Source organism: Limoniibacter endophyticus (assembly GCF_014652835.1).
In the GTDB taxonomy this organism is placed as follows: Bacteria; Pseudomonadota; Alphaproteobacteria; order Rhizobiales; family Rhizobiaceae; genus Limoniibacter; species Limoniibacter endophyticus.
On the sequence record NZ_BMZO01000005.1, the window covers coordinates 1 to 57,671 of the forward strand.

The 57,671-nt window shown below is 57.7% G+C and carries 51 protein-coding genes (1 of these 51 running past the window's edge); 27 read left to right on the forward strand and 24 right to left on the reverse strand.

All coding sequences use genetic code 11. The features are described 5' to 3' along the window. Positions 1-137: 137 nt before the first annotated feature. Positions 138-1,076 (forward strand): NAD-dependent epimerase/dehydratase family protein, encoded by a 939-nt coding sequence (locus IE151_RS08035; RefSeq protein ID WP_189489496.1) that lies wholly within the window; start codon positions 138-140, stop codon positions 1,074-1,076. A 26-nt stretch (positions 1,077-1,102) separates the two neighbouring features. On the opposite strand, the gene IE151_RS08040 is transcribed toward IE151_RS08035, so the two are convergent. Continuing rightward, positions 1,103-1,711 (reverse strand): sugar transferase, encoded by a 609-nt coding sequence (locus IE151_RS08040; protein ID WP_308430495.1) that lies wholly within the window; start codon positions 1,709-1,711, stop codon positions 1,103-1,105. A 298-nt stretch (positions 1,712-2,009) separates the two neighbouring features. Between IE151_RS08040 and IE151_RS08045 the strand changes: the two genes are divergently transcribed. Together IE151_RS08045 and IE151_RS08050 are read left to right on the forward strand one after the other, a co-directional pair. Further along, positions 2,010-3,950 (forward strand): polysaccharide biosynthesis protein, encoded by a 1,941-nt coding sequence (locus IE151_RS08045; RefSeq protein ID WP_244636662.1) that lies wholly within the window; start codon positions 2,010-2,012, stop codon positions 3,948-3,950. 102 nt (positions 3,951-4,052) lie between these two features. Continuing rightward, positions 4,053-5,372: an O-antigen ligase family protein gene (locus tag IE151_RS08050; RefSeq protein WP_189489498.1), complete on the forward strand. Its 1,320-nt coding sequence runs from the start codon at positions 4,053-4,055 to the stop codon at positions 5,370-5,372. A gap of 74 nt (positions 5,373-5,446) precedes the next feature. Here the strand turns inward: IE151_RS08050 and IE151_RS08055 are convergent, their stop codons facing one another. Further along, entirely contained in the window at positions 5,447-6,772 is a 1,326-nt protein-coding gene (locus IE151_RS08055) for an aminotransferase-like domain-containing protein (protein ID WP_189489499.1), read from the reverse strand. A 98-nt stretch (positions 6,773-6,870) separates the two neighbouring features. Between IE151_RS08055 and IE151_RS08060 the strand changes: the two genes are divergently transcribed. Genes IE151_RS08060 through IE151_RS08080 form a run of 5 tightly spaced genes read left to right on the forward strand, consistent with a single transcriptional unit; the run spans position 6,871 to position 11,714 of the window. Further along, positions 6,871-7,827 carry an ABC transporter substrate-binding protein gene (locus IE151_RS08060; protein WP_189489500.1) on the forward strand — a complete coding sequence of 319 codons (957 nt, stop codon included), beginning with the start codon at positions 6,871-6,873 and terminating at the stop codon, positions 7,825-7,827. 40 nt (positions 7,828-7,867) lie between these two features. Next, a complete protein-coding gene (locus IE151_RS08065) occupies positions 7,868-8,749 on the forward strand; it encodes an ABC transporter substrate-binding protein (protein ID WP_189489501.1) in 882 nt (293 codons plus the stop codon). Between the two features lie 2 nt (positions 8,750-8,751). Continuing rightward, positions 8,752-9,702: an amino acid ABC transporter permease gene (locus IE151_RS08070; RefSeq protein ID WP_189489502.1), complete on the forward strand. Its 951-nt coding sequence runs from the start codon at positions 8,752-8,754 to the stop codon at positions 9,700-9,702. After that, a complete protein-coding gene (locus IE151_RS08075) occupies positions 9,699-10,475 on the forward strand; it encodes an amino acid ABC transporter ATP-binding protein (protein ID WP_189489503.1) in 777 nt (258 codons plus the stop codon). Before IE151_RS08070 ends, IE151_RS08075 begins: the two co-directional genes overlap by 4 nt. A 57-nt stretch (positions 10,476-10,532) precedes the next feature. Then, complete coding sequence (locus IE151_RS08080; protein WP_189489504.1) at positions 10,533-11,714, forward strand: M20 aminoacylase family protein; 1,182 nt, start codon at positions 10,533-10,535, stop codon at positions 11,712-11,714. Between the two features lie 362 nt (positions 11,715-12,076). Here the strand turns inward: IE151_RS08080 and IE151_RS08085 are convergent, their stop codons facing one another. Continuing rightward, positions 12,077-13,381 carry an MFS transporter gene (locus IE151_RS08085; RefSeq protein ID WP_189489505.1) on the reverse strand — a complete coding sequence of 435 codons (1,305 nt, stop codon included), beginning with the start codon at positions 13,379-13,381 and terminating at the stop codon, positions 12,077-12,079. A gap of 148 nt (positions 13,382-13,529) precedes the next feature. Beyond that, positions 13,530-13,694 (reverse strand): hypothetical protein, encoded by a 165-nt coding sequence (locus tag IE151_RS08090; protein WP_189489506.1) that lies wholly within the window; start codon positions 13,692-13,694, stop codon positions 13,530-13,532. A gap of 302 nt (positions 13,695-13,996) precedes the next feature. On the opposite strand from IE151_RS08090, the gene IE151_RS08095 reads away from it, so the two are divergent. The 10 genes from IE151_RS08095 (at position 13,997) to IE151_RS08140 (ending at position 25,711) form a co-directional block, all read left to right on the forward strand. Further along, positions 13,997-14,782 carry a FadR/GntR family transcriptional regulator gene (locus tag IE151_RS08095; protein ID WP_280517242.1) on the forward strand — a complete coding sequence of 262 codons (786 nt, stop codon included), beginning with the start codon at positions 13,997-13,999 and terminating at the stop codon, positions 14,780-14,782. A gap of 10 nt (positions 14,783-14,792) precedes the next feature. Further along, entirely contained in the window at positions 14,793-16,298 is a 1,506-nt protein-coding gene (locus tag IE151_RS08100) for an ABC transporter substrate-binding protein (RefSeq protein ID WP_189489508.1), read from the forward strand. 135 nt (positions 16,299-16,433) lie between these two features. Continuing rightward, a complete protein-coding gene (locus IE151_RS08105) occupies positions 16,434-17,381 on the forward strand; it encodes an ABC transporter permease (RefSeq protein WP_189489509.1) in 948 nt (315 codons plus the stop codon). Next, positions 17,378-18,247 carry a nickel transporter permease gene (nikC, locus tag IE151_RS08110; RefSeq protein ID WP_189489510.1) on the forward strand — a complete coding sequence of 290 codons (870 nt, stop codon included), beginning with the start codon at positions 17,378-17,380 and terminating at the stop codon, positions 18,245-18,247. Before IE151_RS08105 ends, nikC begins: the two co-directional genes overlap by 4 nt. A gap of 25 nt (positions 18,248-18,272) precedes the next feature. After that, on the forward strand, positions 18,273-20,069 hold the full coding sequence (locus IE151_RS08115; protein WP_189489511.1) for a gamma-glutamyltransferase family protein: 1,797 nt from the start codon (positions 18,273-18,275) through the stop codon (positions 20,067-20,069). A 31-nt stretch (positions 20,070-20,100) separates the two neighbouring features. Beyond that, a complete protein-coding gene (locus IE151_RS08120; protein WP_189489512.1) occupies positions 20,101-20,949 on the forward strand; it encodes a sulfite exporter TauE/SafE family protein in 849 nt (282 codons plus the stop codon). A 26-nt stretch (positions 20,950-20,975) separates the two neighbouring features. Then, entirely contained in the window at positions 20,976-22,808 is a 1,833-nt protein-coding gene (locus IE151_RS08125) for an ABC transporter ATP-binding protein (protein WP_189489513.1), read from the forward strand. 111 nt (positions 22,809-22,919) lie between these two features. Next, the gene (locus tag IE151_RS08130) at positions 22,920-24,068 is read left to right on the forward strand and encodes an MBL fold metallo-hydrolase (protein WP_189489514.1); all 1,149 of its coding nucleotides are present in this window, start codon (positions 22,920-22,922) and stop codon (positions 24,066-24,068) included. A 9-nt stretch (positions 24,069-24,077) separates the two neighbouring features. After that, positions 24,078-24,824 carry a 5'/3'-nucleotidase SurE gene (locus IE151_RS08135; RefSeq protein ID WP_189489515.1) on the forward strand — a complete coding sequence of 249 codons (747 nt, stop codon included), beginning with the start codon at positions 24,078-24,080 and terminating at the stop codon, positions 24,822-24,824. Positions 24,825-25,324: 500 nt separating this feature from the next. Beyond that, a complete protein-coding gene (locus IE151_RS08140; RefSeq protein ID WP_244636663.1) occupies positions 25,325-25,711 on the forward strand; it encodes a hypothetical protein in 387 nt (128 codons plus the stop codon). A gap of 69 nt (positions 25,712-25,780) precedes the next feature. On the opposite strand, the gene IE151_RS08145 is transcribed toward IE151_RS08140, so the two are convergent. The 10 genes from IE151_RS08145 to IE151_RS08190 form a co-directional block, all read right to left on the reverse strand. Next, positions 25,781-26,752, reverse strand: coding sequence for a sugar-binding transcriptional regulator (locus IE151_RS08145; protein WP_189489751.1), 972 nt, complete (start codon positions 26,750-26,752; stop codon positions 25,781-25,783). 166 nt (positions 26,753-26,918) lie between these two features. Continuing rightward, positions 26,919-27,731: an alpha/beta hydrolase gene (locus IE151_RS08150; protein ID WP_189489516.1), complete on the reverse strand. Its 813-nt coding sequence runs from the start codon at positions 27,729-27,731 to the stop codon at positions 26,919-26,921. Next, positions 27,728-29,359: a benzoate-CoA ligase family protein gene (locus IE151_RS08155; RefSeq protein WP_189489517.1), complete on the reverse strand. Its 1,632-nt coding sequence runs from the start codon at positions 29,357-29,359 to the stop codon at positions 27,728-27,730. The genes IE151_RS08150 and IE151_RS08155 overlap by 4 nt, the downstream gene beginning before the upstream one ends. Positions 29,360-29,404: 45 nt before the next feature. Further along, positions 29,405-30,103 (reverse strand): ABC transporter ATP-binding protein, encoded by a 699-nt coding sequence (locus tag IE151_RS08160; protein ID WP_189489518.1) that lies wholly within the window; start codon positions 30,101-30,103, stop codon positions 29,405-29,407. Beyond that, positions 30,103-30,858, reverse strand: coding sequence for an ABC transporter ATP-binding protein (locus IE151_RS08165; RefSeq protein ID WP_189489519.1), 756 nt, complete (start codon positions 30,856-30,858; stop codon positions 30,103-30,105). Before IE151_RS08165 ends, IE151_RS08160 begins: the two co-directional genes overlap by 1 nt. After that, positions 30,851-31,849 carry a branched-chain amino acid ABC transporter permease gene (locus tag IE151_RS08170; RefSeq protein WP_189489520.1) on the reverse strand — a complete coding sequence of 333 codons (999 nt, stop codon included), beginning with the start codon at positions 31,847-31,849 and terminating at the stop codon, positions 30,851-30,853. The genes IE151_RS08165 and IE151_RS08170 overlap by 8 nt, the downstream gene beginning before the upstream one ends. Continuing rightward, a complete protein-coding gene (locus IE151_RS08175; protein ID WP_189489521.1) occupies positions 31,846-32,772 on the reverse strand; it encodes a branched-chain amino acid ABC transporter permease in 927 nt (308 codons plus the stop codon). The genes IE151_RS08170 and IE151_RS08175 overlap by 4 nt, the downstream gene beginning before the upstream one ends. 119 nt (positions 32,773-32,891) lie before the next feature. Next, a complete protein-coding gene (locus IE151_RS08180) occupies positions 32,892-34,061 on the reverse strand; it encodes an ABC transporter substrate-binding protein (RefSeq protein ID WP_189489522.1) in 1,170 nt (389 codons plus the stop codon). A gap of 135 nt (positions 34,062-34,196) precedes the next feature. Then, entirely contained in the window at positions 34,197-34,619 is a 423-nt protein-coding gene (locus IE151_RS08185; protein ID WP_189489752.1) for a cupin domain-containing protein, read from the reverse strand. A gap of 82 nt (positions 34,620-34,701) precedes the next feature. Continuing rightward, entirely contained in the window at positions 34,702-35,979 is a 1,278-nt protein-coding gene (locus IE151_RS08190) for a flavin-dependent oxidoreductase (RefSeq protein ID WP_189489523.1), read from the reverse strand. 393 nt (positions 35,980-36,372) lie between these two features. Here IE151_RS08190 and IE151_RS08195 point away from each other — a divergent pair, with 393 nt between their 5' ends. From IE151_RS08195 to IE151_RS08210, 4 genes are all read left to right on the forward strand, one after another. After that, positions 36,373-37,335: an AraC family transcriptional regulator gene (locus IE151_RS08195; RefSeq protein ID WP_189489524.1), complete on the forward strand. Its 963-nt coding sequence runs from the start codon at positions 36,373-36,375 to the stop codon at positions 37,333-37,335. 125 nt (positions 37,336-37,460) lie between these two features. Then, the gene (locus tag IE151_RS08200; protein ID WP_189489525.1) at positions 37,461-39,452 is read left to right on the forward strand and encodes a BCCT family transporter; all 1,992 of its coding nucleotides are present in this window, start codon (positions 37,461-37,463) and stop codon (positions 39,450-39,452) included. A gap of 161 nt (positions 39,453-39,613) precedes the next feature. Continuing rightward, entirely contained in the window at positions 39,614-40,756 is a 1,143-nt protein-coding gene (locus tag IE151_RS08205) for an exonuclease SbcCD subunit D (RefSeq protein ID WP_189489526.1), read from the forward strand. Continuing rightward, positions 40,753-43,824: an AAA family ATPase gene (locus IE151_RS08210; protein ID WP_189489527.1), complete on the forward strand. Its 3,072-nt coding sequence runs from the start codon at positions 40,753-40,755 to the stop codon at positions 43,822-43,824. The genes IE151_RS08205 and IE151_RS08210 overlap by 4 nt, the downstream gene beginning before the upstream one ends. Positions 43,825-43,897: 73 nt before the next feature. Here the strand turns inward: IE151_RS08210 and phnE are convergent, their stop codons facing one another. From phnE to phnD, 3 genes are all read right to left on the reverse strand, one after another. Next, positions 43,898-44,701 carry a phosphonate ABC transporter, permease protein PhnE gene (gene phnE, locus IE151_RS08215; protein WP_210310874.1) on the reverse strand — a complete coding sequence of 268 codons (804 nt, stop codon included), beginning with the start codon at positions 44,699-44,701 and terminating at the stop codon, positions 43,898-43,900. Positions 44,702-44,703: 2 nt separating this feature from the next. Then, complete coding sequence (gene phnC / locus IE151_RS08220; RefSeq protein WP_189489528.1) at positions 44,704-45,498, reverse strand: phosphonate ABC transporter ATP-binding protein; 795 nt, start codon at positions 45,496-45,498, stop codon at positions 44,704-44,706. 75 nt (positions 45,499-45,573) lie between these two features. After that, positions 45,574-46,464 carry a phosphate/phosphite/phosphonate ABC transporter substrate-binding protein gene (gene phnD, locus IE151_RS08225; RefSeq protein WP_189489529.1) on the reverse strand — a complete coding sequence of 297 codons (891 nt, stop codon included), beginning with the start codon at positions 46,462-46,464 and terminating at the stop codon, positions 45,574-45,576. Between the two features lie 314 nt (positions 46,465-46,778). Here phnD and IE151_RS08230 point away from each other — a divergent pair, with 314 nt between their 5' ends. Together IE151_RS08230 and IE151_RS08235 are read left to right on the forward strand one after the other, a co-directional pair. After that, the gene (locus IE151_RS08230; protein WP_189489530.1) at positions 46,779-47,576 is read left to right on the forward strand and encodes a flagellin N-terminal helical domain-containing protein; all 798 of its coding nucleotides are present in this window, start codon (positions 46,779-46,781) and stop codon (positions 47,574-47,576) included. Positions 47,577-47,965: 389 nt separating this feature from the next. Further along, complete coding sequence (locus tag IE151_RS08235) at positions 47,966-49,357, forward strand: phosphomannomutase (RefSeq protein WP_189489531.1); 1,392 nt, start codon at positions 47,966-47,968, stop codon at positions 49,355-49,357. A 9-nt stretch (positions 49,358-49,366) separates the two neighbouring features. On the opposite strand, the gene IE151_RS08240 is transcribed toward IE151_RS08235, so the two are convergent. Then, positions 49,367-50,050, reverse strand: coding sequence for a winged helix-turn-helix transcriptional regulator (locus tag IE151_RS08240; protein WP_189489532.1), 684 nt, complete (start codon positions 50,048-50,050; stop codon positions 49,367-49,369). Positions 50,051-50,110: 60 nt separating this feature from the next. On the opposite strand from IE151_RS08240, the gene IE151_RS08245 reads away from it, so the two are divergent. The 3 genes from IE151_RS08245 to IE151_RS08255 all read left to right on the forward strand — a co-directional run bounded on the left by IE151_RS08245 (position 50,111) and on the right by IE151_RS08255 (position 51,783). After that, positions 50,111-50,533 carry a VOC family protein gene (locus IE151_RS08245; protein WP_189489533.1) on the forward strand — a complete coding sequence of 141 codons (423 nt, stop codon included), beginning with the start codon at positions 50,111-50,113 and terminating at the stop codon, positions 50,531-50,533. Between the two features lie 21 nt (positions 50,534-50,554). Next, on the forward strand, positions 50,555-51,022 hold the full coding sequence (locus IE151_RS08250) for a VOC family protein (RefSeq protein ID WP_189489534.1): 468 nt from the start codon (positions 50,555-50,557) through the stop codon (positions 51,020-51,022). A 179-nt stretch (positions 51,023-51,201) separates the two neighbouring features. Further along, complete coding sequence (locus tag IE151_RS08255) at positions 51,202-51,783, forward strand: hypothetical protein (RefSeq protein WP_189489535.1); 582 nt, start codon at positions 51,202-51,204, stop codon at positions 51,781-51,783. A gap of 62 nt (positions 51,784-51,845) precedes the next feature. Here IE151_RS08255 and IE151_RS08260 read toward each other — a convergent pair whose 3' ends face one another. The 6 genes from IE151_RS08260 to IE151_RS08285 form a co-directional block, all read right to left on the reverse strand. Beyond that, positions 51,846-52,994, reverse strand: coding sequence for a Gfo/Idh/MocA family protein (locus IE151_RS08260; protein ID WP_189489536.1), 1,149 nt, complete (start codon positions 52,992-52,994; stop codon positions 51,846-51,848). Beyond that, entirely contained in the window at positions 52,991-54,046 is a 1,056-nt protein-coding gene (locus IE151_RS08265) for a sugar phosphate isomerase/epimerase family protein (protein ID WP_189489537.1), read from the reverse strand. The genes IE151_RS08260 and IE151_RS08265 overlap by 4 nt, the downstream gene beginning before the upstream one ends. Positions 54,047-54,121: 75 nt before the next feature. Then, entirely contained in the window at positions 54,122-55,168 is a 1,047-nt protein-coding gene (locus IE151_RS08270; RefSeq protein WP_189489538.1) for a LacI family DNA-binding transcriptional regulator, read from the reverse strand. 7 nt (positions 55,169-55,175) lie between these two features. After that, the gene (locus IE151_RS08275; RefSeq protein ID WP_189489539.1) at positions 55,176-56,159 is read right to left on the reverse strand and encodes an ABC transporter permease; all 984 of its coding nucleotides are present in this window, start codon (positions 56,157-56,159) and stop codon (positions 55,176-55,178) included. 1 nt (position 56,160) lies between these two features. After that, positions 56,161-57,096 carry an ABC transporter permease gene (locus IE151_RS08280; protein WP_189489540.1) on the reverse strand — a complete coding sequence of 312 codons (936 nt, stop codon included), beginning with the start codon at positions 57,094-57,096 and terminating at the stop codon, positions 56,161-56,163. Then, positions 57,093-57,671: the final stretch of a sugar ABC transporter ATP-binding protein gene (locus IE151_RS08285; RefSeq protein WP_189489541.1), read on the reverse strand. It continues 918 nt past the right edge of the window; only the last 579 of its 1,497 coding nucleotides appear in the window; its start codon lies off the right edge, out of view; it ends in the stop codon at positions 57,093-57,095. The genes IE151_RS08280 and IE151_RS08285 overlap by 4 nt, the downstream gene beginning before the upstream one ends.

The following is a 57,671-nucleotide window of genomic DNA, read 5'->3' on the forward strand; positions in this document are numbered from 1 at the left end:
TGCCGGACATGACGCAAATCGTGTAGCAGAGGCACAGAAATCGTCAAGTAAACCAAACAGGCAGGTATTCTATGTAGATTTGATCTGGCAATGTGCGAACTGGCTAAGGGGCAGTACGAATGACGGATCAGCCGAAAATGAAAAGCTTTCTCCTCAGTGGCGCTTCCGGTTTCATAGGCAGGACCCTCATAGGCAAGCTCCTTGCATCGGGACACAGCGTATCCGCCTTTTATCGCCAAGATCTGCCGCCCGCATATCCTTGCGTGAACTGGATACGAACCGGGGACTTGTCCGTAGATGTGCCCGAGGTGGACACCAAGTTTAAATTCGATCTGTTCATCAACCTCGCTGCCGTCCTGAAGACGGGCCCCGATAATATTGCTGTCAATGAATCCGCAACGGCGCGTATTGCCGCTAACGTCTCGAATTTCATCCTTGCCGCGGACATCCCACGAGCGATTGTCATTAGTACGGTTGCTGCCAGCGTTGCAGAGAATGGTCTGCCGAACGCACGCCGCTATGGGCTTGAGAAGTTGGAGGCGGACAGGATATTTCTAGAAAAACTGCGAGATAGAGAGTTGGCAATTCTGCGCCCGCCCGCGGTTTATGGTCCAGGCATGCAGAGCAGTCTTTCTGCGCTGGCCTCCCTGATCAGGAAGCGCATGCCCATTCCGCTTGGCCGCGCGACGGCGCCACGTCATTACATTTCTCTTGTCAATCTTTGCTCGCTCATCAAAAGAATCGCGTGTGTGCCGTCGGAGCAGTGGCCTAAGGCTGGTCCTGTTTGGGAAGTGTCGGATGGGCAACCCATATCTACCTCTGACCTTGTTGAAATGCTTGGCCAGGTCATGGGAAGGCCAGCTCTTCTGGTTCCGCTTCCTTTAGCGTTGCTGCGGCTTGCCGGCCGCCTTAGCGGACAGAGTGAGCTTGTCAGCAGTGCGATTGATGAACTCGCTATATCCGAACAAAGCGCACTCACAAACGCCTTTGGCTGGGAACCGATAGAACGTATGCCGGACAGCCTTTGCTTCTTACGAGAGGGCGACGGCCATCATGAGGGCCGGAGGACCGGCTGAGGCAACAGAGCCTTTACCCGCGCAGATCAGTTGCCACCAACGGCATCTCCGCCACCTCGACCGATCAGCGTCAAGGCCATCAGGCGCAAATCGCCGCCCAAGCTCATCGTGCTCGCGTAGTCGCCATCAATACGAGCAAGCTCGGACGGAGAAGACATGTCTATGCCTTGAACTTGGCCACGGCCGGTAATGCCGGGGCGCACGCGATAGGCCCCTTCTTTTTCCCTTTGCATTATGAGTTCTGTCTGGCTCGGGAGACATGGACGTGGGCCCACGAAACTCATATCTCCTTTGATGACATTTATGATCTGGGGAAGTTCATCCAGCTTTGTTTTACGCAAGAAACGGCCGACGCGGGTGACTTTCGCGCTCGAAATCTCATGGCTCGGACGGTGTTCAGTTTCAACGGCCATGGTGCGAAGCTTGAACAACGTAAACTTTTCCTGTCCTCTGCCGATACGTATCTGTTTGAACAGGACAGAGCCATTTCTCTCATACCGAATGGCAACGGCGCATATGAGGCATATAAGGAGGGCCGGGATTGCCAGAAGGAAAGCAAGACAAAGGTCGAGTATGCGTTTCCCGGCAATTTCGTAGGTCCCTCGGCTTTCGTATTTCATTTCGGTATCGGTCATCCCTGTGGGCTGAATATTAAATATTCTTACAGTTGGAAGTTATTTTTGAAGCCGTATAAGAGGATCATCCTCATTTTAGTAGCAATAGGCGCTGTAGATCGTCATTACAATGCGGCGCGCCAGTACTGCTGCAACGAACACGCGTGGGTCCCGCCATCTGGCGTTATCCTATTGAGTTTTTTGGCGCATGAGAGCAGTCTCCGGGTGATAGGGTAGAGTTGACGAAAGCTATCTGTTCCAGCAAACCACCCAAGTGCCGGGCGAACGCGTGCGCAAGGTCGATTTCAGGTAGAATTGCATGAGACATATGAGTCTGACGGCGCATCTCACTTTACGCGTGGGTGGCGTCATTCTGGATCTAATAATCGCCGCGGCATCCATGACCTTGGCGTATTATATGGCCATGGGGACATTGGTGGCCTATGTGCCAGAGTTTCCGTGGCGTATAGCCGCTTTTTCCATGTTGGTTTTCTGCCTGATGCTGATGTTTTCCCTACATCGAGCGACATGGCGGTATGTTTCGATACCCGAGATCATATCCATCATAAAACTCGTCATCATATCCAACATACTTTACGTGATTTTCGCCTTTTTGCTGGTGCGAGGAAGCTATCTCCCCCGGAGTGTCCCCATTCTGACCGGGCTCTTCATGATTGCCGGTATGGCAGGCGTGCGGCTGACCTATCGCCTCTTTACGGAGGGCGGGTTCGCGCAATTCTTTACCAGCCCTTCTCCTGTTCCTGGTGCGCGTAATGCGCTGCTTTTCGGCTTCAACGACGAGGCCGAAGCTTTCGTTCGAAATCTGCGACGTTCACAAAAGAACAATCTGAACATCGTCGGCGTCGTCGACGACACCCCGATTAATCTGTTGGGATCTGTGCAGGGGCTCAAGATTCTCGGGCAATCGCGCGACCTCGAAAATATCGTGAACCGCCTTAAGACCCGCGGGATTCATGTTACGGAGCTTCTGATTGCAGAGAGTCAGTTAAGCAAGAAAGATCTTGTTGCAATCATCGATCATGCAGGTGCGAACAATCTGAAGGTCAAACGGATTCCGGATCTTAATCTCACATCGAATGTATCATCCGACAGTCTGCTTGAACCGCGGCCGATCGAGATCACCGACCTTTTGGGACGTCCCGAAACGAAATGGGACGTGGGAAATGTCGCCAAGCTGATTTCCGGGCAAACCGTTCTCATAACGGGAGCTGGCGGTTCTATAGGGTCGGAGTTGACCCGTCAGGTCGCTTCGTTTTGTCCCAAATCCATTGTTTCCGTCGACATCTCGGAGTTCAACGTCTACTCGCTGGACAAGCAAATCAAGACAGAGTTTCCGGCGGTCGAGCTGATCAGCCGCGTGGCTGACGTACGTGACAAGGCGGTTTTGAATGAGGTTTTCGCCCTTTGTAAGCCTGACCTCGTCTTTCACGCAGCTGCGTTGAAGCATGTTCCGCTGCTCGAGGAAAACGCCCTGGAGGCAATCAAAACGAATGTGCTTGGAACACGCATCGTCGCCGACGCAGCATTGCGGCACGGCGTAAAGAATTTCGTGATGATCTCGACGGACAAGGCCGTCAATCCTACTAATGTTATGGGCGCCACGAAGCGAGCAGCCGAGGCATACTGCCAATCGCTCGATATCATGTCCCAGACAACTCGTTTCAAGACGGTGCGCTTCGGCAATGTCCTGGGTTCCGCTGGCTCAGTCGTTCCGCGATTTTCGGAGCAGATTGCACGCGGAGGGCCTGTTACCGTCACGCATCCGCAGATCACACGTTATTTTATGACCATTCCGGAGGCTGTTCGTCTTGTTCTTCATGCATCGTCGCATGGAATGATAGGGGAGCTCACCCGTGGCAAGATCGTCGTGTTGGACATGGGGGAGCCCGTCCGTATAGTTGATCTTGCCGAGCGTCTGATCCAACTCGCGGGCTTTCGTCCTTATAAGGATATCGATATCACATTTACGGGCCTTCGAGCGGGCGAGAAGCTTTATGAAGAGCTTTTTGATCCCGACGAGTTACGGGATGGCATGACAGAGGAGGGCTTCTTCATTGCTTCTCCGCGATTGTTCGATCACAATCTGATGGATCGCTCGCTGCAAGAACTCGAGGCGGCAGTTGCGAAACTGGATCACCTACGCAGCTTGGAATTGCTCAGCCATCTGGTGCCGGAATACCATCCCGAACACCGCGCTTCTACCGATCCATTCATTCCCCACCATGTTCCTGCCGTGTAGTGTGTATCAATATCTGCAATGGCCTTATCCTGATCGTTTTGAGATGCTAGCGGTATAGGGTAAAAAACTTTCGTTATATCAGCAGCGGATAATCCACGGTACATGCTCAAGAAATTCATGCTTTTCCGCCGGGGACTCGATCCGATCCTCCTGACGATTGCCGTAGCTTGTTTTGGCGTTAAGCTTGTTCCTGATAAGATCATCCTGGGCATTTTTTGCGGAATAGGACTTTATCTGATCATCGTCCGTCACCGTGCGTGCCGGTTGATTGATCGGCGTTATGCCTTTGCGGCAGTGGCTTATGGGATCACCGTTGTTACACTTGGATTCGTTCATGGCGAAGTAGAAGCAAACGCCCGGTGGATCGCCTATCCGCTTTACTTTCTAGGGGCGATCCTGCTTTGGCCAGGTACCGTCCTTGTTCGTGATCCATTGCGACAGATTGCGCTGGGCGCGCGCCTGGGACTGCTTTTCTCCATTGTCTGGGTACTCTATGAGTACTGGATCAACTCTGCGCGTATTGGCTTTGGTGGCAATGCGGCTAACGCCGCTTTTGTTATCGCGGCATTGGCAATATTGGCTCGGTTCGAGGTAAGAGACGCACCTCGTTTTCTGCCAAACAGCGTGCTTTGGTTCTATCTGGCCATGTTCCCTGTGATAATGACGGGAACGCGTAGTGTTCTCCCTCTCTTCGTGATCGTCGCCTTAGTTGATCTCTATATAGCCTGTAAAGAATTCTCCGTTCAAAGGTCTGGCTGGACGAAACCAAAAGCCGCGTTATCCCTTATTGCGATCGCTGTCATCGCGGGAACCGGCTTCTACACGTCTGACATGATCGATCAGCGTTTGAACTATACTATTCAGGAAATAGACAGTCTCGCGGAGGGTACAGTGCTGGACACCCCTCCTACCGGATTGGAGATACGCGTCGCCCTTTGGAAAGGTGCTCTTGACGTGGTCGCCGAACATCCTGTGAGCGGGATGGGGGCGGTCCAGAGCATGCGGCAGATATTGGATGGAATTCCGGTCCAGCAATTAGGACATTATAAGAATTTCATTCATGTTCATTTCTTTCTTTTAGATGAATTGCGCATCCGGGGCACTATAGGTCTCGTTTTCCAGCTAATATTCTTCATAGTCGTTTTCGCGCGCCTCTTTCGCGACGGGACCCCCAACATCAGAATAAACAGCTTTATCTTTCTGGCACTATTGCTTCTCTACGGAGCAATGCACGGCTTGCTCCTCGGCGACAGGAATATCGGCGTAATGGTATTGTTTTTCTTCGCGACCCTGGGCGATATACGACGAAAAGAGCTGCGCATGCGAAGAACGGTGACGGAAGTATCGCCCTTAAGCTATGATGGATCCTCTTCGTCTCCAGACGGGGGAGAGCTGCGGCCGTCATCGGGAAGACACGTATGAACGTGGACCACGCGCTGCGGAAAGGTTCTAGTTCACGACTGTTTGCAGGTCATCCTTAAACCGGCCCCGATTTCTCAAGCCGAGGCGAGGGAAATCGCTTCGGCCACGTCCTCGTGCAGGGAGGGATCCAGCGTCGAGGTTGAAACACGGATGTGATTGACCGGCTCCAGCGAATATTTGCTGCCGGGATTGACCGCGATGTTGCGCGCGGCAAGGGTGACGATGGCAAACTGTTCGGATGCAACCGGAATCCAGTGGCAAAGGCCGTTTCCCGGCCGCAAGACGATGCCGCGTTTGCGCAGGGCATCTGCAAGACCGTCGCGACGTGCCTGATAGATCGATCGCGCCCTGATAATGTTCGCTTGCGTTTCCGGATGGTTTAGCAACCACGCCGTTGCCCCTTGTAGCAGACGGCTCGTCCATCCCGAACTGAATGATCGATATGACTGGATCTGTTCGATTATCTCGTCGGTAGATGAAAGAACGGCAAGGCGCAGGTCCGGCCCCAGCGTTTTCGAGTAGGAGACGATATGGATGGTCTGCTCGGGGAAACGCGATCCGAGGGATTGCGGAGGGGCTGCTGACAGATCGGCAACCCCGTCATCCTCAATAATCAGCGTGTTGCTTCCCTCGAGTACATCGCCGATCTGCGCAAGTCGATCCGATGTCATGGTCAAGCCCGTCACCGCATGCAGCCGCGGTTGGAAGATGAACGCCGCCGGCTTGTGTGTCATCGCCTGTCGCAGCGAGTCCGGACGCGGACCTTGCTCGTCGCAACTCACCGGAATAATCCGCACGCCGTAATCTTCGAGGATGTCGAGGAGGCGCATCGCCGTCGGGTTTTCGATGGCGACCACGGAATTATGCGGCACGACCGCACGAATGACAGTGTAGAACGCGTTATAGCCGCCATTCGTCGCCAGAAGCGCCTTTGCTTCGTAAGGCCAACGCTTGGAAACCGCGCCGCGCAACTCATCGGTTATCCTGCTGCGCTCATATGTGTTGAGATCCTTTAGCTGCGTGGCAAAGGCAAAGGCTCCGTCCAGTTCCGGCAATAGTCGCACATCGGGTACCGCCATGCGCAGATCGATGACGTCAGCGCGGTAATTGCCATTATCGGCAAAGCGCTCAGGTTTGGAAATGAAGCGATTTTCGCTCACCCTCGTGCCTTGTCGACCCTTTCCGGTGATGACTTTCTGCTTGCGCAGTTCGCTCCACGCTTCCGACAGGGTGGCCGGACTGATCCCCATCTCGAAGGCCAGATCGCGCAAGGGGGGAAGCCGCATTCCCACGGGGAGCACCCCCGCACGTATTAGCGCGCTGGTCTCCAGTGCTATGCCGCGTATCGTACGCTCGCCGATCTTTTCTGCCAGCCATTTAGCATCGATGTCGCCGCTCATAGAATTATCCATTAATGTTCAATAACGTAATAATGTTTGTATTTTCAGAATTGAACAAATAATTTTCCGAAAGCAAGGTAATTCAGGACACATTTCGCATGACAGTCACACTTCGCCTGGCCCTCCGCGACTGGGACTATATGACCCCTCTCGCGCTCGGAGACGTTTCCTCACCGCGCCTCGCCATCAAGCTGGATCGCGTCGGCACGCTGGTTGAGGATCTTGGCAGCTCGGCGGAACATGACGCCGCGGAGATCTCGTTTAGCCGCTACGCAAAAGCGCGTCTCGCAGGAGATGAGCGGGTTGTCGGTATTCCGAATTTCATCATGCGTGGATTTCGTCATCGCTGCATCATCACTTCCAAGTCCAGTTCGATACGCAATTTTGCCGATCTCGCCGGAAAGAAGATCGGAGTCACCGGTTGGCGCGATTCCGGTAATATCTGGACGCGAGCTGCCATTCGTCGCGAAGGCGTAGGTGTCGAGGATGCGATGTGGTATGCTGGCCGTTTGACGCAGGCGCATCCTGTTGTGGATCGGCTCGATGGCTTTGGTCGTCCTGGTCGCATCGAGGCTGTTCCGGGTGAGCGTCCCATGGTCGAGCTTCTGGAGGAGGGTTGGCTGGATGCGGTTTTCACGCCCTTCATGCCGAAGGGTTTCTTCGACGAGGCGTCGCCGTTGCGTCAGGTCCTGGATGATTTCCGCGCAGCGGAAGTCGCCTATTTTAACGAGGTCGGCTATGTGCCGGGCATGCATCTCGTAGGGATAAAGGCTTCTGTCGCTGACGAGCACCCGTGGATCATGGACGAGTTGAGCGAGTTGCTCGACGCATCGCAGCGCATGTGGCTCGAGAAACGCGAGAAATACGCCGATACGACGCCATGGATGATCGATGAGCTACGCCGTTGTGCAGCCGACCTTCCCGCTGACTGGAGCCATAATGGCTTCGCGAAAAACGAGAAGATGATCCACGACTTTGCTGTCGAACTCTTCGAACAGAAAATCGCCGACCGCGTTATTTCGCTGGCCGAGCTTTTCCCGCGTCATGCGGCGTAAGAAACGAACTCTTCCAGAATTCAAAAAGGGGAATACCGCAATGTCTTTCAAGTTGAATCTATCAGCTGCCCTCGCGGCTTTCGCATTCGCTGCTCCGGCTCTCGCACAGGATGTGCTGCCGGAAATCAAGGTGAATGAGGAGCTTCGTGCTAAACTGCCGGAAAACATCCGTACCGCCGGATCGATGATCTCCGTCAATAATGGCTCATTCCCGCCTTATGAAATTGTCGAAGGTACGAAAATGACGGGTGCAAGCGCGGATCTGACGAACGCACTGGGCCAGCTGCTCGGCGTCAAGATCGAACACGCGACAGTCGGTGGTCTTCCGGCGCTGCTGTCCGGTGTCAATTCCGGCCGCTATCAATTCGCATTCGGCCCCATTGGCGATTTCAAGAGTCGTCAGGAATCCAACGATTTCGTTGATTGGGTTCAGGAATTCGTGGTTTTCGCGGTTCAGAAGGGCAATCCTAAGGGTATTGTGTCACTCGATACGGCCTGTGGCACCCGCATCGCTGTCATGGCCGGTGGCTCCGCGGAACGCGTTATTCAGGCGCAGGCGGAAAAATGCGCGTCTGACGGCAAGGAAAAGCTCGAAGTCCAGTCCTACACCGACCAGCCGAGCTCGATCCTCGCCGTTCGCTCGCGTCGCGCCGACGCCTTCTTCTCGTCGCAGGCGCCGCTCACTTATTTCGTCTCGCAGTCGAATGGCCAGCTCGAATTGACCGGCGTCGGTGAAAAGAACGGTTTTGACGATCTGTTCCAGGGCGCTGTCGTCCCCAAGGGTTCGGAGCTTGGCCCGATCCTGCGTGACGGTATCAAGGAACTGATTGCCAATGGCACCTATGAGGCGATTATGAAAAAGTGGGGCCTTGAAAACAACATGATCAAGGAGCCTGGCATCAACCTCGCCGGGACGAAGTAACAATGACTGCCGCACAAACCCAAAATGCGTCGCCCTCTGGCGACGCCGCGTCGCCCTCTGGCGACGCCGCGTTGCGCGATGTCGCGAATGCGCACAAGGCATTTCCGGTCGGACGCGGCACGCTCTGGCTGGTGACGGTTCTGATTGCGGGCAACTTCGCCTGGATCATAGCAAATAACGAGAATTTCGGTTGGCCGATCGTTGCGGAGTATTTCTTCAACCCGACCGTGATGAGCGGCCTTTATGTCAGCCTTGGCTTGACTGTCATCGCCATGTTCATCGGCGTTGTGCTCGGCCTGTTGCTCGCCATTGCGCGTCTTTCGGACGATGCTCTGGCCCGTTCGCTCGCAGGGCTCTTTATCTGGTTCTTCCGCGGTACACCGCTTCTGGTGCAGCTCATTTTCTGGTACAATCTGTCCACGCTGTTTCCGCAACTCTCCATCACGATCCCCTTCGGCCCGACCCTTGCAAGCTGGGATACGAACTCGGTCATCACCCCGATGACCGCAGCAATTGTCGGTCTCGCTTTGAACGAAGCGGCCTACATGGCCGAGATCATTCGCGGTGGCTTGCTTTCGGTTGAGCGCGGCCAGTCGGAAACGGCTGAAGCTTTCGGCATGACGCGGATACGCGCTCTGTGGCGCATTATCATTCCGCAGGCGATGAAGTCGATCGTCCCGCCGACGGGCAATCAGCTTATCAGCATGATCAAGGCGACGTCGCTCGTCAGCGTCATCGCTATGGCTGATCTGCTTTACTCGGTTCAGTCGATCTACAATCGCACCTTTGAGATCGTGCCGATGCTCATGGTCGCGGTCATCTGGTATTTGCTGATCACCTCGATCCTAAATGTCGGCCAGGGATATATCGAACGCTACTATGCACGTGGTGACCGTCGTACGGTCACCCCTCAGGCAAAGCCGGTGGTAGCGCAGCAGGAGGCAGCGCATTGAACGCCGTCAACAAGCAACCGCTCGTTTCCGCCCGTAACGTGCATAAGTCTTTCGAAACGCTCGACGTTCTGAAGGGCATCGACTTAGATGTCTTCCCGGGGGAGGTGGTCGTCGTTCTGGGACCATCCGGCTCGGGAAAGTCGACCTTCCTGCGCTGCATCAACCATCTGGAGGCGATCAATCGCGGCTCCATCATGGTGGATGGCGATCAGATCGGGTACCGTTTGCGCAATAACCGCCTGGAGAAGCTGTCGAGCAACGCGATCGCCGTTCAGCGTCGCAAGATTGGCATGGTTTTCCAGCAGTTCAATCTCTATCCGCATATGACTGCGCTGGAGAATATCATCGAGGCACCGGTCGGTGTTCATGGTGAGAGTAAGGCCAGCGCCAAGGCTTACGCCCGGGAATTGCTGAAGCGTGTTGGGCTTGAAGAAAAAGCCGACAGCTATCCACGTCAACTCTCGGGTGGTCAGCAGCAGCGCGTGGCGATTGCGCGTGCATTGGCCATCAAACCGAAGCTCATGCTTTTCGATGAGCCGACCTCGGCCCTTGATCCGGAACTGGTCGGTGAAGTGCTCGCGACCATGCGCGATCTTGCGGAGCAGGGGCTGACGATGATCGTTGTCACCCACGAGATCGGCTTCGCCCGGGAGGCTGCCGACCGGGTGGTTTTCATGGACGGCGGTCATATCGTGGAAATGGGAACGCCGGATGAAGTCATTGGCAATCCGCAGCATCCGCGGACGCAATCCTTCCTGTCGCGCTTCTTGTAATAATCAGGCCGCCCGTTTGTCTACGTGGCGGCCTTCTTCATCGTTGGAACAGTTTTAATGTCTTCTCTCGATAATGCTTACGCCCGCCTTTCCGATTTCGATGAAATCGAAACGGAACTGAAGGAAATTCGCCACCACCTGCACGCTCATCCGGAACTCTCCTTTGAGGAGGCGGAAACGGCGCGCTTCGTTGCTGAAAGGCTGGAAGGCTGGGGATACGAGGTTACGCGCAATGTCGGCGGTCATGGCGTCGTCGCGCGCCTGAGCGCTGGGACGAGCAAGCGCAGTATCGGCATTCGTGCCGACATGGACGCGCTACCCATCCTCGAAGAAACCGGCGTTGACTATGCCAGCACGGTACCGGGCAAGATGCATGCTTGCGGTCATGACGGGCATACGACCGTTCTTCTCGGAGCTGCGCAACATCTCGCTAGGACACGCCGCTTCGATGGCACGGTGACACTGATCTTCCAACCTGCAGAAGAGGCTGGAAAGCCTTCGGGCGCACAGAAGATGATTGCCGACGGGTTGTTCGATCGCTTTCCTATCGATGCGATCTTCGGTCTTCACAATCATCCGGGTGCGCCGGAAGGCACACTCCTGCTGCGTTCAGGGCCGATGATGGCATCCGCCGATACCGCGACGATCACAATCAAGGGCAAGGGTGGCCACGCTTCGCGCCCCCATCTGACGATCGATCCTGTCGTGGTCGCCTGCAATCTCGTCGTCGCCTTGCAGACGGTCGTATCGCGCAACGTCGATCCCACCCAGACCGCAGTCGTGACTGTCGGCACCATTCATGCCGGCGAAGCATCCAATGTCATTCCTGGATATGCCAAACTGACCGCCAGTATCCGCTGTTTCGATCCCGGCATTCGCAAACTTCTGGAAGAGCGCATTACCAAGCTCACGCATGCGGTGGTGGAAGGGTTCGGCGCCACGGTCGAGTTGGACTATGAGCACGGCTATCCCGTCGTTGTGAACTCGGATGCCGAAACGGTATTTGCGCGTGCGGTGGCGGAAGAGCTGGTTGGCAAAGATAAGGTCTCCACCTGCCATCTCATTCCGGGGAGCGAGGATTTTGCCTATTATCTGGAGCATAAGCCCGGCAGTTTCCTGCGTTTGGGTAACGGTGTGAATTCCGCGATACTGCACAGCTCGAAATATGATTTTGCCGATGCCAGCCTGACGACGGGCGCAGCCATGTGGGCGCGTTTGGTCGAACGCTACCTGAGTTAAGGTGTCATTGGTCCGGCAGCGTGTTGTCTGCCTGCGGGAATATTACCACTGTGGCTGCCCGCCCGGTCGCAGTGGTCGAACTGCGCAAGTCTTGCCGCTTAAAACGGCAAGGCAGTCACGATGCTGAACAACCCCGTGCCAACGATCCCCACGAGAAGCATACCGAATAGCAGCATGCGAAATTCTCCGTCCATGGTCTTCCCCGAAATCAGAACCAAGAGAAAACCTCCGGATCGTCAGTTGGATCCCTCGTGGACTTGCCAATCGTGAGACGGAGTTAAGAAGTAGCTAATATTCGTGGGTGGCATGGAGAAAAGGCCGGGCAAAGCAAGCCCGGCCTTTCTTCGTACTGGCGGGTGAGATCAGCTGCCAATATGGACAGGGCGGTTTCGGATCGCGTAAGCGGCGATCAGCGAAATCACGATCAGCACGAGAATGTAGATCGCGATCGGTGTCCAGTCATCGAACGTCGTCAGAAGCCAGGTGGCGATCAGTGGCGCCGTACCGCCTGCAATGGCCGCGCCGATCTGATAACCGAGCGTTACGCCGGTATAGCGCACGCGGGCCGGGAAGATTTCCGAGGAAAGCGTACCGAGAACGGCGGTGATCGGCGACCAGATGATGCCGAAGATGATGATAGTGGCGAGCGTCAGGTAGAGGACGCTGTTCGTATTGACCATCCAGAAATAGGGGAACACGAACAGACCAAGCGCCACACAACCTACCGAGTAGACGGTCTTGCGACCAACATAATCGGACAAGAGGCCCATCAAGGGGATCATCAGCGTCGAAAGGCCTGCTCCGATCATGACTGCGGTCAGGACGTTTTCACGTGCGTAGCCAATGGTGGAGACCGCATAGCTGACGATGAAGGTCGAAAAGATGTAGAACGGTGCTGTCTCCACCACCTTGAGGCCAGCAGCAATCAACACTTCACGCCACTGCGTCGAAAGCGTCTCGACGAGGGGCATTCGCGAAACTTGACCTTCGGCCTTTGCTTTCTTGAAATCGGGCGTTTCGTCAATGCCGGCGCGAATCCACAAGCCAAGGAAGACGAGGCTCGCGCTCAGCAGGAAGGGAATGCGCCACCCCCAGGAGAGGAAGCTTTCTTCCGGCAGAAGAAGAAGGATCGTGGTGATCGAAAGCGTGGCCAGCAACATGCCTATCGTCACGCCGGTCTGCGGCACGGAGCCAAAAAAGCCCTTTCGGTTCTTTGGCGCGTATTCATAGGCGAGGAGCAATGCACCACCCCATTCGCCGCCAATGCCGAGACCCTGCACAACGCGCAACGCGATCAGCAGGATCGGCGCCCAGATGCCAATCATCTCGTAAGTCGGCAGAAGGCCGATACCAACAGTTGCGGCGCCCATCAGGGAGAGCGTGATCACAAGTGTCTTCTTGCGACCAATCCGGTCCCCCACATGCGCAAAAATGATGCCGCCAAATGGGCGAATGAAGAAGGTTAGAGAAAACGAAAGGTAGGAGAGGAGGAGGGCGATCGCCGGATCGGCAGCCGGGAAGAACAGCTTGTTGAAGACGAGCGCCGCGGCAGTTCCGTAAAGGAAATAGTCGAACCACTCGATGGAACTGCCGATAAGACTGGCGACGAGAGCCTTGCGTCGATGCGCCGGGGAGGGCGGCGCAGTCTCGGTTGTTGAGATTGTCATTTGTTGCCTTGATGAATCAAATGTAATGGGACAGGCAACTTCTTTACGCTGGGAAAGGATGGAATTGCACCAATCCTAAAGTTGAATCCCCGCGATTATGACGAAAATGTGATGGACGTGTGGGCCGATACATGAAAAACCACGGCGCTTATCGCGACACGGTAGAGCTGCTCGCCGGGCGATTTTCGAGCGAACGGTAGAAGGCGTCCTTCTTGTTCTGCGATACGAAATGCCGTTCCCACGGGTCATAGAGATTGATGGAAGACTGCTTCTCCGAGGCAGGAGCCTCCGTTGTCCGATGCTTTTCACTCATTGGTATCTCTTCATCAGTTTGTCGGCGTCATAAAGCGCTCCTGACCCAGGAGCAACTCACGAAGGCTTACGTCGGTGTAAGCAAGGTTGAGACCTGGCGCTCGGAGCCCAGATGCCCGCGTATCATCGATGATACCATTGTTCGAACCATTGTTAAAAAGGTTTGCGCTGTGGGGTATATTGGTGCTTGAATTGCAGTTGCGTAGACATTAAAGACCACGAAAGACGAAGTCGCAGCCATAATGTGACCGTTAGCGCCGGAGAAGACGAGCGTTCCGTCCATCTGGTAACCAAGCCATAAGAATGGGTTCGAACCAATCAGTATTGGTTTGGGGGAATTGCGTCGTGCTCGACAGTCAGTCTGAACATGCTTTGAAGCGGTTGCGATCGATGCTCACCGAAACATCCGGTTTGACCTCGACTCGACTTCCACCGGAGCGGCAGCTTGCGGATGCATTCGGAGTGGGGCGTCGTGCCATTCGCACAGCCCTCGAAGTTCTGGAAGAAGAGGGCGCGGTTTGGCGCAAGCAGGGAAGGGGCACCTTTGCCGGTCGTCCCGCGGCGTTGAACGGCTCCAATGCACGCAAACTTTCTGAACATACCAATCCCATCGAAGTCATGGATGTCCGCATCGAGATAGAACCGGCACTGGCCCGCATGGCTGCGGCGCGCGCCACGCCCAAGCTCATTCAGCAGCTTGAAAAGCTTGCGGAGAAGGCGGCCCAATCTGTCGATACACCGGAATGGGAGCAATGGGATGCCGCCTTCCATGCCAAGATTGCCGCGGCATCGGGCAATCAGCTTTTCATCGCTATCATGGATCTCATCGACGGCATCCGCCACAATGGCCCCTGGCAGGATTTCCGCAGCCGTATGCGCTCCCGCGGCCGCACTGCTCTTTCCGTGGAGCAGCATGAAGCTGTGCTGAACGCGATCCGCCGCTTCCATCCTGCTGACGCCGAAGCCGCCATGCGCAGGCATCTGACCAGTTTGCGCGACGCCGTTCTGGTCGAACTCGGCGAACCGTCGAAACAGATGGCACCGAACGCCAAAGGTGCCGAAAACCGCTCCGAACATAATCAGAGATAAAGGGGATGTTATGAGAATGCTTTCCAAACTCGTTGCCAGCACTGCGCTGATCTGCGCTGTTGCTGCACCGTCCTTCGCCGCCGATCTGCGCATTGGCTTGCAGGATGATCCGGACGTGCTCGATCCGCATCGCGCCCGCACGTTTGTAGGCCGCATCGTCTTCACCTCCATGTGTGACAAGCTGTTCGATATTAACGAGAAGCTTGAAATCCAACCGCAGCTCGCCCAGGAATGGAGCTGGTCGGACGATGCCAAGACGTTGCACATCAAACTGCGCGAGAACGCGAAATTCCATGACGGCGCCCCGATCACGGCGGCCGATGTGAAGGCCAATCTCGAGCGCGCCAAGACCCTGCCTGACTCGCTGCGCAAGAGCGAAGTTGCTTCCATCGACGCGGTCGAGGTCATCGATGATATGACTCTTGATATTAAGCTGACGAGCCCGGATGCCTCGTTGCTGTCGCAGTTGTCAGATCGCGCTGGCATGATCTTGTCGCCGAAAGCCTTCACGGATGGTGACTTCGGACAGAACCCGGTCTGCTCCGGTCCCTATAAATTCGTCAGTCGTGTCCAGAATGATCGTCTCGTTCTTGAGAAATTCTCGGATCACTGGGATGCAGACAGTTACAATTTCGACAAGCTGACCTTCCTGCCGATCCAGGACACGACGGTACGTTTCGCAAACCTGCGCTCCGGTTCGCTCGACCTGATGGAACGTATCGCTTCTTCCGATATCGAAGCTGCGAAGGGCGACAGTAATCTCGCTTTCTATCCTGTCACCGGTACGGGCTTTCAGTCGCTCACCTTCAACATGACGAAGGGCGATGAGAAGAGCTTCCCGATCGGCCACGATAAGCGCGTGCGCAAGGCTTTCGAATTGTCGATCGACCGCAACGCGATCAACGAAGTTGTCGGTCAGGGCCTGTTTACCCCGGCATATCAGCCCTTCCCGCCGGCAAGCTTTGCCTATGACAAGAAGTTCGAAACATCGACGCGCGATATTGAGAAGGCAAAGGCTCTGCTCGCCGAAGCCGGTGTCGAACGCGTCAAGCTTGAGATCTCCTACGGTAACAACTCCACCTCGCAACAGGTCTATGAGCTGATTCAGGCGATGGCTTCCGAAGCGGGCTTCGACATCTCGCTGCGCCCAACGGAATTTGCGGCATTGCAAAGCGCGCTGAAGGAAAAGAACTTCGAGGTAGCCCAGAGCGGCTGGTCAGGTCGTGCCGACCCGGATGGCAATATTCATCAGCACGTCACCTGCGAGGGTAATCTGAACGATGCTGCCTATTGCAATAAGGAAGTGGACGAGCTTCTCAACAAGGCCCGCTCCATGTCCGATCCGGCCGAGCGCAAGAAGGTCTACGATCAGGCGCAGGAAATCCTCCAGGACGAACTGCCGATCGTTTACCTCTACTACCAGCCGTGGCCATTTGCGGCGACCGCCAAGCTTGAAGGTTTCACAGCCTATCCCGATGGGATGATCCGCCTCAAGGGCGTATCGCTCAAGCAGTAATCACAATGTGCTTTCCGTGGCAGTATGGCGACGGAAAGCACTGTTGCTCATGAAAAAGCTCTGCCCTTCCTGTTGATGGGGAGGTGGGTCCTTCATCGCCGCAAAATAAAGAAGAAATGGGGACTGGATTAGCCCATGTTGACCTTGATCGCCCGGCGCTGCGTGGTTGTGCTGCCGACCCTTCTGATCGTTTCGATCCTCGTCTTCGGTATGCAGAAATTGCTGCCGGGCGATCCGATTCTCGCTATGGCGGGCGAGGATCGCGATCCCCAGACCATTGCTTATCTGCAAGAAAAATATCGTTTCAACGATCCGCTTCCCGTTCAGTATTTTGCATGGATCAAGCAAGTCCTGTCGGGTGATTTCGGCGAGTCGGTGCGCACGGGCGTGCCGGTCGGCGAACTGATCCTGCAAAAGCTTCCGGTCACGATCCAGCTTGCTGCCTTCGCGATGGTCGTGGCTCTGGCTATCGGCGTTCCTGCGGGCGTTATTTCCGCCGTCCGAAAGGGAACGATTACCGATTACTCGATCAACGTCGCGGCTCTTTCCGGCCTCTCCATTCCAAACTTCTGGCTAGGCATTCTGCTCATCATGGTTGTGTCGGTCTATTGGCAGTTGCTTCCCTCGTCGGGCTATGTCTCCCCGCTCGAAGATCCCTGGCAGAACATCCGCACCATGATCATGCCGGCCGTCGTCCTCGGTACGGGTCTTGCAGGCGTTCTGATGCGCCACACGCGCTCGGCGATGCTGGGTGTGCTGCGTTCGGATTATGTGCGGACGGCGCGCGCCAAGGGCCTCAACGAAAAGACCGTCATCCTGCGACATGCGCTGCGTAACGCCCTTGTGCCGATCATTACATTGTCGACGCTGCTTTTCGGTGAATTGCTGGCGGGTGCCGTACTCACCGAGCAGATTTTCACAATTCCGGGATTCGGCAAGCTGATCGTCGATGCCGTCTTCACGCGCGACTATGCCGTGGTGCAGGGTGTCGTACTTTGCACCGCCGTCGGTTTCATTCTGCTGAACCTGCTGGCCGACATTCTCTACATTCTCGTTAATCCGCGCCTGAGAGATGCATCATGAGCCACGCCGCTCCAATCGCTGCCGCGCCCAAGCGGCCGGGCAGCCGCGCATTGCGCAAATTCGTCAAGAACCGCGCCGCTGTCTTTGGCGCTTGTCTCGTTGCCTTCTTTGTTCTGCTCGCGATTTTCGCGCCGCTTCTTGCGGGCGCAGATCCATTCAAGACGAGCTTCACCGCCTTGCGCAAGCCGCCGTCATTCGAATACTGGCTTGGCACTGACGAGCTTGGTCGCGACCTTTTCGCGCGCATGGCCTATGGCGCACGCACTTCGCTTCTTGCGGGGGGTGTTTCCGTGATGATCGCCGTTCTGGTCGGGGTGCCGTTCGGCGTCGTCGCCGGTTACTTCGGCGGTTGGATAGACAGCGTGATTTCGCGCGTCATTGATGCAATGCTGGCCATCCCGTTCCTGATCTTTGCCATTGCTCTCGCAGCGTTCCTCGGACCGAGCCTCACCAATGCAATGATTGCCATCGGTCTCTCGGCCGCGCCGATTTTTGCGCGCCTCGCGCGCGGTCAGGTGCTTTCGGTCAAGTCCGAGGAATATGTGGAGGGGGCTAAAGTGATTGGATTGCGTCACCCGCGGATCATCCTGCGCTACATTCTGCCCAACGCTCTGGCACCTATCATTGTGCAGGCGACGCTGACCATCGCGGCCGCCATCATAGCTGAAGCGAGCCTCTCCTTTCTTGGCCTCGGCCAGCAACCGCCGAACCCATCCTGGGGATCGATGCTCAACAGCGCCAAAAACTACATGTCGCAAGCTCCCTGGATGTCGATTTGGCCGGGTGCAGCAATCTTCCTCGTTGTCCTGGGCTTCAACCTGCTGGGCGACGGCCTGCGCGACGCCATCGATCCGCGCGAACATTAATTCAGCACGAAGGAAAAATCCGAACATGTTCACCACGCGTCCTGAAATCCTCGGCACCTTTGGCGTCGTCACTTCGACCCATTGGTTGGCGTCTTCCGTGGGCATGGCGATGCTCGAAAGAGGTGGCAACGCGTTTGATGCAGCTGTTGCTGCGGGATTTGTCCTGCAAATCGTAGAGCCGCACCTGGTCGGCCCATCAGGCGAAGTGCCGATCATCTTCCACTCGGTGAAAACAGGCAAGACGGAGGTCGTCTGCGGTCAGGGCGTCACGCCGGATGCAGCGACAATCGAGCGCTATAAGGCTGAAGGCCTCGATCTGGTGCCGGGTTCAGGGTTGCTGGCAACCGTCGTTCCGGGTGCCTTCGATGCGTGGATGCTGATGCTGCGCGATCACGGCACGCTGTCGCTTCGCGAGGTGATGGAACCGGCGATCTATTATGCGCGCACCGGCCATCCCATGCTGCCGCGTGTGGCAAACACGATCAAGGATCAGGCCGAATTCTTCAAGAAAGAGTGGCCGACCTCCTATGATCTTTGGGCCAAGGGCGGGAATTTGCCGAAGGCCAAGGAGCTTTTCATCAACGAAGCCCTCGCCAATACCTATCAGCGCCTCGTGGATGATGCCGAGGCTTCCGGTGGCAATCGCGAGGCTATGATCGACAAGGCAAGGGACGGCTTTTACCGCGGTTTCGTGGCAGAGGCCATTGACCGGTTTTGCCGTGAGACCGAGGCCATGGACACGAGCGGTGAGCGCCATAAAGGCCTGCTCACCGCCGACGATATGGCACGCTGGAGTGCGACTTATGAAACGCCGCTTACCTATGATTATCATGGCTGGACCGTTTCGAAGATCGGTCCGTGGGGGCAGGGGCCGGCCTTCCTGCAGACACTTTCGCTCTTGAAGGACATTGACCTTGCGTCGATGGAAACGAGCGGGCCCGATTTCGTGCATACCACCATCGAAGCCATGAAGCTCGCCTTCGCGGATCGAGAGGTCTATTACGGCGATCCCGACTTCGTCACCGTGCCGATGGAACATCTTCTGTCGGATGCCTATGCTGCCGAACGGCGCAAGCTGATTTCCTCGACCGCTTCGACTACCCTCACTCCGGGGCTTGTCCCGGGCTACGAGGTACAGCGCGAATTGGCCATCAAGCAGTTCCGTTACGCTGGCGATACCAAGGTCGAAGGTCCCGGCGCTGGCGAACCGACCATGGCGCACCTGCGGACGGAAAAGCGCGGCGACACCGTGCATGTCGACGTCATCGACCGTTGGGGCAATATGGTTTCGGCAACGCCATCGGGCGGGTGGTTGCAATCTTCGCCGATCATTCCGGAACTGGGCTTTGCGCTTAACTCCCGTGCCCAGATGTTCTGGCTGGAGGAAGGCCTGCCGGCAAGTCTTAGCCCCCGCAAGCGTCCGCGCACCACGCTTACCCCCTCGCTTGCGCATTTCGAAGGCAAGCCGCGTATGGTCTTCGGCACGCCCGGCGGCGATCAGCAGGATCAATGGCAGCTTCTCATGTTCCTGCGCCGGGTCCATCATGGCCTGAATTTGCAGGAAAGCATCGACCTGCCGCTCTTCCACACCATGCACTTCCCGTCCTCCTTCTATCCGCGTGAGGCAATCCCGGGTCGTCTGGTCATAGAGAAGAGCATTGGCGACGGCGTCGTAAGTGAGCTGAAAAGACGTGGTCATGATGTCGAGGTGGTGGACGAATGGACGGTCGGTCGCCTTACCGCGGCGGAACGTTCGGACGACGGCATATTGCGTGCCGCTGCCACGCCGCGTCTGATGCAGGCTTATGCCGTCGGCCGTTAACCCGCGCTTCAACGATAGAAAGTATTAGAGAATGGGTATCGAATTACAGGAAATGATCTGGCTTGGGCTGGGTCTCTTGGTTGCCGGTGGCATCACCGGTCTTCTTGCCGGCCTTTTCGGCGTTGGCGGTGGTGCGGTTATCGTGCCTATTCTCTATGAGCTCTTCGGTTATCTTGGCGTGCCGGACGATGTACGGATGCCGCTTTGCGTGGGTACCTCGCTTGCGGTGATCATACCGACTTCGGTCCGATCCTACCGTGCCCACCTGGCCCGTGGAGCGGTAGATACGAGTTTGTTGAAGATCTGGGCGGTGCCGGTTGTGCTAGGCGTTCTGGCTGGCAGCATCATCGCCCGCTATGCCTCGCCGGAAGTGTTCAAGACCATCTTCGTCCTCGTGGCTGCGGTCTCGGCGATCCGTCTGCTTTCGGGCAAGGACAATTGGCGTTTCGGCGAAACTCTTCCGGGCAAGATGGCGATCCGCGTGGTTGGCGTGGTCATTGGTATTCTTTCCTCGCTGATGGGGATTGGTGGCGGGCAGCTGTCTAGCCTCTTCATGACGTTTTACAATCGCCCGATCCATCAGGCTGTTGCAACATCGTCTGGTCTCGGCATCCTCATCTCCGTGCCCGGCATGCTGGGTTATATGTATGCTGGCTGGCCACGCGCTGCCCAATATCCCGATGTTGCCGCGCTGCAGTTTCCGATGGCGATTGGCTATGTGTCGCTCATTGGCATGGTGCTCTTCATCCCGACCAGCATCCTCGCTGCACCGCTTGGCGTGAAGCTCGCGCATGCGCTGTCGAAGCGTAAGCTCGAAGTCGCGTTTGGCATCTTCCTTCTGCTGATCTGCGTCCGCTTCATCTTCAGCTTCTTCGAATGACTTCCAGGCACGATAAGGTTCCGGCCATGAGCACTTCGCTTCTCTCCGTCAAAGATCTGCGCGTTTCCTTCAAGGGCGACAGCGGCTGGAGCCCGGTCGTGCATGACATTTCGTTCAATATCGAAGCTGGCAAGACAGTCGCCATCGTTGGCGAGTCCGGTTCGGGCAAGAGCGTTACCTCTCTGGCCCTTATGCGGCTCCTGCAGGCGGGCGCAAGCAGGATCGAGGGCGAGATCCGTTTCGACGGCAAAGTGCTGAACCAGCTTCCCGAGGCCGGGATGCGCGCCCTTCGCGGCAATGAGATCGCCATGATCTTTCAAGAGCCGATGACCTCGCTCAACCCGAGCCTGACCATCGGTTTCCAACTGGCCGAAGTGCTGATGACTCATCGCGGCATGACGCGCGCGCAAGCCGAAGCCGAGGCCGTGAGGCTGATGGAGCGCGTGCGCATTCCTTCTGCCGCTTCGCGTGTAAAGGACTATCCGCATCGACTTTCCGGTGGCATGCGCCAGCGCGTCATGATCGCGATGGCGTTAGCCTGCAAGCCGAAGCTCCTGATTGCCGACGAGCCGACTACTGCGCTCGACGTGACGATTCAGGCGCAAATTCTCGATCTGATCCGTGAATTGCAGCGCGAGGAAGGCATGTCCGTGCTCTTCATCACGCATGATATGGGCGTTGTGGCTGAAATCGCCGATGAAACAATCGTTATGCTGCATGGACGCATCGTGGAGCAGGGGTTGACGGAAGAAGTGTTCGGCAAACCCGAGCATCCTTATACGCGTGCGTTGCTTTCCGCGGTGCCGAAGCTTGGTTCGATGAGCGGAGAACCGATCCCCAAGAAGTTCGAGGAGATCGACCGTACGACGGGCCTGCCCATTGCAAAACCGGATGAAGCGGCCGCTGCTCAGCCCGATCCGGCACAGAAGGCGGTTCTCGAAGTCGTCAATCTGCGCAAATATTTTGATATCCATACCGGTATCTTCCGCAGGGTATCGGGCCGCGTACATGCTGTCGAGAATGTTTCCTTCGACATCCGGCCGGGCGAAACGCTGGCACTGGTAGGCGAATCCGGCTGCGGAAAGTCCACCACAGGCCGCGCCATCATGCGCCTGTCCGATCCGACAGGCGGCGAAATCCGCCTCAACGGGGAAAATATTCTGAAGCTGGACGATAATGGGTTTCGTCCGCATAGGAGGAGCATGCAGCTCATCTTCCAGGACCCGTTTGCATCGCTCAATCCAAGCATGAAGGTGGGTGATGCTATTGCGGAGCCGATGATCGCGCATGGCATTATGTCTGGAAAAGCCGCTCGTGAGCGGGTTTCGGAGTTGCTGCACCAGGTCGGGCTCGATCCGTCAGCCGCCGAGCGGTTCCCGCATGAGTTCTCTGGCGGCCAGCGCCAGCGCATCGCGATTGCACGCGCGCTTTCGTTGCGACCCAAGCTCATTGTCGCCGACGAGGCGGTGTCGGCGCTTGACGTCTCGATCAAGGCGCAGGTCATCAATCTGATGCTCGATCTGCAAAAGGAACTAGGTCTTGCCTTCCTTTTCATCAGCCATGACATGGCCGTTGTCGAGCGTGTCAGCCATCGCGTTGCGGTCATGTATCTGGGGGAAATCGTAGAGATCGGCAATCGTGCCGATATTTTCGGCAATCCTCAGCACCCTTATACGAAGCGGTTGCTTTCCGCTGTTCCGGTGCCGGATCCCGCTCGTCGCCTGTCGCGGCCAGAGCTCCAGGTGTCCGAGCTGAAAAGCCCGGTTCGCCCTGCTGGCTACGTCGCTCCACACAAGACCATGCGCCAGATTTCGGCCGGACACTTCGTGCAGGAATGGGGCGCGGAGTGGGCTGCTTGAAATTTTCGAGCAATTGTCATTGACGTGAAACAAATGATCGTCATAAGGGATCGCATGGCGTTCATTCCCCAGGCGTGAGCGCGGCTCACCTATCGGGAACGCGAGGACATAATGAAAATCGGCTTGCAGGGTGGTTTCGGTGAAAAGGGCCGGACCAGCGTTTCCGTCTCGTCCGGCGGTAAGACCATCATGCTCGACGCCGGCATAAAGGTTGGTGCGCAAGGCGAAGAATATTACCCGCGACTCATCAAGCCAATCGGCGCTTATGATGCAATTCTCATCAGCCACGCGCATGAGGATCATATAGGCGCGATGGCGCGCCTGGTTGCGCTCGGCTATCGCGGTGCGTTCTACATGACGGCTGAAACGCTCGCCGAGGCGCAAGCGACGCTCGATCAATATGCTGACACGCAGGATCTTGCAGGTTTTGCGCTCGCAAATACGAAGATCACGCTTTTTGCACCCGGTGAAACGCTAAAGTTTGGGGACATGACTGTGTCTACCGGGCTTTCGGGTCATGTTGTCGGTGGGGTCTGGTTTGCTGTCGAAGCCAAGCGCAAGCGCATCGTTTACTCTGCCGACATTGTGCCGAAGAGCGCTGTTTTCCGTATGGATCCAATGCCGCTTTGCGATCTGCTGATACTGGATGCATCCTATGGCGCCGACCCGGTCTCGGCGCAGGAGCGTGCTGCGCAGATCGCCGACTGGGTAACGGCCCGGCAGGGCGGGTGTTTGTTGCCGACCCCACTTTCGGGACGTTCGATCGAGTTGATTGCCGCGCTCGACATGCAGTTTGCGATCCACTCCGGCATGCGCGACCCGCTGCGCCGTCAGATTGAGGCGGAGGATGCGCTGGTTGCCGGCATAGCGCCAATGCTCGGGGAGCGCCTCGCAAATGCGCGCAACTGGGAAGTGGACGAAGCGCTGCCGGATTGCCCTCTACTTGTGCATGATGGAATGGGCGTGGCTGGTCCTGCTGCCGATGCGATACGCGCTGCCCAGACAGGAGATTATCCGATCCTGCTCAGCGGTCATTTGCCTGCGGGCTCCCCCGGAGCGTTGCTGAAGGCGTCGGGTCGGGCCGACTGGATCCGAATGCCAACCCATCCCACCCTGCCGGAAGCCATGGCGCTCTGGCAGCGGGCAGGGCGGCCCGATCTGCTCGCCCATTCCTGCGATGAAACCATGCTCGCCGAGCTTGGCCAGCACATCGATGGGCTGGACATATCCGCCCGCACCGGCCAGATCATCACAGTTTGAGAGTTTAGAATGCGCATCCTGCTTGCCAATGATGATGGAATAGACGCGCCTGGCCTTGCGCTTCTGGCCGAGGCTGCCCGACTGGTCAGTGACGATGTCTGGATCGTCGCGCCGGAGGAAAAGCGAACCGCGGCAAGCTCCTCGCTCACTATTGCGCGCCCACTGAAAATGACCCGCCGCGCCGAGAAAACCTATGCCTGCTCCGGCACGCCGGCCGATTGCGTGATTGCTGCCATGGCCTGGCTGTTCAAGGATGGCAAACGCCCGGACATCGTTCTCGGGGGTGTCAATGATGGACGCAACACGGCGGAAGACATTGCCTATTCCGGTACGCTTGCTATTGCTCGCGAAGCGACCTTCTGGGGCGTGCCGGCCGTTGGTTTCTCGCGCGTCAAACGCCCGGAAGTCACTGAAACGGACCCTACATGGCTTTCCCATCTCATCGCCAGGCTGGTTGCCGAGCGGGATGCATGGTCGATCGAAGGCCATTGGCTGAGCGTCAATCTGCCGTCGCGACTGGCGGGAGCGGTCGCGGTTCAGCCCGCGCGCTTCGGCCGCGACAAGATCGGCGGCTTTGCCGAAGTCGTTGAAGAACACGGCAACGAGACGACGATCATCTTCCCGCGCGGCCGTCCTCACACTGTTCTGGAGGGCGACGACAATGGTCTTATCGATGCGGGCAAACTGACCATCAATCGCCTCAACTGGTTCGGACAAACCCCGCTCGAAGAGGCTTTCGTCGAAACTCTGCTCTAACCTGTCTGAATACGACCGGAGGCATAAAGAAGCGGGGATGAAAATCCGTGCCATTTCTTTTAATTGCCTGTGAAAGCAGGTATTTGTGATTTTTCCCGATCGAAAAACACCTCCATTTGTCCACACTCCACGACTCTTGGGCGATACTCCTCCCATCGCGTCGAGGGGTCAGGTGAGCTCCCGGACATTTGAGGCGCGAAGCGGCCGGGCCATGCATGCGGATTGACAACCTGCAGGTGTGGTTTGGATGAAACGGCGTAGCGACCCTTTTCGTTCACCGGCAGCGGAGCATGTGGATGCATGCAGACTAAATGAGTGTTTCGGGCCACATGCTCCAACCCCTCATTCTATTTGCCCGGACAGAAAAAACCGGGCGGACATTGATGAACTTTCCTACCGCGCGGGTAAATACCCGTCAGCGGAATTTCGTGCTGCGTTTTCTTCGGATTGAATCGTCCGCACCCATCGGATAAAATGCCGCTTCAGAGGAGTTCGATCGCATGCCATCTTTGCCACTGCCACCGTTGCCGCCTGAAAAGATGGGCAACATCGTCACGCAGGTGATGAAGGTCGGTCCGCGCGATCTGCGTCTCATCGCGCAGCGCCTTTATGATCATGCACTCGAGCCGCGTATGCCGCCGGGCGCCACCAAGGCGCTCGTCGCCGATCTCGGTTATCGCAACCTGCGCGAGTTCTGTGCCGCAATCGGCCTTCCCGAGCATATAGCCGATCGCTGGTCGCGCTTCGGCATCTCCTCGGAGATGCGTCAGGTTCTTCTTCTCGTTACCGAACAGCGCCTGCGCATGATTGAGGCTATAGAAGAATTTGAATCCATGACCCATTGCGGCATTGATGATTTTCTCAAAAGCCGTGGTCTGATGGACTGAGCCACACGCGGCTCCGCCTTGGGATAAGGAGCGCTGCAAGAAGCGGCTGAAACTGGGTGAGACGAGACTTTAGTCCGTCAACAGGCTCTTCGCCGTCTCTGCATCCGTGATCAGCACGTTGGCATCCATGCCTTTCAGCGCTGCGCGGATTGCTTCCACCTTGTTTTCGCCCCCAGCCGCCAGAATCAGCTGTGGGACTTTCGATACGGTCTCAAGATCGATTGCCATGACGCGATCATTGATCTCATGGTCGACCAGCTTTCCCTCCGCATCGACAAAGTAGCAAAGCATATTCGCCACGGCGCCTTGCGCTTTCAGCGGTTCGATCAGCGCCGGGTCGACAATCCCATGGCGAAAGATTGTCGAATCCGGGGAAAGGTCGCCGACCGTGAGTACGGCGATATCCGCTTCTGCGGCGCACTGCGCCACCACCTGCAACATGGGTTGTTTCCAGAGGCGATCCCGTAAGGCAGCATCATCAAGCACGACAGGCGCTGTGATCTGGTAGCTCTCCACGCCCAGCCGCTCCGCAACCTTGGTAGCGACGATAGAGGGGTTGACCCATCGCGAATGCGGCAAGCTCCCGACGAGACCAATCACCAAGGCATTTTCCAGTGTGCGTTGGGCCATGAAGGCGAGGCTGGCATGCATGGTGGCTCCGCCGCCGATCGCCAGCGTCATGCCGCTTTTCATCTGGGCGTCGAGATAAAGCGCAACCGCATGGCCGATCGACTTCTCCAGATGATCGGTTTCAAGCGGCGCGGGCACGACGATTGCGCTATCCAGTCCGAAACCTTCCTCTAGCTTGCGCTCCAGTATCACTTGTTCGCTGCTCGGCGTGTTGATCGTCGTCACGACGATATTGTCGGCTGCGGCTTGTGCGAGCGCTCGCATTACCTTGACGCGGGATATATTGAGGCGGCGGGCGATCTCCTCCTGTGTGAAACCCTCGACATAGTAGAGCCATGCCATCTTCACATTGAGATCGCTGGAAGCGAGAACGGATTTCTGGTGTCGCTTGCCCTTGGTCTTCGCCGCCATCTGTCTTGTGCCCGTTGATCTTGCGTCAAGACTTCGCATTTCGAAGGCGAGGCCGCAATTACCGCAGATCGGCCATGCACAGCTCAGGAGGGACGAGATGGGCGAAAGGCCGGACGATCCGCAACCATTCCTGAGTTTGAAGGTCGTCGAGGGTTCGCCTGTTGCCTCATGGACAAAGAAATCCCAGTGCGCGGCTTTGCGGGTCACAGAGCGTCTCGATCACATTTGCGTGGTGCGCATCCGGAATCTCCCAGGCATCCGTCGCTATGCCGAAGCCATGCCAGATGTCGGCGATGAGCGTACTCTGGCGGCGAAATTCGGGAAGTTCGCCCTGGCCGCAGCATGCCTGAATCTCCAGATCTGTACGTGGCGTGAGCAGAACCGCGCTCTCGCGCGCGGCTTCATCCGCATCCATGCCGAAAATCATGTTCATTTGCGTCGGAAGCAGAGGGCGCAGGTCGTGCAGCCCGCTGATCGACAGGACACGCACAATCCGCTTTGCAGTTACCGGGCTGATCGGCGCGTTTTCGCAAGCCATGCGCGTTACCAGATGTCCGCCCGCAGAGTGGCCGGTCAATGCGATTTCGCCGTTTACCTCCGCCGCTAGACTGTCGAGGAACATGCCTATCTCGCGCGTGATCTCGCTGATTCTCGCTTGTGGGCAGAGCGTGTAGCTCGGCATCGCTACCCGCCAGCCGAGCGCGATCGCACCGCTCGCCAGATGCGACCAAAAGCTTTTGTCGAACGCTTTCCAGTAGCCTCCATGCACATAGACCAGCGTCCCTTTTGCCTCGTCTTCCGGTTCGAAAAGGTCGAAACGGTGGCGTTCGGCCGGTCCGTAAGACATTTCGCGCCACCGTTCGCCGAAATCATCGCGAAACGCCGCCGCTTGACCGCTCCAGAAGGCTGGATAGCGGCCGAAATCGGCAATCGCCTTGCCATTATCATAGGCAGTATCGAAATCCGTTAGCTTGCTCATGCGATCGTACTTTCCTGTTTTGCCCGCTCGCGCAGCGCAAAACGTTGCAGTTTGCCGGATTCGGTTTTCGGCAGGGCGTTCACCCACTCGATAGCGCGTGGATATTTGTACGGCGCAAGATCGTTCTTCACATGCGTCTGCAGGTCCTTCTGCAGAGCGCTGTCTGGCTCGTACCCTTCGCGCAGAACGACATAAGCTTTGACGATGCAGCCGCGTTCTACGTCAGGTGCAGCGACCACGCCACATTCGGCAACGGCAGGATGGGCAAGCAGGCTTGCCTCTACTTCCGGACCGGCGATGTTGTAGCCAGCCGAAACGATCATGTCATCATTGCGGGCCTGGTACCAGAAATAGCCGTCCTGATCCATGACATAGGTGTCGCCCGTAATGTTCCAACCGTTCTCGACATATTTCGCCTGCCGCTCGTCGGCGAGATATTTGCAACCAAGCGGGCCGCGCACTGCCAGTCTCCCCGGTGTTCCGGGCGGGCATTCCTGTCCCGCTTCGTCGATGACACGTGCCTCGTAACCCGGCACCGGCTTGCCCGTCGCACCGGGACGAATATCCTCTTCCTTTGCCGAGATGAAAATGTGCAGCATCTCGGTCGCGCCGATCCCGTCCATCATGGAAATACCGGTAGCTTCCTTCCAGGCCTTGAAGGTCGGCAAAGGCAGCATCTCTCCCGCGGAAATGCACTTGCGCAGCGAAGAAAGGTCATATTCCGAGATCTTGGGCAACATGGCGCGGTAAGCGGTCGGTGCCGTGAAGCAGATCGTCGCCTTATATTCAGCAATGGCCCGGGCCAGATCGTCAGGTGCGGTCCGGGGTGGCAGAACGGTCGATGCGCCGACGCGGAACGGAAAGAGCACGAGCCCGCCAAGACCGAAGGTGAAGGCAAGTGGCGGCGAGCCGATGAAGACGTCGTCCTCAGTGGCTTGCAGCACTTCCTTGCCATAGGCATCGCAGACGATCAGCAGGTCGCGGTGAAAATGCGTGGTCGCCTTCGGCAAACCGGTAGTGCCGGATGTGAAACCCAGAAGACACGGATCGTCCGCCCGGGTCTTCGCGGCTTCGAACGTGTCCGGCGCGCTCTCCAGTAGTTCCCCAAGCTCGCCACCCGCCGTGCCTTCCCAGGTCACGAGACGCTTCAAATAAATCGACTGCTCCGCAGCCTTCTGCATGTCCTCGACAAGTGCCAGATCACACAAAGCGTGTGAAATTTGCGCCTTCTCCAGGATTTGCACCAGCTCCTTCGAGCGCAGCAACGGCATGGTTGCAACCACGATACCGCCCGCCTTGATGATCGCAAGATAGAGTGCAACCTTCGTCGGGTTGTTGGCGGAGCGCAGGAGAACGCGGTTTCCCGGCACCAGCCCCAGAGGTCCGACCAGCACATTCGCCATCCGGTCGATCATTTTCGAAAGATCGGCATAGGTCCAGGAAACGCCCGGCGCGCGGATCGCGATGCGATCGCCTCTGCCCGCCTCGATGTGGCGATCGACCAGTTCAACGGTCGCGTTCAGCTGTTCCGGATAGCCCAGCGCGCCGAGATTGATGATATCCGGCATCATCTCGGGAGAGGGGAGATTTGCGCGCACGAAACCATCGACATGAGCGGATGCAACCATGTCTTTCACTCCTATTGGTAGACCTGTGCGTCGGCCTTTGCGGCTCTAGACGTGCAGGTATCGTTCCTTGATGTCGGGCGTCTTCAATAGGGCTGCCGTGTCGCCCGACCAGACGACGCGCCCTTTCTCGATAACGACGTGCCGGTCGGCGAATTTCGCCAGCACGTCGACATTCTTGTCGATCACCAGAATGGCTTCGCCTTCCGCCTTGATCTTGCGAAGACAGGTCCAGATTTCTTCGCGCATCAGTGGCGAAAGACCTTCTGTCGCCTCGTCGAGCACGACCAGTTTCGGATTGGTCATGAGCGCCCGGCCAACCGCGAGCATCTGCTGTTCGCCACCGGACAGCTGATTGCCCATGTTACGCCGTCGCTCCCGCAGGCGCGGGAACATCTGGTAGATGCTGGAAAGCGTCCACTTCGGCGCGTTCGTCTCGGCACGCTGGGTGGCAAGCAGATTTTCTTCGACACTGAGTGTCGGGAAGATTTGCCTGCCTTCCGGTACAAGGCCCAGACCTTGTCGCGCAATCGCGTGCGGGGCCTCGCCCGTCATGTCCTGGCCATTGATCTCGATGCGCCCGCCAGTAGGTGGCAGAAGTCCGAAGATCGATTTGATCGTCGTTGTCTTGCCCATGCCGTTGCGGCCCAGAAGGGTCACGACTTCACCAGCCCCGACGAAAAAGTCGATCCCGAACAATATACGCGACTGGCCATAGGCGTTCTGGAGTCCCTCCACCTTCAGCATTACGCGGCCTCCTCTTCGCCAAGATAGGCGGCGCGCACTTCCGGATCGTTGCGAATGGCGGCTGGCGAGCCGGATGCGATCACCCGCCCATAAACCAGAACGCTGACACGATCGGCGAGCGAGAACACGGCATCCATATCGTGCTCGATCAGGACAAGCGTATGCGTTTCACGCAAGCTGCGCATCAGGTCGATCAGAATGCTGCCCTCCTCATGTCCGGTTCCTGCGAGAGGCTCGTCAAGCAACAGCAGCTTGGCGCCGGTTGCCAGAGCTATGGCGATTTCGAGCTGACGCTTTTCTCCGTGAGACAAGGCTCCGGCGCGACGTTGCGCCCGATCGGCAAGCCGCACGCGAGCAAGAAGCCCCAATGCCTCCGCGTTCAATTCATCCTCGGCCGCAGCCGGCTTGAAGAAGCGGAAGCTCGAGCCAGAACGTGCCTGAATGGCGATGGCGACATTTTCCAGTACTGAAAATCCTTCGAGAATCGAGGTGATCTGGAACGAGCGCGCCAATCCAAGCCGCACACGCTCCGCCATCCCGAGCCTGGTGATATCCTGCCCGTCATAATAAACGGAGCCGCTATCGCTTTTCAGATTGCCCGACAGTTGGTGGATCAGCGTCGTCTTGCCCGCCCCGTTTGGACCGATAAGGGCGTGGATTTCTCCCTCCAGCACCTGGAAATTGATGCCGTCAGTGACCTTGAGCGCGCCAAAGCTCTTGCGAAGGTCGACGACGTTAAGAAGTGTATTACGCATCAGAACCTCCTTTCAGCCGGTTGGCCAGTCCGCCGATGCCGTCGCGGCTGAAGAGCACCACGAGAACGAGAATGACGCCGAGGCCGAGTTTCCAGTGCTCGGAAAAATGCGCGAGAATATCTTCGAGCAGGATGAAGGCAGACGCACCGATGATAGGGCCGAGCATGGTGCCCATGCCGCCCAGAACCACCATGACGATCAACTCGCCCGAGCGCTGCCAACTCATAAAGGCCGGCGAAACAAACTGGATCTGGTTGGCGAGAAGCGTGCCCGCAATCGCTGCCGCAACACCCGCAATTACATAGGCGGTGAGCTGAAAGCGGAAGGGCGAGAAGCCGATGGCGCGCATACGGGTAGCGTTGTCGCGTGTGCCGCGCAGGACACGGCCGAAGCGCGAGGCGACAACCCGGCGGAAGATGGCGAAAACCAGAACCAGCACGGCCAGCACGAAGTAGAAGAGGACCATATTGTCTCGGAGCAGGTCGATGCCGAACAGGGTGGAGCGTGAGGACAGGCTCATGCCGTCATCGCCGCCGAAGGCAGAAAGGGATACCATGAGAAAGAACGCCATCTGCCCGAAAGCCAGCGTGATCATGATGAAATAGACGCCGCTTGTACGCAGCGAGAGATAGCCGGTAACCAGAGCGTAGAGCGCAGCAGCCACGGCCGCCGCCAGAACCTGCAACAGAATATCCGTGATGCCGTAACTCGCCAGAATGCCGACCGCATACATGCCTATGCCGATATAGGCAGCGTGGCCGAAGGAAACGAGCGCGCCATAGCCCATGATCAAGTTGAGCGAGAGCGCAGCTACGGCGAATATCATCATGCGTGTGGCGATGACGAGAATGAAGCTGTCGCCCAGCACCCACGCAAGCGCGGGAACCAGAGCAAATAGCGCCAATATGGCCCAAGGGGCGATACTGCCGAAAAGAGAACCCTTCGGCGCCGGATTTTCCTGCACGTCGCTGCCTTGTGTGATCTCGCTCATCGCGTGCCTCCACGTACTGGAAACAGGCCCGTCGGGCGAATGCAGAGGACGGCTGCCATGAGAATATAGACCAGCATGGGCGCGAATGTGCGGCCCATCTGCGAAGCCGCTGCCGGATCCATAAGATTGCGCAGGAGCATGGGGCCGAAGACGCGCCCCAGCGTGTCGACGAGACCGACGATGATCGCCGCGACGAAAGCGCCGCGGATCGAACCGACGCCCCCGATGACGATGACGACGAAAGTCAGGATCAGGATCGAATCGCCCATGCCGGGATCGACCGAAAGAATCGGTGCGATCATTCCCCCGGCAAAGCCCGCCAACATGGCACCGATGCCGAAGACAATCATGAAAAGCTTCTTGATATTGACGCCGAGGGCCGAAACCATATCCCCATTCGAAGCACCAGCCCTCAGCAGCATGCCGATCCGCGTATGATTGACCATGAAATAGAGGCCGAGCGCCGTCAGGAGGCCAGATGCGATGATGACGATACGAAACACCGGATAACGCAGGTTGCCCATCAGCTGGATAGAACCGGAAAGCACTTCCGGCATCGGCACGCTCAACGGTGCCGAGCCCCAGACGATCTTGACGGTTTCGTTGAGGATCAGGATCAGGCCGAAGGTCGCCAGGACCTGATCAAGATGACTTCGGTCGTATAGTCGTCGGAAAACCAGGAACTCAAGAGCAATGCCGATCGCCAGCGTGGCCGGCAGCGCCAGCATGATGCCGGAAAAGAAGCTGCCTGTGGCGGCGGTGAAGGTCGCCGTCAGATATGCGCCTATCATGTAGAGCACACCGTGGGCGAGGTTGATGAGATCCATCACGCCGAAGATCAGCGTCAAGCCAGCGGCAACCAGAAACAGCAAAATGCCGAACTGGATTCCGTTGAGCGACTGGAGCAGAAACAGGTTGAGCATGTTTTGGGTCCGGCGATCATGTATCGCCACGCGGACGCGAATGGTCGCAGGTCCGTGTGGCAAATTCGGGATGCGAAATCATGGCGGGCGGCAGGGCGAACCTGCCGCCATGGCCAGAATTACATCTTGCACTCGGCGGCGTAATTATCCTTGTAATCGTCGAAGATCTTCTCTTTGAACGATGTCGCAAACTGTCCGTCTTCGCGTTTCACGACCTGCGTCAGGTAGAAGTCTTGGATAGGGAAGTGATTGTCGCCGAAGGAGAACTGGCCGCGCGGAGACTTGAATTCCGCGCTCTTCATGGCTGCTCGCAACGCGTCCTTGTCCTCGAGATTTCCGTCCACCTTCTTGATTGCGGAATCGATCAGCATGGCGGCATCATAGGCCTGCACGGCATAGGTTGCCGGTACGCGCTTGAACTTCTCCTCATAGGCGGCGGTAAATTCCTTGGCTTCCGGCGTGTCGAGATCCGGTGCCCAGTTCGACCCGGCAAAGAAGCCGATGGCTGCGTCTTGCTGTGCGGGCAGAGTGGTCTCGTCGACGGTGAAAGCAGAAAGGAACGGCGTGCCTTCAAGCCCTGCCTGGCGATATTGCTTGACGAAGTTCACGCCCATGCCGCCCGGCAGAAACGCATAGACGGCGTCAGGCGCATCCGCTGCGATTTGCGCCAATTCCGCGGAATAGTCGAGTTGGCCCAGCGGAACGTAGATTTCTTGCGATGCTTCGCCCTTGAAGGAGTGCTTGAAGCCGGCCAACGCGTCCTTGCCAGCCTGATAATTCGGCGCGATCAGCACGACGCGGCTGTATCCCTGGTCTTGTGCATACTTGCCGGATACTTCGTGCATCTGGTCATTCTGATAGGAGGTCACGAAGAGGTTTGGGTTGCAGTCCTTGCCGGCGAGGTTCGACGTGCCTGCATTGGTGCTGATGAGGAAGGCCCCGGAACTCGTCGCCGGCTGCACGATGGCATTCAGGACATTGGAGAAGATCGGACCGACAACAAAATCCACTTTGTCGCGCTCGATCATCTGCTGGACCTTGGTCACGCCGACATCCGGCTTCTGTTCGTCGTCCTGAACGATGATTTCAGCATTCAGCCCACCAAACTTGTTGCCGAGCTTTTCGGCAGCAAGGAGGAAAGCATCGCGCGATTGTTCGCCGAGCAGCGCAGAAGGCCCGCTCAGAGTATAGATGAGGCCGATCTTGACGGTTTTTTCCTGGGCCGTCGCTGCGCCCGTCAATGCTGTCGCGGTAAGCAGCGCCAGCGCTGCGCGTGTTATCGTCTTCATGGTTCCACCTCGGTTAAGCTTTGTTGCCTATTATGCTTTTTGCCGTCCTGGCGCGCGCCCCGCATCAAGGATGCAAAAGGGCCGCACCATCGCGAGCTGCGCAGGCTCCCATACCCGCGCCGCCCGATTGTCAGATCATTCCGCCGGCGGTGGCAGGAACTCCACCTCGTGCGCCGGCGCAATGCGAACGATTTCTGCCGGATCTGCGACATTGTCGATCTTCATGAAGAGGTCCCACAGTTTTGCGGTTGGGGAAACCCAGAAAATGCATTTCACGGGCTGTTCCGACTTGTTGAATATGCCGTGCGAAACATTACGCGGGAGGCAGACGAGGTCGCCAGCTTCGGCGACCGCTTCTTCGCCGTCGAGCAGCAGGTCGAACCGACCCTCCAGGACGTAGATGAATTCTTCCTGCGTCGTGTGAATATGGGGCGGCACGAAGGTTCCGGGCGGGAAGGTAGCATGCCAGGACATGGAGCTTTCACACAGATGCTTAGGCACGTAGGTCTGGCCCAGAATATGCCAAACGACTCCATCGACCGACTTGCCGGATTTCATCACCTCTGAGGGAAGTTCTTTCACTATTTTTCCTTTCAAGCTGTAGCGCGCAGACCGTTCGGCCCCACAAGGACGCGGGAGTTCAAATTGCTGCATTGTGTGGGTACTGAACCGGTGCGGCGGTTTGGTTGACTTGTGCTTGCGTGAAGCCGGCCTTGGCTGCGTAGCCGCGCACAATGGCTTCGCGTTCCGTGAAAGTGATGACGGCATCGAGATCGTCGCAGCCCTCGGGCGCACGGCGCTCAACTTCGTCGATGACACCTTCCGGCCCGCCCTTGCGATTGAGGCGCACGATCTCGGCCGTAGCGGGCAGGCGGATCGCCTGATAGGCGGCAAGCGCTGCGCGGCCATGTTCGGCGGAGGCCAGACAGTCGGCCAGCGTGCGCGCGTCTATGATCGCCTGGCTCGCGCCATTGGAGCCGACGGGATACATCGGGTGCGCAGCGTCGCCAATCAGCGCCACGCGCCCATCCGTCCACCAGGGCAGGGGATCGCGATCGCACATAGGATATTCGAAGAAGGTCTCGGTCGAGCGGACAAGCGCAGCCAGATCGATAATTGCGGGGTCGATGCCGAATTTCTCGACATGCGGCATGAGCTCCTCATGGGTCCCTCTGCGGTTCCAATCCTCGCGTTTCGGCGCAACGTCGCCCTCCGCTCCGGGGCGATAGGTTACGACCCAGTTGGTCAGCACCTTGCCAGGTTGAGAACCCCTGGCGATTGGATAAAGGACGAGCTTATAGGTGAAGCCGCCTGCGACGATCATGGTACGCCCGTCGAGGAAAGGTTCACGCTCAACGGCTCCGCGCCACATCATCACGCCATTCCATTTCAGCCCCGGCTCGGCAGGGAACATCTGCTTGCGGATCGCCGAATGAATACCGTCCGCAGCAATCAGCACGTCGCCGCTGGCGGCCTTGATACTGGCGCCCTCGGCAAAATGGGCGGTGGCGCAGGACTCGCTTTGAGAATAGCCGGAACAAGGTTGCGCGGTTACGATGGCATCGCTGCCCAACCGCTCCAGCACGGCATTGTAGAGCATCTTCTGCAGGTGTCCGCGGTGGATCGAAAATTGCGGCACGTCGAAGCCAGCATCCACGCCTCGCGGCTCGCGCCAGATTTCCTGGCCCGAACGCGTGGAATAGATGAGCTCACGGGTCCGGATACCGATGGCGTCGAGCGCGGGAAGGAGCCCTATCTCCGCCAGTTCCTTGATCGCATGCGGCAGCACGTTGATGCCGACGCCGAGTTCCTTCACTTCGGGTGCGGCTTCGAATATCTGGCAATCGATGCCGCGTGCATGCAGCATCAACGCGGTCGTCAGGCCACCAATGCCGCCTCCGACGATGATCGCTTTCATCTTCGTTCCCTTTATTAGCGTGCCTCGCTATCCGGGGATAAGGAGTCGCGCCTTCTTTTTTCTTTGCAGCGCTTCGTCTGCTTGAGCTTGATGCTAGAGGGGATCGGGCGGCTTTCTATCGCCAAACCGCCATGAAGTCGGCAAAGCGCCAAAAAGCGAATATGGCATCAATAGCCAGCCGGGGAAGGCCGTTGCATCCCGATGCCTCGGTCACGTTAGCGGCATACGCCTTTCGGGGTGCTTGCACCCTTTCAGGAGCGTGATACTTTAATCTTCAAATGTTGTGGCAATTCCAGCCAGCGCGGGAACCGCTTGCCTTCGGAAATTGTGTATAATGGAGCGGTCAAGCCTTTGGATTAAGGGTCAGGCCGCTTGAAAATGGGGAACAATCAGATGTCGAACGCAGGGTACATGTACCGGCTTTCGCCGTCGCTCGACTCCTTTCAGGCGACGATGTCGGGGCTTCTTCGGCCCTGCCGCATCAGCCAGAAATCGAGTCGCAGCTACCGCACGGAAGTTTCGCACGGCCGGATGAAACCGTTTGGTCTGACCGCTATCCGCATCGGCGGCCAGGCGCGGATCGAGGTTGACGCTCATCGCGACATGACGCTGCTGCAAATACCTTTGCAGGGCAATTTCATTTCGCGCGATCAGCGAGGTGATGGGTTGCTCTACAGTGCGGGCATCAATGCGCAGCTCGTCGATGCGCATTCCCCGATCGACCTGGAATTCCACCCGTCCACGCGTATGCTGATTTTCAATCTCAACGACAGCCAGATAGACATTCTCGGTGGCAAGGCGCTGGTTGAACAGTTCACGCATAACAAGCGCGTCATTTCGTTCAACACGGGCGCGGGCAGAGCTTTCTATCATCTGGCCGAATTCGTGATGAAGGAGATCGAGACCGATCGAGAAGCCTTTTTCGATGGCGGGTTGGCGGATCGGCTTGAGGACAGCTTGCTTGCCTCGCTTGCCGCCGCGCTCGATGCCATGCCTCAGCAGAAGCCGCGCGCCACGGCAGTACCATGTTATGTGCAGCGGGCCGAACGCTTCATGGCCGACAACCTCGACAAGAATCTCACGCTGGGCGAAATCGTTACCGTAACGGGAGCGAGCGCGCGTACGCTGCATCGTACCTTTCGCGAAGTGCGTGGCGACACACCACTCGGTGTTCTGAAGACGATGCGGCTTGAGAAAGTGCATGCTGAACTGATCCGAGGCACATGTGGCGCAGGCGATATCACGCGCGTCGCGATGCGTTGGGGCTTTAACCATATGGGTCTTTTCGCCGCGGACTACCGTAACCGTTTTGGCATGGCTCCCTCCGAAACAGTGCGGCGGGCGCGGTCAAGTTAACTGCTCCTGATGGAACCGAATTGCGTTATGATGCTTCCTGATCAAGTATGGGGGGATTCTGACCGGGTAGAAGTCGTCTTAAAATAGCGACGATCTAATTGGTCCTGCTATGTCAGGGGGTTAAATTGTTTTCCAAATTCGTCATCAATCCGCCCGTTTTTTTCGGCTCTATTGTTATCATCGCGCTGTTTCTCGCCGTGGGTGTTATCATACCCGAACAGGCCGAAGCCATCTTCGGTTCAATTCAGGCTGACATTCTACAGCGCTTCGGCTGGCTCTATCTTCTCGCGGTCGGCATCTTTTTCTTCGCGGTCGTTATTCTGGCTGTGGGCCGGTTCGGTGATCTGAAGCTCGGGCCGGATGATTCCGAGCCCGATTTTGCCTATGTTTCCTGGATGGCAATGCTCTTTGCCGCAGGTATGGGAATCGGCCTCATGTATTTCGCGGTCGGGGAACCAATCACCCATTACGCCGTCCCGCCGACCGCCGACCCCATGACGATCGCTGCACAACGCGAGGCGATGAGCGTTACGTTCTTCCATTGGGGCATTCACGCCTGGGCAATCTATGCGGTAGTGGGGCTGTCGCTGGCCTATTTCGGCTATCGCTATAATCTGCCACTGACGATACGTTCCGGCCTCTATCCCTTGCTCAAGCATCGCATCAATGGCTTCTGGGGGCATGTCGTCGATATTGCCGCGGTTTGCGGGACGGTGTTCGGTCTGGCGACCTCGATGGGCTTCGGCGTGCTCCAGATCAGCGCCGGCATCGAATATCTTCTCGGATACGATGCGAACGTAACGATGCAGGTGGGGCTGATCGCCCTCATCACAGCCGTTGCAACGATCTCCGTCGCAACGGGTGTCGATAAGGGCGTGCGTATCCTCTCGGAGCTCAATTTGAGCGTTGCGATCCTGCTCATGCTCTTCGTACTTGCAGTGGGCCCCACGTCGCAGCTCTTCCGCGATTTCGTGCAGAATATCGGTCTTTATCTCGATACGTTCCTGCTGCGCACCTTTAATATCTATGCCTATGAGCCGACGCCCTGGATCGACAGCTGGACGTTGTTCTATTGGGCCTGGTGGATTTCGTGGTCTCCCTTCGTGGGGATGTTCATCGCGCGTATCTCGCGCGGCCGCACGGTGCGGGAATTCGTGATCGCTGTGCTCTTCATTCCTGCCGGCTTCACGTTCTTCTGGATGACAGTATTCGGCAACACGGCCATCTTCATTGACCAGACGCAGGCGGCTGGTCAGCTTTCCAGGGATATTCAGGCAGATATTTCCGTTGGTCTGTTCCAGTTCTTCCAGTATCTGCCGCTTCCGGCGGTCACGTCGACGCTGGCAGTCATTCTCGTGGCAGTGTTCTTCGTCACGTCGTCGGATTCCGGCTCGCTTGTCATCGATACCATTGCAGCCGGCGGCGAAACGGAAACCAGTGTGATCCAGCGTGTCTTCTGGTGTGTGATTGAGGGTTTGGTGGCTTCCGTTCTGCTCGTCGCCGGGGGGCTGGCGGCGTTGCAATCGGCAACCATCGCTACAGCATTGCCTTTCACATTCGTCTTGCTCGTGCTCGTCTGGTCGCTGTTCCAGGGCATGAAGGCGGATGTGGCGCAAAAGTTTGCCAAGTCCACTAATGCGCCACATGCCTATCCGGCCTCAGGCGTGACCTGGCAACGACGTCTCGCAATGATCGTCAATGCGCCGAAGGCAAAGGACGTCGATCGCTTTATTAATGAGACGGCAGCGCAGGCCTTCGAGAAGGTGGCGGACGAATTGACCAGGCGTGGACGCCCAACAACGGTGGAACGCGATACGGAAAACGAAACGGTCTACCTGACATCGCCTGCCGAGGATTTCCGCAATTTCATCTACGGCGTGCAACGCAAGGAGCACAAGCTTCCCGCCTTCTCGGCATATGAAGCAGCGAAGATGGATCATCGTTACGAAGCCCGCACCTTCTTTTCGGATGGTTCTCGAGGCTACGATATTATGGGTATGTCGCAGGAGCAGATCATCGCCGATGTTCTCGCGCAGTATGAACGCTATCTGAACATCGTCCGCTCGAATGATACGACGTTGATGGTTGTGGCGCCGGAGCACTCCGAGCCCCTGTGATGATCGGTTGGTTTGGAAATCGCGCCGTCGCGTCGCTGGTTGATGCGGCGGCTTTCCGTGCCGGTGAGCTGTGGACAGCTCGACGCCCCCAGCCCTGCTTCTTGTTAGCGCTGCCGTTGATCATCTAGAAAAGGTCAGATGAAATCAGACGGACATAGCGCGTGAAAATCATCCACACCGCCGACCTGCATCTTGGTCGTCAGTTCAACGGTCTCGCGCTTGACGCGGATCATGAGACGATCCTTGATCAGATAGTTTCGGCGCTGGTCGATCATCGCGCGGACGCGCTGATTATCGCCGGCGATATTTACGATCGCGCGTCACCCCCGGCTAACGCGGTGCGGCAGTTCAACGACTTTCTGACGAAGGTTGCATCCGAGACGAAGGCTGCCGTCATCATGATCGCCGGCAATCATGATTCCGGCGACCGGATCGGGTCCATGTCGATCATGACGGATACAAACCGGGCACTCATTCGCGGCGTAGTCACGGCGGACGAAAAGCCGCTTGTTCTTGCTGATGCGCATGGCCCGGTGGCATTTTCCGGCCTGCCCTTCGCCTATGAATACGCCGCCCGCGAATGCTTTGCGGATGAAGCGTTGGAAACGCCGCAAGACGTTCTTGCAGCGCAAGTTGCGGCCGCACGCCGCAATGTTCCCGCTGGCGCGCGATGGGTTCTTGTCGCCCACGCTTTCGTGGCAGGCGGTTCTGGCAGCGACAGCGAACGTCCCCTGACCAGAGTAGGTGGCATCGAAACGGTAAGCCCCCAGATTTTCACCGGCGCCCACTACGTTGCACTCGGCCATTTGCACAAGCCGCAATCGGTCGGCTCCCATCACATTCGCTATTCCGGCTCGCCATTGGCGTTCGGCTTTGATGAGGCGGATTCCACAAAAGTCATGAAACTCGTGGAAATCGATGCGGCGGGGCAGGTTGCAGTCGAAGAGATAGCTTTCAAACCTGCTCGAAAGGTCAGTGTCATGCGAGGAAGACATGCAGAGCTTCTGCTCGGCCGACCCTCGAGCGATTTTGTCAAGGCGATCCTCACTGATGATGCACCGGTGATCGATGGCATGAAGCGCCTGCGCGAGGTGTTTCCCAACGCTTGTGAACTTTCCTACGAATGGAGTGAGCGAGCGCCTTCCATCAAATCCACGGGCGGAGTTGCTCGAGGGGTAGCGGATCCAGTCAACGTTCTCGGCGATTTTCTTGAACTCGTAAGGGCGGAGCGTCTATCGGGATCCGAACTGGAAGTCGCAGCAGCAGCACTCGGCCGGCTTCGTCACCAGGAAAATGCCGAATGAGACCCGTAAGGCTTACCCTTCAGGCATTCGGCCCCTACGCCAAGCGCGAAGTGATCGATTTTCGTGCCGCCATCGAAGCTGGTCTCTTCGGCATTTACGGCAAGACCGGCTCCGGCAAGTCGACCATCTTCAGCGCCATGACTTTCGCGCTGTTCGGGCAGCCGGCGAGGTCGGAGCAGGAAACGCTGTCGCTGCGCTCGGATCATGCGGATCCCGGCACGCCAACGGAGATCGAACTTGTGTTCGAGGTGGGCGGCAAGCGCTTCGTCGTGCTTCGTCGTCCCGACCAGATGCGACCCAAACAGCGCGGCGAAGGTGAGATACGCGACGCGCATGAGGCCTGGATCTTCGACGCGACGGGACTGCCTCTGGATGAGATTACAGAAAAACAACGCGGCAAGATCATTGCCGAGAAGAAGGTGCGCGAGGTCGACGCCGCGATCAGGGACATTCTCGGATACGGGCCGGAGCAGTTTCGTCAGATCGTCCTTCTTCCGCAGGGGCGTTTCGAAACCTTTCTGTCCGCAAAGACAAAAGAAAGGCTGGAAATACTCCGGGAGCTTTTCGATGTATCGCTGTACCAGAAGCTCATGGCCGATTTGAAGAGCGAGGCCGAAACGGCGGAACGACATGTGCGGACGGAGCGGGAAATCTGCGCAAGGCGACTTTCCGCCGAGGGGTTCGAGAGCACCGATGCCCTGATCGCCGGCATTGCGGATGCAGAAAAAGAACGTACGCAGCTCTTTGAACGCGAGGAGCTTGCGCGCAGTGCTTGCATGACGGCTCGCGCGGCGCTGCAACAAGGCCAGAAGCTGGAGGAGAAGTTTGTAACCTGCGAAAGGGCGCAGAAGATTTTCGCAGACCTTGAGATGCACAAGGATAGGGCCGATGCCCTTGCGGAGCGGGTAGCGCGAGCCGAACGTGCCAGTTCGCTTCTCGATATGGAGAGCTTCGTCAGCGAAACAGGGCGGGAAGCCGCCGAAGCGGAAAACAAGCTTCAGAACGCCCAGGCAATTGCGGAACAGGCCAGACAGAAAGCCGCGGCGGCAGGTGAGGCGCTTGAGAGGGAAAATCTCAGGGCCGCCGAGATGGACGAACTCCATCGAAAGATTGATGAACTCACTCGGTTCGGCGAAGCCATCGAGCGGGCCAAGGGCTGCGCCGATATGGTTCAGAAAGCCGAAACCGCCGAGAAAGAGGCTGTAAACAGGCTGAATGCCGACCTGAAAGAGCTGGCGCTGCGTCAACAGTCGCGCTTCGAGAGGGGCGAAGGCTTGAAACTCGCACGTCTTTCGGAAACGCGCCGGCGGGAGATCAGTGCGCGCGTCACGAATCTCGTGATGGCTCAGGTCATGGCTCGAAGCTATGAGAAGGCAGAGCGGGATGTCGCGCAGGCGAGGCAGGAGATCGACGAAAAGTCGCGCTCCTACGACAACGCGGTGCAAAATGCCGAAGAAGCTCGGGCAAAGCTCGGGGAAGCCGAGCACAATCTTCTTGCCGCGCAGGCGCTTCACCTCGCTTCCAAACTTGAAGATGGAGCACCTTGCCCGGTTTGCGGAGCGCTGGAACATCCGGCGCCCGCCATCGGGTCTATGGAGAATCCGGGTCTTGAGCGCGCAATCAGCGACGCAAGAACTGCCTGGGAGGCAGCCGACAAGGCTGTTCAAAGCGTAGCACAACTGTTCGCGGGAGCACGAAGCGTTCTCGCTGAGCGAGAGGGCGTGCTTGCAAATCTTGAACGTCCTGCCCGGTCCAGCAGAGAACTCACGGAAGATATAGAGACGGAACAACTGGCGCTCGATGGGCTGGGCCCAACGATCGATATAGCCGCGGCAGAAGCCGGATATGAAAAATCGGGCGAAGAAGTGACCCGCTGCGAGCACCAGCGCGACGCGCTGCGGGAGGTTCTCGCCGAACGGCGGCAGGAAGCGGCAGCGTTGAGGGCGCGGCTCGATGAAATGCTTGGTGCCGTTCCGCAGGCGCTGCGCGCGCCCGATGCGCTAACGACGGCCAAGGCACGGGTGTCCAGCGATTTCGCCGCTTTGCAGGCGGCAAGGGTTGCCGCGGAAAAGGCGGTAAACGAAACGCGTGAGGCAGCTTTCGGGGCGCAGAAGGATAATGAATCCGCGATCGAGACCTTGTCCGTGTGCCAGGAGCGCCATCGCAGGGCGAAAGAAGCGTTTTACGGCCGTTTGTCTGAAGCGGGCTTTTCCGAGGAGGCGTATCGCGATCTCAAACCAGCGATCGCCAACCGCGTGGCTGATCGGGAACGGGTGGAGGAATATCGACGCAAGCTCGAAAACGCCAGGGAGGTCGCGATCGTGGCCGCAGCCGAAGTAGAAGTACTGGAGCGACCCGACATAAAGTTTCTTGCCGAGACCAGCCGCACAGCCGAGGAAAACCTACTGGAGGTGACGCGGCAACACATAGCTGCGGAGAGCCGCGTGGATCATTTGACCCGGTTGCGCGATAGTCTGGCGGAGAATTTGCGTCGTCTCGACGAGGCTGAAGCCGCTTCCGGCCCTCTGCGCGCTCTTGCAGCCTTGGTGAATGGCAACAATCCGCAAAAGCTGAGTCTGGAAACCTTCGCGATCGGCGCCATGTTCGATCAAGTGCTCGAGGCAGCAAATCTGCGGCTCGGACCCATGACGGCAGAGCGTTATCGTTTGGAACGGGATATTGAAGGCGGGCGCGGCAGTCGTGGCCTTGGCATCCAGGTTTTCGATATGCACACCGGCAAGTCCCGATCCACCACGACCCTTTCCGGCGGGGAGACATTTATCGCAGCGTTGGCGCTGGCGCTCGGCCTGGCCGATGTGGTCGAGAGTGCGAGCGGCAAGGTTCGGCTCGATACGATCTTCATCGACGAGGGGTTTGGCAGCCTCGACACTGAAAACGGATCGGGCACGCTCGATCAGGTGCTGCAGATTTTGAACAAGCTCGTCAGCCAGAACCGTGCGGTCGGTCTCATTTCACATGTCACGCTGGTACAGGAGGCCATCCCGAACGGCTTCTATGTCAATAATGGTGCGGGCGGTGGCCGGGTTGAGGAGCGGGGGCTGAACTGACGCGTGAACGAGGCGGCGTGAGGAGCGACAAGACAGCTCTTCAACGGAGACGGGGCTGTGCTGAATGAAAAGGTCAGATCACCTTGCGCCTGATCGCAGCGGAAATTTGTTCAAAGCCAACGACGACGACGAGAATAACCAGGATGATGGTGAGAGCCTGATCGAAGCGGAAGAGGCGCATGGCAGTGGACAGTTCCACGCCAATGCCGCCAGCGCCGACAAGACCGAGAGTGACAGCGGAGCGTATTGCCTTTTCGACGGAAAAGAGGCTTGTTGCAGTCATGGAAGCGAGCGTTTCCGGTAAAATCGCCCCCATGATGATGGACGAGCGCGAGGCGCCGGTCGAGGTCAGGCCCTCGGTTGGCCCCTTCTGAACTTCCTCGATGCGTTCGGCAAAGAAGCGGGCGCAAAAGCCGATCGTATCGACGACGATGGCGAGAATTCCGGCAAGCGGACCAAGACCCACGGCCACCACGAAGATCAGCGCCCAGATGAGATCCGGTACCGTCCGCATGACAGCGACGGCGAGCTTCACGGCATTGCGCAGCCAGCCGATCCCACAGGTGTTGCGCGCCGTCAGGATTGCAAAGGGCACGCTGAGGATGACGCCGAAAGTGACGCCGACGATAGCCATGTTGAGCGTTTCCAGCATGGCCTTGGCAATAATATCGAGGCGCGACAGGTCCGGCGGGAAGGCCAGCGACAGGAAACGCCAGAGGTTGGTGGCACCGCGCCAGATGCGTTCGGGAGTAAGCTCGGCCGCTGCAATGCCTTGAACGAGAAAGGCAAGGAAAGCGATCAGTATCAGCCAGGCGCCGATTGACGGAGAACGGAAGCGGGCGGGCAAAGAGGGACGTTCGGGATGAATGACGGACATGCTCATGCCTCCGCGGGTTCGAGTGAGGGGGCACGAAGAGGCAGGGCATCGACCCGCGCCTGACCGTGATACAGCTCGTTCAGTTCGTCACGCGAGAAGCTTTTGCCGGGTCCGTCGAGATGAACCTTGCCGGCCTTCATGCCGACGATCCGCTGGCCGAACTCGATGGCAAGGTCGAGCTGATGCAGCGTACAAAGCACCGTGAGGCCGCGCTCGCTGACGACCTCCCAGAGCAACTCAAGCACTTCGCGCCCGGCCTTCGGATCGAGACTCGCAATGGGTTCGTCGGCAATCACGATGGCCGGATCCTGCATCAGCATACGGGCTATCGCTACGCGCTGTTGTTGACCGCCGGAAAGCTGCGAGGCCCGGAAGGCCGCCTTGTCGGCCAGGCCGACGCGTTCAAGACAGGCCATTGCGCGGTCGCGTTCGGCGGCTGGCGCCAGAAGATTGAGCGAGCCGGCCCAGGACCGCCTTCCCAGCGCGCCGAAAAGTACGTTCTGGAACACGCTGATATTAGGCACGAGGTTGAACTGCTGAAAGACGTAGCCGACGTGCCGGCGTAGATCGCGCAGCCCCTTGCCGTGCAATGTCTCAGTGGCCTGGCCTTCTATGGTGATCGTGCCTCTGTCATGCGTTTCCAGCCGGTTGAGGCACCGCATGAAGGTGGATTTGCCGCAACCATTGGCGCCAAGCAATACAACGCCCTCACCGGATCGAATGGAAAGGTCTATGCCGCGCAGCACATGCAGCGCGCCAAAATATTTCTGAACACCCTTCGCTTCAATGGCGAGCATCTTTATCCCCTTATGGAGAAACCGGCCGCAAGATCGCTCCTGCGTCCGGTCGTTTGTATGAAAGCCTAATGCCGCTTAGTTCAGCGGGATTCTGGCTGCGGCATAGGCCTGTCGCACGATGTCGTAGTCGGCGGGCGTCAGGTCGAAGGTCAGGCTGGCATCCTTGTCGAGGAACTTGTCCTGATTTTCCGGTGTCTCGATGAGAGCGGCCCAGAGCGCATCCTTGTTGGCTTCGAGTGTGGCCCGGAGCGCAGTTTTGCATTCGGCAGGCAGACCGGCACGCAGGATGACCGGATCGCCCGGCAGGATTTCCGACTTAGCGATGGTTCGGTACTTGCCGTTCGGATCGAGCTCGGCAATGTCTTCAATGTCCGAATTGCCCCCGCCGAGCACGTCCACATCGCCATTGACAAGGGCTGCCGCACGAACATCGCCTGCCATGACGATCTGGAGATCCTTGTCCATGTCATAGCCGGCTTCAACGAGCATCTGGCTCGGGAAGATGTGGCCGGAAGTCGAACCGACGTCCTTGAGCGCGACTTTCTTGCCCTTGATATCGGCAAGTGACTGGATCGGGCTCTCGTCCTTGACGAAGAAGCTGGTGCCGTAATGCGGGCGCAGGATTGCGAAGAGGATTTCCGGCTTCTCTTCCTTCAGCATGTCGGAGAAGAGAACGAATTCCGACGGGCCGGCAAAAACGAGATCGACTTCGCCGAATTGAAGTGCGGTGCCAGCCGCGGTGCGGTTGGACAGGCCGTAGAGCGCGATCTTCACGCCGGCGATTTCCTCAAACTTCCTGGCGAACGGGCCGAAAGACTCTTCAAGGCCGGACATGCCTTCAATGCCGGTATCAGCCATTTTCAGGGTAGCTGGACAGACATCTTTCGGAGCCTGTGCAAGCGCCGGGCCGGCAAAAAGAGCGGTGGTTGCAGCAAGTGCCGCTGCAAGGGTGATTTTCTTCAGCATGGATTTCCCCCGAAATCGAAGAGTGAGTTCAGTTCGTTTTTCACGCCTATGTTACGGGGATATGTCAGCTTGCCGGGGATGGATGAAAGAATGGTGGCATTAACCGTTTTGTGAATGAGCAGTGGATGCGCAGCAAATCTGAGGAGGTTCTCTATAAATTCGTGCTAATTTAATATTTACGTAACAATTGGACCCTAAATCTGGGTTCATGCAGAGTGGGAGTCAGATGCAAAGCGCTGACAGGCATGACGCCGCCTCGCTCTCCCGGCAGCCCGGGATGATCAAGCAAACTGATCATTAAAGGATATGCTCCCATGGCGAGCCTTCTTACCAACGCTTCCGCAATGACCGCTCTTCAGACGCTGAAGAACACCAACAGCAATCTCGCTACGACCCAGAATCGCATCGCCACCGGCGAACGCGTTTCGACGGCTTCGGACAATGCTGCTTACTGGTCGATCGCTACCTCGATGAAGGCACAGAGCTCCACGATCAGCGCTGCGCAGGACACGCTCGGCGTCGGCAAGGCTGTTGTTGACGTTGCTGTCACCGGTCTCGAAGAAGCTATCAAGCTCGGCACGCAGATTCAGGCAAAACTCGCTACGCTCGGCACGCCCGGCGTTGATGACGCCATCATCAATGACGATGTTGCTCAGCTGAGCCAGCAGATCGTTGACATTGCGAAGTCTGCATCGTTCGAAGGCATCAACCTTCTCTCGGCCGCAGGTACTGACGTGACGATCACGACCGGTTACACCTCTGCTGCTGGCGGTGGTACGGCTGGCCTGAACACCCTCGACGTTGCCAAGTACGACCTTGAAACTGCTTTCGGTACCGCACCGGCTGACGCAGTGGCTGCGGAAGTTCTCGTAACGGCAATGCGTGAAGCTGCTGCTACCTTCGGTTCGGCGGCAAGCCGCATCGAATCGCAGTCGTCCTTCAACTCCAAGCTGATCGACGCAATCGACCGTGGTGTTGGCCAGCTCGTCGACGCTGACATGAACGCTGAATCTGCTCGTCTGTCGGCTCTTCAGACCCAGCAGCAGCTCGGCATCCAGGCGCTTTCGATCGCCAACTCCTCCTCGCAGAACATCCTGTCGCTCTTCCGTTAATCGGAACCGGCTGATTTCTGAAAACCCGTCGCCTCGACAAGAGGCGGCGGGTTTTTTATTGCGCTTCACGCATATGAAAAGGGTCGCGATTATCATCACGACCCTTCCTCAGAAACTCAGGCTGTCAAACAAACCCGGCTACGCAAATCTATTCGCGCAACCCAAAAGAAAGCGTTCAGCGCGAGGTTTGCCCCACACGTAATACCGCCTTTCCAAAGCTCGTGACTGCTGAAATCTGATGAGACATTGGATCACCTCCTTTCGATGGTTGCCGATTACATTAATGTGGGGCCGAATCACTTCGCTGACAAGCCCCAGTTTCGGGGGGCGAAAGAACTTGCATTTGCCGCCCCGCAACGATTGAGTGCCGGCAACACTACGAGGTTTTCATGAGCAGTCTGAAATTTGGCACCAGCGGTTTGCGCGGCCTGGTCAGCGATCTGACGGATGACGTTTGCGCGGCGTATACGCACGCCTTTCTCGCGCACATGCAGACAAAGGGCGATCTGGCCTCTGTTCTGCTCGTTGGTCATGACCTGCGTTCATCCAGTCCGCGCATCGCGCAGGCCTGCATGAAAGCGGCGCTCAGCCTCGGTATCGAAGTCGAAAATTGCGGTGTTTTGCCGACCCCGGCGCTTGCTCTGCGAGCGATGAGCCGGAAGGCGTTCGCTCTCATGGTGACGGGAAGCCATATTCCGGACGACCGTAACGGCCTGAAATTCTACCGTCCGGACGGGGAGATCGACAAGGAGGATGAGAAGGGCATTCTCACGCATTTCGACAGAGGCGGCTGCGCCATGTCTCCCAATGCGATACCGGAGACGAGTACAGATGCCTATGATGCATATTTCGCACGCTGCGCCTCCATATTGCCTTCAGGTGCTTTGAGCGGCAAGAGGATCGGTGTCTACCAACATAGCTCCGCAGCGCGCGATCTGATGATGAAGCTGATAGAAGCGCTTGGCGGTAAGGCGATCGGAGTGGCGCGGTCGGAAGTTTTTGTGCCCGTCGATACCGAAGCCTTGCGGCTTGAAGATGTCGCACTAGCGAAGGCAGCGGCGCAAGAGCTTATGCTCGACGCGTTGATCTCCACCGATGGTGATGCGGACCGCCCGCTGGTGGCCGACGAGCGCGGTATTTTCCTGCGCGGCGACACGGTGGGGCTCTTGACCGCGCGCTTCGTGCAGGCCGATGCCGTAGCGACGCCTGTTACCTCCAGCACCGCCGCGGAATTGAGCGGTTTCTTCGCTCATGTGCATCGCTGCCGGGTGGGTTCGCCCTATGTGATCGCGGCTATGGAGGAGACGAAGCGGCAAGGCGCCACGGTCATTGTTGGTTACGAGGCCAATGGCGGCGTGCTGCTCGGATCGCCCTGGGGGACGATTTCTGCCTTGCCGACGCGCGACGCAATGCTGCCTATCCTGGCAGTGCTTGGTCTGGCGGCTGCACGTGGCGCCACGGTTTCCGAGTTGATGGCGGAACTACCGGGACGTTTTACAGCGAGCGGTCGCATTGAGCATGTAGATGCATCACTTAGCGGCCCCTTCCTTGCTGCACTAGCGAATGCCGGACATGCGCAGCATTATTTCGCCGAGCTGGGCAAGGTGCACGAGGCCGATGCCATCGACGGGCAGCGCTTCATGCTTGAGGGAGGCGATGTAATTCACTACCGCGCTTCCGGCAATGCACCCGAGCTGCGCTGCTATGTGGAAGCAGAGAGCCAAGAGCGGGCGCAAGAAGTGCTCCAATGGGGGCTAACGAAAGCAGCGAGGGCTCTTTAGTCGCATCTCCTATGCTTTTGCCGGTAGCGGGAAGAACCCGACAAATTTTTCAGCGGCAAGCATGTCGCCTTCGATTGTCAGGCCGCTCGCCGGATCCGCTGGATCAAGCCCGCCATAGATCCAGCCAGCGACAGCGCGCGCGGAACCGATAGCCGAAAAATCCACCTCTTCATACGAACCATGACTGAATTCAACGCCGGGGGGGGAGACGTCCAGGCGGTAGTTCTCATCGTCGAGATGCAGGTTGATGCGGGCTGAAAAGCCTTTAGCGCTTTCCGACGAAAACATCGTGCGCAGTGACAATAATAGCGAGGCATTGCTGAAGGGCGCAGTCGGGTCGTGAAACGGCGAGCGCGCTGCCCAGCGCCCCAGGGCCTGGAAGATCGGCTCCGTCTGATAGCCCCAGGCGGTCAGTTCGTACACTTGCACTGAAGCCGGTTTCGCGAGCTTGCGGCGGACGAGAATGCCCGTTTCTTCGAGACCATCAAGGCGTTGGGTCAGAACATTAGCGCTGATACCGGGGAGGGCGGCTCGCAAGTCGCTGAACCGCTTGGCACCGGTCATGAGTTCGCGCACGACAAGCAGAGACCAGCGTTCGCCGAGCAGATCGAGTGCGTGAGCAGCGGCGCAAGCGTCGTCGTATCGGCGCTTGGACGGGCCGCTTTTCTCTTCAGTTATTTTTTCTAACTTCATAGTTGCTTTTTATAATCTCGTGCAGCATGATGGTCAATAGGCAGGACCGAGGAGGAATAAATGTCCAAGCTTATTTTCGTCAATTTGCCCGTTACCGATCTCAATCGTTCGATTGCTTTCTACGAGGGCGTCGGCGCGCAGAAGAACCCGCAGTTTAGCGATGATACCGCTGCATGCATGGTCATCTCCGAGACAATCCACGTGATGATCCTGACGCATGACAAGTTCCGTCAGTTTACGTCGCTGCCGATCGCTGATGCCCACAAGACCTGCCAGGTTCTTCTCTGCCTTTCGGAGAACAGCCGTGAGGAAGTCGACAAGACCGTGGATGGTGCTGCAAAGGCCGGTGGTCGTGCCGATCCCAATCCGCAGCAGGATTATGGCTTCATGTATGGAAGAAGTTTCTCCGATCCGGACGGCCATATCTGGGAAGTCATGTACATGGACATGGCTGCCGCGCAAAAGGCGTTTGCAGCAGAATAACAACCGTGAGGGAGGAAAATCATGTCGAAGATTTCACCATGCCTCTGGTTCGACAACAATGCGATGGAGGCGGCAGAGTTCTATGTCGATGTCTTCCGGCGTTGCGGACAGCAGGCGTCGATTGGCGACACGCTGCGTACGGGACCAGATGACAAACTTCTGGTCGTGGACTTCACCCTCGCCGGAACAAGCTATATCGGGCTGAATGGTGGGCCGCATTTCAAGTTCAACGAGGCGGTGTCGCTGTCGATTTCATGCGAGGATCAACAGGAAGTCGACGCGTTTTGGAGTGCGCTTCTGGAAGGCGGAAAGCCGTCGCAATGCGGTTGGTTGACCGACCGTTTTGGTCTGTCCTGGCAGGTCGTGCCCAGACGGCTGATGGAATTGCACCACGATCCGGACCCAGCGCGCCGCGCACGTGTGATGGATGCGATGATGAAAATGGTGAAGCTCGACATTGCGGTTCTGGAGGCGGCGGCAGCGGGCTGATCGCGCCCCGCCTTTCGCTTATTTACAGCGCCAGTAATATTCTCTGACGCTCAGCGATTAACTTACGCGAAATCTATTTTCAATATTCGGAGACGGCTCTTTATTATTATTTTTATACCTAAGGTATTGCGGTGAATAGAATAGAATCCGGAGATATTCTTCTTGCACGAAATAACAATATGCTGGGAAATCCTGTCGTCTGGGGGCAGGCGCTTGCTCGCGGACCGTCCAGTTCATCGATCGTGCATGCTGCCATTGCGATATCCGGCACACGGATGATCGAGCTGTACGGAGGTGGTCTTGAAAACAACCGCATAGGCTCCTGTCCGGCCACATTAGAGATTTTTCGCTGCGAGGCTGCTCATCTGGCTCTCATGGCAGCAAGACACGCTTACGAGATCCTCGTGGAAACTAACAGGGTCCGGTATGCGGAACAAAAGGAACGGCTCACGTTCCGCACCATGGGGCCGAAGGGATGTCTTCTGGGACTTTTCTCGCGAATGCCTTTGAGAGGTCACGCCAGAACCCTGGAAATCGCACGGAGAATTAACGAGGAAGGGTACAGCTTCTATTGCTCGAGCTTCGTCGCATTTTGCTACCAGATCGCGCTGGCCAAGGTTCAGTATGACAGGTTCGGCTTGTCCGACGAACTGGAACGGGTCTTCAAACGCGAGCATCACGGATATAATCCATCGCGTCTCTATGACAAGCTTGCCCGCAGCTTTGCCTTCACGAAGATCGGTACGAATATCTATCGGTAGTGCCGTCGCTCCTGTTGACAGCCTATGAGATGGGGAGGCACGCGGATGCCTTCCCCATCAATCTAGCGCTCGATCTCCGTCCACACTGCTCCATTCCTGCTGGATCGGATGGCAGCTTCGATGAAGGCAAGCCCTTCTATGCCATCCTTGATGGAGGGGTAGATCACGGCAGCATCGGGATAAGCCCCTGTACGGGCCGCAATGATGGCATTGGCTGCTTCTCGGTAGATCGTGGCAAACCCTTCCAGATAGCCCTCGGGATGGCCGGAGGGGACGCGAGAGACGCGTGTCGAGGCGGCAAGCGCACCCGAGCCATTGCGGGTAAGCGTCTGCATCGGCTTGCCATAGGAGGTGTAGCGCAGTTCATTGACGCGTTCATGGTTCCACTCGAGGCCGCCCTTGTCTCCGTAGATGCGGAGAGCCAGATGGTTCTCGTTGCCGACTGCGACCTGACTGGCCCAGAGCATGCCTTTGGCACCGTTTTCATAGCGCAGCAGGATGTTGGCGCTGTCATCCAGAACGCGGCCCTCGACGAATGAGGAGAGATCGGCCAGCAGGGATGAGGGCGTTTCACCGGTAACGAAAGTGGCAATATTATAAGCGTGCGTCCCGATATCGCCGATGGCACCGCCGCTGCCAGCCCGCGCCGGATCGGTGCGCCACTCGGCTCCCTTGGCACCTTGCTTTTCGACTGCCTGGCTAAGCCAATCCTGCGCATACTCGACGTGGACGTGACGAAGCTTGCCGAGCAGGCCGTCCTGCACCATGGCGCGCATCTGCCGCACCATAGGGTATCCGGTATAATTATGCGTCAGCACGAAAAGCCTGCCGCTATCAGCAATTGCTTTCTGCAGGGCTTTGGCTTCTGCCAGCGTTGTCGTGACCGGTTTGTCGCAAATTACGTGGATTCCCGCCTTGAGGAACGCCAGCGTCGGCTCGTAATGCAAATGGTTTGGTGTGACGATCGATACCGCCTCGATGCTATCCTCTCGCGCAGCTTCCTTTTCCGCCATCTCTGTGAAGTTTGCATAGGAACGCTCAGGCGCCACGTGCAGCTCCGCGGCAGAGGCGTCGCCGCGCTCGGGGTTGGACGAGAAGGAGCCGGCGACCAGTTCGTAACGGTCGTCGAGACGCGCGGCGATGCGATGGACGGCGCCGATGAAGCCGCCCTGACCACCGCCAACCATGCCGAGACGAATGCGCTTATTCATGCTGATAGCCCCAGTGCCTTGCGATTGGCTGCCTCGTCCATTCCGGCCTGTACGAAATCATCGAAGGCGTGCGGGGTGACGCGAATAAGATGATCGGCAATGAACTTGGCGCCTTCACGTGCGCCATCTTCCGGATGCTTGAGCGCACATTCCCATTCAAGCACGGCCCAGCCCTCGAAATCATATTGTGTGAGCTTGGAGAACATCGCCTTGAAATCGACCTGTCCGTCGCCGAGCGACCGGAAGCGGCCGGGACGGTCGACCCAGCTCTGGAAGCCGCCATAGACGCCGCTGCGGCCCGTAGGGCGAAATTCCGCGTCCTTCACATGCATGGCTTTGATGCGCTCGTGGTAGATGTCGATCATTGCCAGATAGTCGAGCGCCTGAATAATATGGTGCGACGGATCGTAAAGCATATTGGCACGCGGGTGATTATTCACCGCTTCGAGGAAGCGCTCAAAGGTGGCGCCGTCATGCAGATCTTCGCCAGCGTGCAACTCGTAAGCGAGATCGACGCCCGATTCATCGAACGCGTCGAGGATCGGCGTCCAGCGTCTGGAAAGTTCCTCAAAGGCGGTTTCTATCAGGCCTGCCGGGCGCTGTGGCCACGGATAGACAAAAGGCCAGGCGAGTGCGCCGGAGAAGGTGGCATGGGCTTTCAGGCCAAGATACTCGGACGCCTTGGCGGCGTGCTTGAGCTGCTGGACGGCCCACTCCTGGCGGGCTTTTGGATTGCCGCGCAGCGCTTCCGGCGCAAAGCTGTCGAACATCGTGTCATAGGTCGGGTGAACGGCGACGAGCTGACCCTGCAAATGGGTGGAAAGCTCCGTAATCTCAATGCCGTGGCTGGCCAGCATGCCCTTGATATCGTCACAATAGGTCTTCGATGTGCCGGCCTTTTCCAGATCGAAGAGCTGCGGATTGGTCGGAATCTGCACGCCCTTGAATCCGAGCGACGCCGCCCATCTGGCGAGGTTTTCGAGCGTGTCGAAAGGCGGTTCGGAACCGGCGAACTGCGCCAGGAAAATGGCGGGACCCTTGATCGTCTTCATGGATTCTTCTCCTGTAGAGCGTTAGAGCGCCGAGCGTCCTGCCGCATGCACGAGAGGCGCCCTATGTTTTCAAATCTATGCATCGCGTTTTCCGGCGATCGATCCCGCTTTTCGGGCCGATGCGGAAGCGACGGAGCCGCGCAAGATAAGCTCGGTAGGCAAGAGGACGTCGGCAGGGCGCGTATTGCCGGATAGCAGCTCGATCATCATGCGCATGGCGTGTCGGCCAAGTTCGCGGCGCGGCTGACGCACGGTGGAAAGCGGCGGTTCGAAAGCATTGGCAAAGAGGATATCATCGAAGCCGATGACGGATATGTCCTGAGGAACCGAAAGGCCGCGGGAGCGCAACGCTGCAATTGCACCGATTGCCATCTGGTCGCTCGATGCAAAGACGGCGCTGAACGTCTTGCCACGTGCAAACAACGCTTCAATTCCCTGGCGACCGGCTTCGATGCTGTAATCGCCAGCCTCGACAAGCGATGGGTCGAACGAAATTCCAGCTTCGGCCAGCGCTGTGCGATAGCCGGCAAGACGATCGCTGGCAAGTTGCTCGGGCAGGGGACCGGCAAGATGCACTATCGCATGATGGCCTTGCGCGATCAGATGCGCGACGGCGCCCTTGGCGGCCGCGACGTTGTTGACCTTGACGCTTGGCAGATCAAGGCCTTCGAAGGTTTCGGAGGCCATGACGATGGGCGGAAGGTTCTTTAGTTCGACCAACTCTTCCGGATATCGCCCGATCATGAGGATGAGTCCATCGGCGTGGCGTTCGCGTACCATGTCGATATGGTTGGCAACGCGGGTTGCATCCCCGCGTGCATCACCCATAAGGACTTTATATCCCGCAGCACTCGCTTCTTCCTCGACGGCACGATAAATTTCCAGGTAAAATGGGTTGGCGATATCGCGCACCAGCAAAATGACGGTTCGATTGGACCGTTGGCGAAAACTTCGGGCCTGTGCATTGGGCACGAAATTCAGCGCCTCGACTGCCTTCATAACCTTTTCGCGCGTCGTTTCACGCACCTTGTTCGGCTCGGCGAGTGTACGCGACACCGTGGCGGTCGAAACGCCCGCCATGGCTGCCACTTCGCGAATATTGGGTGCCGAATGCCGGGTCATGATCGTTTCAGACCCGCAGCTTCTTCTGTCGACCGTAAAGCAGCATCAACGCCAGAAGCGTCGCGCCGAAGATGACCTGACGTGCCCATACGTCCATCTGGAGCGTGATCAGAACGCTTTGCAGAAGCGTGAGTGCCACCGCACCAGCCATCGTCCCGAGATAGCCTCCCATGCCGCCCGCGAGCGAGGTGCCGCCGATGACCACCGCAATGATCGACGGTAGCACGTACTGATCCCCGACGGAGATGAAGGAGGTACCGGTATAACCGATCACGCAAAGACCGGTAAGGCCAGCGAAAAGACCAGAGAGGCCGTAAAGCAAGGTGCGCACGAACGGCACGGGGACACCTGTGAGATAAGCGGCGCGTTCATTGGAGCCGATGGCATAGACCGAATAACCGAAGGCGGTGCGGCGCAGGACGAAAAGCATGACGAGCGCAATCAGCACCCAGACGATCAGGATGCCGGGCACCCCCAGGGCAAGCGGCCGGTTGATGAAGCTGGAGAGCAAAGGTGCGGCGTTACCGGAAGGTACGCCGCGCGAATAGACGACGAGGCCACCCTGGATCACTGCTGTCATGCCGAGTGTCATCACCAGCGGCGGGATACGCAGGAACGTGACGCCGAGGCCGTTGACGATGCCTATGAGGAAAGGAACGCCAGCGGCGACGAGAATGGCCAGCGGAATACCGGTGTTCTGGCCGGCCATCATGTTGCCGGCAAGAACGGCACCGAGCGAAATCATCGCGCCGACGGAGAGGTCGATGCCTTCGCGCCCACCCAGGATGACAAGATTCTGGCCAGCGGCCACAATCCCGAGAATAGCTGCGACCGTGAGGAGGCGCACTATCTGATCGCCCCGCGCAAAACCGGGCGACAACAACTCGCCGACGATAAGAAGCGCGATAGAAGCGCCGATGGCAAGCGTCAGCGGATCGGTAAGAAAGGCGCGTATTTTCATCGGGGAAACCTGAACCGATTGGATCGACATGTTAGCGCCTCGTCACGAATACGCCGCCTGCAAGGGCCGCAAGTACGATCAGACCCTGCACAAGCGTCTGATATTCGAAAGGAAGTCCGGCAAAGAAGATGACGTTGCCGATCATGCCGAGCACCAATGCACCGAACAGCGATCCAAGCGGCGTGCCAAAACCGCCGGAAAGGGCAGTGCCTCCGAGCACGACCGCAGAAACCGACGAGAGCGTCAGCGCCGGGCCAAGCAGAGGATCGCCCGACGCGGTTTCGCCGACCAGGCAGAGAGCCGCCAGGCTCGCAAAAATACCTGATATGACATAGGCGCCGATACGGATCGCGCCTGAACGCAAGCCTGTCTGGAAGGCCCCGGTGCGGTTCCCCCCGACCGCCAGCAGATGCGCGTGGAAGACAGTGCGGGTTGCGATCAGCGTGAAGATGAGACCGGTGAGGAAAATCCAGAGGACTGTGGGCAAACCCAGCAGGAAGCCCGAATAGCCCATCCAGTAAGCTTCTGGAACGCCGAGGCCGGCCTGAGGCAGGACCCAGATCGCGAGGCCGGAGAAGATGATGCCGGTGGCGAATGTCGTAACGATGGGCTGGAAGCGCAGCACCGCGACAAAAAAGCCGTTGAGAAGGCCGCAGGCCGCGCCGACAAGGACGCCCGCGCCCATACCGATCAACATTGCCGTGCCGCTGTCGCCCATTGCGGTGATGACGGTAACGACCGTGACATTGACCAGCGCGACAACGGCTCCGATTGAGAGATCAATATCAGCGGCCAGGATCACATAGGTCTGGCCAATGGCAACGAGCACCAGCGGGAGGAAGGTCGTCAGGTTGGATTGCAGCGCGCCGGGCGTGAGGAAGCTCGGCTGCAAGTATGTGTTAACGGCCAGAAGCACGGCGAGCACCGCAAGGGTGATTAGAAAAGGTTGCTGGCGAAGCGTGCTCATGCGGCTTCTCCGTAGGCTGCGCGGGTGAGATTGAGCGCATTGATGCGCTCGCCGGAAAGCTCTGCTGCGATGCGCCCGCCATTGAAGACAAGGACACGATCTGCATAGTCCAGCACTTCCGAATCTTCCGACGAATAGAACAGGATTATGGCGCCAGCATCGGCCAGATCACGCATCAGGCGGAACAGATCAGCTTTGGCGCCGAGATCGATGCCCTTGGTAGGATCGTCGAGCAGCAGCACCCTGGGCTGTGTGGCCAGCCAGCGGGCGATGAATATTTTTTGCTGATTACCGCCTGAAAGCGTGCCGATAGGATCATCGATCGCGCCATATTTCGTCTTCAAGCTGGCGCTGACTTTCTCGACGCGGGGCTTCAGGCTCGATGGCGACACGATCTTCTTGCCTTCGCGCACGGTGAGCGCGGCAATCAGGTTTTCAAAAATAGAGCGGCCCTGCAATGCGGCGTCTCTGGCGCGATCGCCTGACACATAGGCAAACCCGTTGCGCACAGCCTGGCCAGGACGCGCAAGGACGATTTTCTTGCCCTCGAATGCTATGCTGCCGCTTGAGAAGGG

What these genes read in the sequence shown, in the direction of transcription:
- IE151_RS08125 (WP_189489513.1), top strand. Translation starts at nt 20,976, where the DNA reads ATGAGCACTTCGCTTCTCTCCGTCAAAGATCTGCGCGTTTCCTTCAAG.
- IE151_RS08255 (WP_189489535.1), top strand. Translation starts at nt 51,202, where the DNA reads ATGCTGGGAAATCCTGTCGTCTGGGGGCAGGCGCTTGCTCGCGGACCG.
- IE151_RS08210 (WP_189489527.1), top strand. Translation starts at nt 40,753, where the DNA reads ATGAGACCCGTAAGGCTTACCCTTCAGGCATTCGGCCCCTACGCCAAG.
- IE151_RS08045 (WP_244636662.1), top strand. Translation starts at nt 2,010, where the DNA reads ATGAGACATATGAGTCTGACGGCGCATCTCACTTTACGCGTGGGTGGC.
- IE151_RS08120 (WP_189489512.1), top strand. Translation starts at nt 20,101, where the DNA reads ATGGGTATCGAATTACAGGAAATGATCTGGCTTGGGCTGGGTCTCTTG.
- IE151_RS08130 (WP_189489514.1), top strand. Translation starts at nt 22,920, where the DNA reads ATGAAAATCGGCTTGCAGGGTGGTTTCGGTGAAAAGGGCCGGACCAGC.
- IE151_RS08060 (WP_189489500.1), top strand. Translation starts at nt 6,871, where the DNA reads ATGACAGTCACACTTCGCCTGGCCCTCCGCGACTGGGACTATATGACC.
- IE151_RS08055 (WP_189489499.1), bottom strand. Translation starts at nt 6,772, where the DNA reads ATGAGCGGCGACATCGATGCTAAATGGCTGGCAGAAAAGATCGGCGAG.
- IE151_RS08100 (WP_189489508.1), top strand. Translation starts at nt 14,793, where the DNA reads ATGAGAATGCTTTCCAAACTCGTTGCCAGCACTGCGCTGATCTGCGCT.
- IE151_RS08230 (WP_189489530.1), top strand. Translation starts at nt 46,779, where the DNA reads ATGGCGAGCCTTCTTACCAACGCTTCCGCAATGACCGCTCTTCAGACG.
- phnE (WP_210310874.1), bottom strand. Translation starts at nt 44,701, where the DNA reads ATGTCCGTCATTCATCCCGAACGTCCCTCTTTGCCCGCCCGCTTCCGT.
- IE151_RS08245 (WP_189489533.1), top strand. Translation starts at nt 50,111, where the DNA reads ATGTCCAAGCTTATTTTCGTCAATTTGCCCGTTACCGATCTCAATCGT.
- IE151_RS08085 (WP_189489505.1), bottom strand. Translation starts at nt 13,381, where the DNA reads ATGACAATCTCAACAACCGAGACTGCGCCGCCCTCCCCGGCGCATCGA.
- IE151_RS08275 (WP_189489539.1), bottom strand. Translation starts at nt 56,159, where the DNA reads ATGTCGATCCAATCGGTTCAGGTTTCCCCGATGAAAATACGCGCCTTT.
- IE151_RS08235 (WP_189489531.1), top strand. Translation starts at nt 47,966, where the DNA reads ATGAGCAGTCTGAAATTTGGCACCAGCGGTTTGCGCGGCCTGGTCAGC.
- IE151_RS08115 (WP_189489511.1), top strand. Translation starts at nt 18,273, where the DNA reads ATGTTCACCACGCGTCCTGAAATCCTCGGCACCTTTGGCGTCGTCACT.
- IE151_RS08250 (WP_189489534.1), top strand. Translation starts at nt 50,555, where the DNA reads ATGTCGAAGATTTCACCATGCCTCTGGTTCGACAACAATGCGATGGAG.
- IE151_RS08040 (WP_308430495.1), bottom strand. Translation starts at nt 1,711, where the DNA reads ATGACCGATACCGAAATGAAATACGAAAGCCGAGGGACCTACGAAATT.
- IE151_RS08145 (WP_189489751.1), bottom strand. Translation starts at nt 26,752, where the DNA reads ATGGCGGCGAAGACCAAGGGCAAGCGACACCAGAAATCCGTTCTCGCT.
- IE151_RS08135 (WP_189489515.1), top strand. Translation starts at nt 24,078, where the DNA reads ATGCGCATCCTGCTTGCCAATGATGATGGAATAGACGCGCCTGGCCTT.
- IE151_RS08035 (WP_189489496.1), top strand. Translation starts at nt 138, where the DNA reads ATGAAAAGCTTTCTCCTCAGTGGCGCTTCCGGTTTCATAGGCAGGACC.
- IE151_RS08090 (WP_189489506.1), bottom strand. Translation starts at nt 13,694, where the DNA reads ATGAGTGAAAAGCATCGGACAACGGAGGCTCCTGCCTCGGAGAAGCAG.
- IE151_RS08240 (WP_189489532.1), bottom strand. Translation starts at nt 50,050, where the DNA reads ATGAAGTTAGAAAAAATAACTGAAGAGAAAAGCGGCCCGTCCAAGCGC.
- IE151_RS08160 (WP_189489518.1), bottom strand. Translation starts at nt 30,103, where the DNA reads ATGCTGAAGGTGGAGGGACTCCAGAACGCCTATGGCCAGTCGCGTATA.
- nikC (WP_189489510.1), top strand. Translation starts at nt 17,378, where the DNA reads ATGAGCCACGCCGCTCCAATCGCTGCCGCGCCCAAGCGGCCGGGCAGC.
- IE151_RS08190 (WP_189489523.1), bottom strand. Translation starts at nt 35,979, where the DNA reads ATGAAAGCGATCATCGTCGGAGGCGGCATTGGTGGCCTGACGACCGCG.
- IE151_RS08175 (WP_189489521.1), bottom strand. Translation starts at nt 32,772, where the DNA reads ATGCTCAACCTGTTTCTGCTCCAGTCGCTCAACGGAATCCAGTTCGGC.
- IE151_RS08165 (WP_189489519.1), bottom strand. Translation starts at nt 30,858, where the DNA reads ATGCGTAATACACTTCTTAACGTCGTCGACCTTCGCAAGAGCTTTGGC.
- IE151_RS08270 (WP_189489538.1), bottom strand. Translation starts at nt 55,168, where the DNA reads ATGACCCGGCATTCGGCACCCAATATTCGCGAAGTGGCAGCCATGGCG.
- IE151_RS08195 (WP_189489524.1), top strand. Translation starts at nt 36,373, where the DNA reads ATGTCGAACGCAGGGTACATGTACCGGCTTTCGCCGTCGCTCGACTCC.
- phnD (WP_189489529.1), bottom strand. Translation starts at nt 46,464, where the DNA reads ATGCTGAAGAAAATCACCCTTGCAGCGGCACTTGCTGCAACCACCGCT.
- phnC (WP_189489528.1), bottom strand. Translation starts at nt 45,498, where the DNA reads ATGCTCGCCATTGAAGCGAAGGGTGTTCAGAAATATTTTGGCGCGCTG.
- IE151_RS08150 (WP_189489516.1), bottom strand. Translation starts at nt 27,731, where the DNA reads ATGAGCAAGCTAACGGATTTCGATACTGCCTATGATAATGGCAAGGCG.
- IE151_RS08265 (WP_189489537.1), bottom strand. Translation starts at nt 54,046, where the DNA reads ATGAAGACGATCAAGGGTCCCGCCATTTTCCTGGCGCAGTTCGCCGGT.
- IE151_RS08095 (WP_280517242.1), top strand. Translation starts at nt 13,997, where the DNA reads ATGGGTTCGAACCAATCAGTATTGGTTTGGGGGAATTGCGTCGTGCTC.
- IE151_RS08260 (WP_189489536.1), bottom strand. Translation starts at nt 52,994, where the DNA reads ATGAATAAGCGCATTCGTCTCGGCATGGTTGGCGGTGGTCAGGGCGGC.
- IE151_RS08080 (WP_189489504.1), top strand. Translation starts at nt 10,533, where the DNA reads ATGTCTTCTCTCGATAATGCTTACGCCCGCCTTTCCGATTTCGATGAA.
- IE151_RS08170 (WP_189489520.1), bottom strand. Translation starts at nt 31,849, where the DNA reads ATGAGCGAGATCACACAAGGCAGCGACGTGCAGGAAAATCCGGCGCCG.
- IE151_RS08050 (WP_189489498.1), top strand. Translation starts at nt 4,053, where the DNA reads ATGCTCAAGAAATTCATGCTTTTCCGCCGGGGACTCGATCCGATCCTC.
- IE151_RS08065 (WP_189489501.1), top strand. Translation starts at nt 7,868, where the DNA reads ATGTCTTTCAAGTTGAATCTATCAGCTGCCCTCGCGGCTTTCGCATTC.
- IE151_RS08180 (WP_189489522.1), bottom strand. Translation starts at nt 34,061, where the DNA reads ATGAAGACGATAACACGCGCAGCGCTGGCGCTGCTTACCGCGACAGCA.
- IE151_RS08105 (WP_189489509.1), top strand. Translation starts at nt 16,434, where the DNA reads ATGTTGACCTTGATCGCCCGGCGCTGCGTGGTTGTGCTGCCGACCCTT.
- IE151_RS08155 (WP_189489517.1), bottom strand. Translation starts at nt 29,359, where the DNA reads ATGGTTGCATCCGCTCATGTCGATGGTTTCGTGCGCGCAAATCTCCCC.
- IE151_RS08140 (WP_244636663.1), top strand. Translation starts at nt 25,325, where the DNA reads ATGCCATCTTTGCCACTGCCACCGTTGCCGCCTGAAAAGATGGGCAAC.
- IE151_RS08070 (WP_189489502.1), top strand. Translation starts at nt 8,752, where the DNA reads ATGACTGCCGCACAAACCCAAAATGCGTCGCCCTCTGGCGACGCCGCG.
- IE151_RS08185 (WP_189489752.1), bottom strand. Translation starts at nt 34,619, where the DNA reads ATGAAATCCGGCAAGTCGGTCGATGGAGTCGTTTGGCATATTCTGGGC.
- IE151_RS08280 (WP_189489540.1), bottom strand. Translation starts at nt 57,096, where the DNA reads ATGAGCACGCTTCGCCAGCAACCTTTTCTAATCACCCTTGCGGTGCTC.